At 67.7% G+C, this 55,835-nt stretch carries 52 protein-coding genes, 1 tRNA gene and 1 other RNA gene (1 of these 54 running past the window's edge); 21 read left to right on the top strand and 33 right to left on the bottom strand.

Features of this window, described 5'->3' with window-relative positions:
- On the top strand, positions 1-295 hold the 3' portion of the coding sequence (locus BLP88_RS15610) for a hypothetical protein (RefSeq protein WP_074590673.1). It extends 653 nt beyond the left edge of the window; the window shows 295 of its 948 coding nt (coding positions 654-948); its start codon lies off the left edge, out of view; it ends in the stop codon at positions 293-295.
- Positions 296-418: 123 nt separating this feature from the next.
- On the opposite strand, the gene purL is transcribed toward BLP88_RS15610, so the two are convergent.
- From purL to purS, 3 genes are read right to left on the bottom strand one after another with little or no spacing between them, the layout of a single operon-like run.
- The gene (purL, locus tag BLP88_RS15605; protein WP_074590672.1) at positions 419-2,728 is read right to left on the bottom strand and encodes a phosphoribosylformylglycinamidine synthase subunit PurL; all 2,310 of its coding nucleotides are present in this window, start codon (positions 2,726-2,728) and stop codon (positions 419-421) included.
- On the bottom strand, positions 2,725-3,480 hold the full coding sequence (gene purQ, locus BLP88_RS15600) for a phosphoribosylformylglycinamidine synthase subunit PurQ (RefSeq protein ID WP_074590669.1): 756 nt from the start codon (positions 3,478-3,480) through the stop codon (positions 2,725-2,727). Before purQ ends, purL begins: the two co-directional genes overlap by 4 nt.
- A gap of 1 nt (position 3,481) precedes the next feature.
- Entirely contained in the window at positions 3,482-3,733 is a 252-nt protein-coding gene (purS, locus tag BLP88_RS15595) for a phosphoribosylformylglycinamidine synthase subunit PurS (RefSeq protein ID WP_074590667.1), read from the bottom strand.
- A 253-nt stretch (positions 3,734-3,986) separates the two neighbouring features.
- Between purS and BLP88_RS15590 the strand changes: the two genes are divergently transcribed.
- From BLP88_RS15590 to BLP88_RS15575, 4 genes are all read left to right on the top strand, one after another.
- Complete coding sequence (locus tag BLP88_RS15590) at positions 3,987-4,193, top strand: hypothetical protein (protein ID WP_074590665.1); 207 nt, start codon at positions 3,987-3,989, stop codon at positions 4,191-4,193.
- 124 nt (positions 4,194-4,317) lie between these two features.
- Complete coding sequence (locus BLP88_RS15585; protein WP_074590664.1) at positions 4,318-4,608, top strand: DUF1540 domain-containing protein; 291 nt, start codon at positions 4,318-4,320, stop codon at positions 4,606-4,608.
- A gap of 295 nt (positions 4,609-4,903) precedes the next feature.
- Positions 4,904-8,050, top strand: coding sequence for a S8 family serine peptidase (locus BLP88_RS15580; protein WP_425388861.1), 3,147 nt, complete (start codon positions 4,904-4,906; stop codon positions 8,048-8,050).
- 193 nt (positions 8,051-8,243) lie between these two features.
- Positions 8,244-10,370, top strand: coding sequence for an elongation factor G-like protein EF-G2 (locus tag BLP88_RS15575; protein WP_074590662.1), 2,127 nt, complete (start codon positions 8,244-8,246; stop codon positions 10,368-10,370).
- 13 nt (positions 10,371-10,383) lie between these two features.
- Here the strand turns inward: BLP88_RS15575 and BLP88_RS15570 are convergent, their stop codons facing one another.
- The 4 genes from BLP88_RS15570 to BLP88_RS15555 are packed head-to-tail and all read right to left on the bottom strand — an operon-like array spanning position 10,384 to position 12,827.
- A complete protein-coding gene (locus BLP88_RS15570; RefSeq protein ID WP_074590660.1) occupies positions 10,384-10,743 on the bottom strand; it encodes a subtilase-type protease inhibitor in 360 nt (119 codons plus the stop codon).
- Between the two features lie 28 nt (positions 10,744-10,771).
- Positions 10,772-11,707: a 3-methyladenine DNA glycosylase gene (locus BLP88_RS15565; protein ID WP_074590658.1), complete on the bottom strand. Its 936-nt coding sequence runs from the start codon at positions 11,705-11,707 to the stop codon at positions 10,772-10,774.
- Complete coding sequence (locus BLP88_RS15560; protein WP_074590656.1) at positions 11,691-12,299, bottom strand: hypothetical protein; 609 nt, start codon at positions 12,297-12,299, stop codon at positions 11,691-11,693. The genes BLP88_RS15565 and BLP88_RS15560 overlap by 17 nt, the downstream gene beginning before the upstream one ends.
- 39 nt (positions 12,300-12,338) lie before the next feature.
- Positions 12,339-12,827, bottom strand: a complete 489-nt coding sequence (locus tag BLP88_RS15555; RefSeq protein WP_074590655.1) for a MarR family winged helix-turn-helix transcriptional regulator — start codon at positions 12,825-12,827, stop codon at positions 12,339-12,341.
- A gap of 118 nt (positions 12,828-12,945) precedes the next feature.
- Here BLP88_RS15555 and BLP88_RS15550 point away from each other — a divergent pair, with 118 nt between their 5' ends.
- Together BLP88_RS15550 and BLP88_RS15545 are read left to right on the top strand one after the other, a co-directional pair.
- Positions 12,946-13,170: a hypothetical protein gene (locus tag BLP88_RS15550; RefSeq protein WP_074590653.1), complete on the top strand. Its 225-nt coding sequence runs from the start codon at positions 12,946-12,948 to the stop codon at positions 13,168-13,170.
- 155 nt (positions 13,171-13,325) lie between these two features.
- On the top strand, positions 13,326-13,526 hold the full coding sequence (locus BLP88_RS15545; RefSeq protein ID WP_074590748.1) for a hypothetical protein: 201 nt from the start codon (positions 13,326-13,328) through the stop codon (positions 13,524-13,526).
- Between the two features lie 76 nt (positions 13,527-13,602).
- Here the strand turns inward: BLP88_RS15545 and BLP88_RS15540 are convergent, their stop codons facing one another.
- From BLP88_RS15540 to BLP88_RS15530, 3 genes are read right to left on the bottom strand one after another with little or no spacing between them, the layout of a single operon-like run.
- Entirely contained in the window at positions 13,603-14,166 is a 564-nt protein-coding gene (locus BLP88_RS15540) for a flavin reductase family protein (protein WP_074590746.1), read from the bottom strand.
- Position 14,167: 1 nt separating this feature from the next.
- Positions 14,168-15,208, bottom strand: a complete 1,041-nt coding sequence (locus BLP88_RS15535; RefSeq protein WP_074590651.1) for a methionine synthase — start codon at positions 15,206-15,208, stop codon at positions 14,168-14,170.
- Between the two features lie 17 nt (positions 15,209-15,225).
- Positions 15,226-16,218 (bottom strand): DUF1852 domain-containing protein, encoded by a 993-nt coding sequence (locus BLP88_RS15530; RefSeq protein ID WP_074590744.1) that lies wholly within the window; start codon positions 16,216-16,218, stop codon positions 15,226-15,228.
- Between the two features lie 123 nt (positions 16,219-16,341).
- Between BLP88_RS15530 and BLP88_RS15525 the strand changes: the two genes are divergently transcribed.
- Complete coding sequence (locus tag BLP88_RS15525; RefSeq protein WP_074590649.1) at positions 16,342-17,283, top strand: LysR family transcriptional regulator; 942 nt, start codon at positions 16,342-16,344, stop codon at positions 17,281-17,283.
- A gap of 164 nt (positions 17,284-17,447) precedes the next feature.
- Here BLP88_RS15525 and BLP88_RS15520 read toward each other — a convergent pair whose 3' ends face one another.
- On the bottom strand, positions 17,448-18,794 hold the full coding sequence (locus BLP88_RS15520; RefSeq protein WP_074590648.1) for an aspartate kinase: 1,347 nt from the start codon (positions 18,792-18,794) through the stop codon (positions 17,448-17,450).
- Positions 18,795-19,035: 241 nt separating this feature from the next.
- On the opposite strand from BLP88_RS15520, the gene BLP88_RS15515 reads away from it, so the two are divergent.
- From BLP88_RS15515 to BLP88_RS15505, 3 genes are read left to right on the top strand one after another with little or no spacing between them, the layout of a single operon-like run.
- Positions 19,036-19,995: an ABC transporter ATP-binding protein gene (locus BLP88_RS15515; RefSeq protein WP_074590646.1), complete on the top strand. Its 960-nt coding sequence runs from the start codon at positions 19,036-19,038 to the stop codon at positions 19,993-19,995.
- Entirely contained in the window at positions 19,992-21,149 is a 1,158-nt protein-coding gene (locus BLP88_RS15510; protein WP_074590644.1) for an ABC transporter permease, read from the top strand. Before BLP88_RS15515 ends, BLP88_RS15510 begins: the two co-directional genes overlap by 4 nt.
- Positions 21,150-21,155: 6 nt before the next feature.
- Positions 21,156-22,391, top strand: coding sequence for a hypothetical protein (locus BLP88_RS15505; RefSeq protein WP_074590643.1), 1,236 nt, complete (start codon positions 21,156-21,158; stop codon positions 22,389-22,391).
- Positions 22,392-22,428: 37 nt separating this feature from the next.
- On the opposite strand, the gene recR is transcribed toward BLP88_RS15505, so the two are convergent.
- The 10 genes from recR to BLP88_RS15455 form a co-directional block, all read right to left on the bottom strand.
- Positions 22,429-23,028 (bottom strand): recombination mediator RecR, encoded by a 600-nt coding sequence (gene recR, locus BLP88_RS15500; RefSeq protein ID WP_074590641.1) that lies wholly within the window; start codon positions 23,026-23,028, stop codon positions 22,429-22,431.
- An 86-nt stretch (positions 23,029-23,114) separates the two neighbouring features.
- Positions 23,115-26,204, bottom strand: coding sequence for a DNA polymerase III subunit gamma and tau (locus BLP88_RS15495; RefSeq protein ID WP_074590640.1), 3,090 nt, complete (start codon positions 26,202-26,204; stop codon positions 23,115-23,117).
- Between the two features lie 34 nt (positions 26,205-26,238).
- An RNA gene (gene ffs / locus BLP88_RS15490) (signal recognition particle sRNA small type) lies at positions 26,239-26,335 on the bottom strand.
- Between the two features lie 69 nt (positions 26,336-26,404).
- The gene (locus tag BLP88_RS15485) at positions 26,405-27,520 is read right to left on the bottom strand and encodes a TIGR03364 family FAD-dependent oxidoreductase (protein ID WP_074590639.1); all 1,116 of its coding nucleotides are present in this window, start codon (positions 27,518-27,520) and stop codon (positions 26,405-26,407) included.
- Between the two features lie 56 nt (positions 27,521-27,576).
- Positions 27,577-28,476 (bottom strand): LysR family transcriptional regulator, encoded by a 900-nt coding sequence (locus BLP88_RS15480; RefSeq protein WP_074590637.1) that lies wholly within the window; start codon positions 28,474-28,476, stop codon positions 27,577-27,579.
- A 53-nt stretch (positions 28,477-28,529) separates the two neighbouring features.
- A complete protein-coding gene (locus BLP88_RS15475) occupies positions 28,530-29,990 on the bottom strand; it encodes an aldehyde dehydrogenase family protein (RefSeq protein ID WP_074590636.1) in 1,461 nt (486 codons plus the stop codon).
- Positions 29,991-30,044: 54 nt separating this feature from the next.
- A complete protein-coding gene (locus tag BLP88_RS15470; protein ID WP_074590635.1) occupies positions 30,045-31,406 on the bottom strand; it encodes an MFS transporter in 1,362 nt (453 codons plus the stop codon).
- A 171-nt stretch (positions 31,407-31,577) separates the two neighbouring features.
- Positions 31,578-32,927: a phosphonoacetate hydrolase gene (phnA, locus tag BLP88_RS15465; RefSeq protein WP_074590633.1), complete on the bottom strand. Its 1,350-nt coding sequence runs from the start codon at positions 32,925-32,927 to the stop codon at positions 31,578-31,580.
- A gap of 130 nt (positions 32,928-33,057) precedes the next feature.
- On the bottom strand, positions 33,058-33,585 hold the full coding sequence (locus tag BLP88_RS15460; protein ID WP_074590632.1) for an NUDIX hydrolase: 528 nt from the start codon (positions 33,583-33,585) through the stop codon (positions 33,058-33,060).
- A gap of 129 nt (positions 33,586-33,714) precedes the next feature.
- Positions 33,715-34,038, bottom strand: a complete 324-nt coding sequence (locus BLP88_RS15455; protein WP_074590631.1) for a YqfO family protein — start codon at positions 34,036-34,038, stop codon at positions 33,715-33,717.
- Between the two features lie 322 nt (positions 34,039-34,360).
- On the opposite strand from BLP88_RS15455, the gene BLP88_RS15450 reads away from it, so the two are divergent.
- Positions 34,361-34,445: transfer RNA gene (locus tag BLP88_RS15450), tRNA-Ser, on the top strand.
- A 177-nt stretch (positions 34,446-34,622) separates the two neighbouring features.
- On the opposite strand, the gene BLP88_RS15445 is transcribed toward BLP88_RS15450, so the two are convergent.
- A complete protein-coding gene (locus BLP88_RS15445; protein ID WP_074590629.1) occupies positions 34,623-35,522 on the bottom strand; it encodes a LysR substrate-binding domain-containing protein in 900 nt (299 codons plus the stop codon).
- 122 nt (positions 35,523-35,644) lie between these two features.
- Here BLP88_RS15445 and BLP88_RS15440 point away from each other — a divergent pair, with 122 nt between their 5' ends.
- Positions 35,645-39,112, top strand: coding sequence for a proline dehydrogenase family protein (locus tag BLP88_RS15440; protein WP_074590628.1), 3,468 nt, complete (start codon positions 35,645-35,647; stop codon positions 39,110-39,112).
- A 97-nt stretch (positions 39,113-39,209) separates the two neighbouring features.
- Here BLP88_RS15440 and BLP88_RS15435 read toward each other — a convergent pair whose 3' ends face one another.
- Positions 39,210-40,121, bottom strand: coding sequence for an oxygenase MpaB family protein (locus BLP88_RS15435; RefSeq protein WP_074590627.1), 912 nt, complete (start codon positions 40,119-40,121; stop codon positions 39,210-39,212).
- 102 nt (positions 40,122-40,223) lie between these two features.
- Positions 40,224-41,681, bottom strand: coding sequence for an MFS transporter (locus tag BLP88_RS15430; protein ID WP_074590626.1), 1,458 nt, complete (start codon positions 41,679-41,681; stop codon positions 40,224-40,226).
- A 97-nt stretch (positions 41,682-41,778) separates the two neighbouring features.
- On the opposite strand from BLP88_RS15430, the gene BLP88_RS15425 reads away from it, so the two are divergent.
- From BLP88_RS15425 to BLP88_RS15405, 5 genes are all read left to right on the top strand, one after another.
- Positions 41,779-42,153 (top strand): MarR family winged helix-turn-helix transcriptional regulator, encoded by a 375-nt coding sequence (locus BLP88_RS15425; protein ID WP_074590624.1) that lies wholly within the window; start codon positions 41,779-41,781, stop codon positions 42,151-42,153.
- Between the two features lie 106 nt (positions 42,154-42,259).
- The gene (locus BLP88_RS15420; protein ID WP_074590623.1) at positions 42,260-43,660 is read left to right on the top strand and encodes a M23 family metallopeptidase; all 1,401 of its coding nucleotides are present in this window, start codon (positions 42,260-42,262) and stop codon (positions 43,658-43,660) included.
- A gap of 57 nt (positions 43,661-43,717) precedes the next feature.
- Positions 43,718-44,203: a glutathione peroxidase gene (locus BLP88_RS15415; protein WP_074590622.1), complete on the top strand. Its 486-nt coding sequence runs from the start codon at positions 43,718-43,720 to the stop codon at positions 44,201-44,203.
- A gap of 90 nt (positions 44,204-44,293) precedes the next feature.
- A complete protein-coding gene (locus BLP88_RS15410; protein ID WP_074590621.1) occupies positions 44,294-45,052 on the top strand; it encodes a nuclear transport factor 2 family protein in 759 nt (252 codons plus the stop codon).
- A 142-nt stretch (positions 45,053-45,194) separates the two neighbouring features.
- Complete coding sequence (locus BLP88_RS15405) at positions 45,195-46,157, top strand: phosphodiesterase (RefSeq protein WP_074590619.1); 963 nt, start codon at positions 45,195-45,197, stop codon at positions 46,155-46,157.
- Here the strand turns inward: BLP88_RS15405 and BLP88_RS15400 are convergent.
- Together BLP88_RS15400 and BLP88_RS15395 are read right to left on the bottom strand one after the other, a co-directional pair.
- Complete coding sequence (locus BLP88_RS15400) at positions 46,124-47,707, bottom strand: stealth family protein (RefSeq protein WP_139163415.1); 1,584 nt, start codon at positions 47,705-47,707, stop codon at positions 46,124-46,126. The two genes, BLP88_RS15405 and BLP88_RS15400, sit on opposite strands and share 34 nt — an antisense overlap.
- A gap of 55 nt (positions 47,708-47,762) precedes the next feature.
- On the bottom strand, positions 47,763-48,692 hold the full coding sequence (locus BLP88_RS15395) for a Cof-type HAD-IIB family hydrolase (protein WP_074590617.1): 930 nt from the start codon (positions 48,690-48,692) through the stop codon (positions 47,763-47,765).
- 140 nt (positions 48,693-48,832) lie between these two features.
- On the opposite strand from BLP88_RS15395, the gene BLP88_RS15390 reads away from it, so the two are divergent.
- A complete protein-coding gene (locus BLP88_RS15390) occupies positions 48,833-49,132 on the top strand; it encodes a type II toxin-antitoxin system VapB family antitoxin (protein WP_074590616.1) in 300 nt (99 codons plus the stop codon).
- The gene (locus tag BLP88_RS15385) at positions 49,125-49,790 is read left to right on the top strand and encodes a LytR C-terminal domain-containing protein (protein ID WP_074590614.1); all 666 of its coding nucleotides are present in this window, start codon (positions 49,125-49,127) and stop codon (positions 49,788-49,790) included. The genes BLP88_RS15390 and BLP88_RS15385 overlap by 8 nt, the downstream gene beginning before the upstream one ends.
- A gap of 3 nt (positions 49,791-49,793) precedes the next feature.
- Here BLP88_RS15385 and BLP88_RS15380 read toward each other — a convergent pair whose 3' ends face one another.
- Together BLP88_RS15380 and BLP88_RS15375 are read right to left on the bottom strand one after the other, a co-directional pair.
- Positions 49,794-50,426: a TetR/AcrR family transcriptional regulator gene (locus BLP88_RS15380; protein ID WP_074590613.1), complete on the bottom strand. Its 633-nt coding sequence runs from the start codon at positions 50,424-50,426 to the stop codon at positions 49,794-49,796.
- A 128-nt stretch (positions 50,427-50,554) separates the two neighbouring features.
- Positions 50,555-51,253, bottom strand: coding sequence for a DsbA family oxidoreductase (locus BLP88_RS15375; RefSeq protein ID WP_074590611.1), 699 nt, complete (start codon positions 51,251-51,253; stop codon positions 50,555-50,557).
- Between the two features lie 196 nt (positions 51,254-51,449).
- On the opposite strand from BLP88_RS15375, the gene BLP88_RS15370 reads away from it, so the two are divergent.
- Complete coding sequence (locus tag BLP88_RS15370) at positions 51,450-52,466, top strand: magnesium and cobalt transport protein CorA (RefSeq protein ID WP_074590610.1); 1,017 nt, start codon at positions 51,450-51,452, stop codon at positions 52,464-52,466.
- Between the two features lies 1 nt (position 52,467).
- On the opposite strand, the gene BLP88_RS15365 is transcribed toward BLP88_RS15370, so the two are convergent.
- The 5 genes from BLP88_RS15365 to BLP88_RS15345 all read right to left on the bottom strand — a co-directional run.
- Complete coding sequence (locus BLP88_RS15365; protein WP_074590609.1) at positions 52,468-53,001, bottom strand: GNAT family N-acetyltransferase; 534 nt, start codon at positions 52,999-53,001, stop codon at positions 52,468-52,470.
- Positions 52,998-53,486, bottom strand: a complete 489-nt coding sequence (locus BLP88_RS15360) for a heme-degrading domain-containing protein (protein ID WP_074590607.1) — start codon at positions 53,484-53,486, stop codon at positions 52,998-53,000. The genes BLP88_RS15365 and BLP88_RS15360 overlap by 4 nt, the downstream gene beginning before the upstream one ends.
- Positions 53,483-54,490 carry a Gfo/Idh/MocA family protein gene (locus BLP88_RS15355; protein ID WP_074590606.1) on the bottom strand — a complete coding sequence of 336 codons (1,008 nt, stop codon included), beginning with the start codon at positions 54,488-54,490 and terminating at the stop codon, positions 53,483-53,485. The genes BLP88_RS15360 and BLP88_RS15355 overlap by 4 nt, the downstream gene beginning before the upstream one ends.
- A gap of 4 nt (positions 54,491-54,494) precedes the next feature.
- Positions 54,495-55,394 (bottom strand): TolB family protein, encoded by a 900-nt coding sequence (locus tag BLP88_RS15350; RefSeq protein ID WP_074590605.1) that lies wholly within the window; start codon positions 55,392-55,394, stop codon positions 54,495-54,497.
- 12 nt (positions 55,395-55,406) lie between these two features.
- On the bottom strand, positions 55,407-55,835 hold a 429-nt coding region (locus BLP88_RS15345), incomplete at its 5' end, for a sugar phosphate isomerase/epimerase family protein (protein ID WP_139163414.1).

Genomic DNA, 55,835 nt, shown 5'->3' with positions numbered 1-55,835 from the left:
GGGCCTGCCGGAACCCGAAGTCAACGCGCCAGTCGCATACAGTGATGGTGGGCGGAGCCTTCAGCCGGACCTTTCCTACCGCAAATACAAGATCGGCGTCGAATACGAGGGCGCGAGCCACAGTGACGAGGCCCAGATCGTCCGGGACATTGCCCGCTCGGAGCGGTACCAGGAACTGGGCTGGACCGAGGTCAGAATCTCGAAGCGGCACATGGGGAACGACGCCAAGCCTGCGGTGGCCAAGGTACGGACAGCCCTCATCCAGGCAGGGTGGCGGCCTGAACGGCGCCCTTAAAAACGACTGCTCCGTAACTGTCGTTCTGAGCGGTCAAAACGACAGTTACGGAGCAATCGATGACTGGGCCCACCCCGCCAGGGTTCCCTGGCCGAGCTTGCGAGGCTAGGGCGGCGGTGGGGATTAGCCGAAGTACTTCGGCAGGGTGCCTTCGTGGGCTTCGCGGAGGGCGTCCAGGGACAGGGTCTCCACGCCGTTGATCTCCAGTGCGTTGGACGCTGCATCCACCACGCCGATGCGCAGGTGGGCGAAGCCGCGGGCGGTGCACATGTCCTTGAAACGGACTTCCTCGGAGCGCGGCACGGACACGATGGCCCGGGCCTGGGACTCGGAGAACAGCGCCGTGAACAGGTCCACGCCGTCGCGCTCGAGCAGGTCCTCGAGGGCGATCCGGGCGCCGACGCCGTAACGCAGCGAGGACTCCACGAGGGCTGCCGCGAGGCCGCCTTCGGAGAGGTCGTGCGCGGAGTCGACCATGCCGTCGCGGCTGGCGTTGATCAGGATCTCGCCGAGCTGGCGCTCCGCGGCAAGGTCCACGCGGGGCGGCAGACCGCCGAGGTGGCCGCGCAGCTTGGCCCATTCCGAACCGTCCAGTTCGGCCGCCGTCGTACCCAGCAGGTAGATGGCCTGGCCGTCTTCCTGCCAGCCCGACGGGGTGCGGCGCGCGACGTCGTCGAGCTTGCCGAGCACCGCCACCACGGGGGAGGGGTGGATCGGGGTGCTGCCGGTCTGGTTGTACAGCGAAACGTTGCCGCCGGTGACCGGGACACCCAGCTCCATGCAGGCGTCGGAGAGGCCGCGGATGGATTCGGCGAGCTGCCACATGACGTCCGGGTCCTCGGGGGAACCGAAGTTCAGGCAGTCGGAGACGGCCATCGGCACGGCGCCGGAGGTGGCCACGTTGCGGTAGGCCTCGGCCAGCGCCAGCTGCGCGCCGTTGTACGGGTCCAGGTAGGTGTAGCGGCCGTTGGCGTCGGTGGCCAGGGCAACGCCCAGGCCGGTCTTCTCGTCAACGCGAACCACGCCGGCGTCGTCCGGGAACGCCATGGCGGTGTTGCCGCCCACGTAGCGGTCGTACTGCTTGGTGATCCAGGACTTGTCGCACATGTTCGGCGAAGCGACCAGTTCGGTGACGGCGGCGGCCAGTTCGGACGGGGCGGAGGGACGGCCGGCGTCCTGCACGGAACCGGTGAAGGTGTCCGCTTGCAAGGCGTCCTGCCAGGAGGGGCGGGCGTAGGGGCGGTCGTAGACCGGACCGTCGTGGGCGACAGTGCGCGGATCGACGTCGACGATCACCTCGCCTTCCCAGGTGATGATGAGGCGGCCGGTGTCGGTCACCTCGCCCAGCCAGGCGTATTCGACCGCCCACTTGTCCATGACGGCTTCGAACGCCTCGACGTTCTCCGGGGTCACCACGGCCATCATGCGTTCCTGCGACTCGGACATCAGGATTTCGCCCGGGGTCAGGGTGGGGTCGCGCAGGAGCACGGAGGTCAGCTCCACCTGCATGCCGCCGTCGCCGTTGGACGCGAGCTCCGAGGTGGCGCAGGAGATACCGGCCGCGCCGAGGTCCTGGATGCCTTCGACCAGGGAGCCCTTGAAAAGCTCCAGGCAGCACTCGATGAGGACCTTCTCGGCGAAGGGGTCGCCCACCTGGACGGCGGGGCGCTTGGACGGCTTGGTGTCGTCGAAGGACTCGGAGGCCAGCACGGAGGCGCCGCCGATGCCGTCGCCGCCGGTACGGGCGCCGAAAAGCACAACGCGATTGCCCTTGCCGGACGCGTTGGCCAGGCGGATGTCCTCGTGGCGCATGACGCCCACGGCGAGGGCGTTGACCAGCGGGTTGCCCTGGTAGACGGCGTCGAACACCATCTCGCCGCCGATGTTCGGCAGGCCCAGGGAGTTGCCGTAGCCGCCGATGCCGGCCACGGCGCCGTGCATGACGCGGGCGGTGTCCGGGTGGTCGATCTCGCCGAAGCGCAGCGGGTCCATGACGGCCACGGGGCGGGCTCCCATGGAAATGATGTCGCGGACGATGCCGCCGATGCCGGTCGCGGCACCCTGGTAGGGCTCAACGAACGACGGCGAGTTGTGCGATTCGATCTTGAAGGTCACGGCCCAGCCGTCCCCCAGGTTGGTGACGCCGGCGTTTTCGCCGATGCCCACCAGCATGTCCTTCTTCATCTCCTCGGTGACCTTCTGGCCGAACTGGCGCAGGTGGTTCTTGGAGGACTTGTAGGAGCAGTGCTCGCTCCACATCACGGAGTACATGGCCAGCTCGGCGCCGGTGGGGCGGCGGCCCAGGACCTTGACGATCTCGTCGAACTCGTTCTCCTTCAGGCCGAGCTCGGCCCAGGGGAGCTCAGTGTCCGGAGTGTTCGCAGCATTCTCGACGGTGTCGATGTTGAACTTCTTGTTGGTCTCCGTGGTCACTTGGCGCCTCCCACAATCTTGTTCAAAACGGAGGTGAAGAAACCGAGGCCGTCGGTGCCGGCGTTGGATTCCGGGCCGAAGCCGGGCTCCACGGCGTGCTCCGGGTGCGGCATAAGGCCCACCACGTTGCCGGCGGCGTTGGTGATGCCCGCGATGTCGCGGCGGGAGCCGTTCGGGTTGAAGCCCACGTAGCGGAACACGACGCGGCCCTCGGCCTCAAGGGCGTCCAGGGTCTTCTCGTCGGCGATGTACTGGCCGTCCTGGTTCTTCAGCGGAACCAGGATCTCCTGGCCTGCCTCGTAGTCGGCGGTCCAGGCCGTGGTGTTGTTCTCCACGCGCAGCACCTGGTCCCGGCAGAGGAACTTCAGGTGGTCGTTCTTGATCATCGAACCGGGCAGCAGGTGCGATTCGGTGAGGATCTGGAAGCCGTTGCAGATACCCAGGACCGGCAGCTTCGCGTCCGAGTTGGCGGCGTCGATGATCTTGGACATCAGCGGCGCGAAACGCGAGATGGCGCCGGCGCGCAGGTAGTCGCCGTAGGAGAAGCCGCCGGGGATCACCACGGCGTCGACGTCGGCCAGTTCCGTGTCCGCGTGCCACAGCGCGACGGCGGTGCCGCCTGCGAGGCGGACGGCACGGGCGGCGTCGCGATCGTCAAGGGTGCCGGGGAAAGTGACGACGCCGATTTTCGCGCCGTCCAACCGGGAATCGGCGGCCACGGGGGCCTCGCCGATCAGGGGAAGTTCAGTCATGTCAGGCCTCGACGACCTCGACGTTGACAACGTCTTCGATGACCGGGTTGGAGAGCAGGGTCTCCGCTGCCTCGCGCGCCTGGGCGAGGATGGCGTCGGTCACCTCACCATCGACGGTCAGTTCGAAGCGCTTGCCCTGGCGGACTGCGCTAAAGCCGGTGAAGCCGAGGCGGGGCAGTGCTCCCACAATCGCCTTCCCCTGCGGGTCCAGAATCTCGGGCTTGGGCATGACGTCGACGACGATCCGGGGCATCCGGTAACTCCTGTGCGTGAGCGTTGGTTTAACCTTGTCAAAGGCTGCCGCGGAGTGGTGCCGTCTCACGCCGAACCGCGCACAAACAGCGTCCAGGAGGGGTGTCCGGCGACGGTGTTTGGTGCAGCGTCTTACGGATAAGGGGCGCTCCGCGAGCTTGCACGCCCATTCTACCGGCCAGAAGGCCCATACCCTATTTGCGTGAGGCCGGGCACCTCCGCCGCGCGGGGAACCCAGGGGTTAGCATGGCCGCATGGCAGGGAACGTGAAGTCCATGGTGTTGCCGGTGGTGGCCGCGGCGGTGTTCGCAGGCCTCGGCAGGATGGTGGTCCAGAAGATCAAGCTGGACCGAGCGGCGCGTGAAAACCACAGCGTTGCGGTGCTCGATGCGGCCGCCCGGGCAAGGATCAGCGCGGCCCTGCGCGGAGCCGCCCAGCCGCCCGCCTCCGTGGCTGAATAGCGAACGTACAAATGCGCTAATCCTGCGGGTTAAAGTCCGGAAATCGGGCGTAGTTTGGTTCCATGCCGGGTCATTTCCCGCTGAACCGACAACCGGATTTTCGAGGACCGAGCCAGGAGGAACCATGACCGAACACGTTGCCGAAGTCTCCGCCTGCAGCGTTGGCAGCTGCGGATTCAACCATGACGGTTGTACCGCGTACGGAATCACCATTGGCGGCACGGCGGACCACGCCTCGTGCGCCACGTTCATCGACACCACGGCCATGGGCGGCCTTCCCAAGGTTCTGGCCCACGTCGGTGCCTGTCAGCGCAGCGAATGCATCCACAACAACCACCTCATGTGCGAGGCGCATGACGTGAGGGTCGGTCCGGGCGCCGAAGCGGCGGACTGCCTCACATACGAACACGCCTGACACACCACAAAGCCGGAAAAGGGCACGCTCCATTCGGAGCGTGCCCTTTTCCGTGCCTGGGTTCCTGTGCCGGATCCCTTGCTCCGGATCCATGTGCCGGGCCGCCGTGTGACAAGCGTGAAATCAGACTTTGTGCCCTATGTCATATTCAGCTCTCGCTCTGTACTGTATGAAGCGATTGCTTCCGAGCGGTTGTCAAAAACTGTCAACCCGGCGGCATTCCAAGTTGGCAGCATTCCCAGTTGATTGATCCGGTGCGACCGCGCGGATCGCCTGTAGAAAGGTGCAATCACTCGTGAAATCAAGAGGAAAGAGCTTCGTCGGAAGCGGGGGCCTTCGAAGAGCTGCGGCACTGGCCGTGGGCGTACCGGTGCTGCTGTCGTCCATGGCGCTGGCACCGGCGCAGGCCGCCCCGGCACAGGGGAGTACCACCGCCGCGATCAAGAAGACCCTTGATCCCCAGGCGTACAAAGACGGACGCTACATTGTGGTGCTCGCGGAAAAGCCCGCGGCCACCTACGACGGCGGCACCCCGGGCTATGCGGCCACCAAGCCGCAAGCGGGCAAGAAGCTGGATGTGCGCAGGAACGAAGTCCAGCGCTACCAGTCCCACCTCCAGCAGCAGCAGCGCGAAGTGGCCGCCCGGGAGAACGTCAGCATCAAGCGGGACTTCACCGCGGCGCTCAACGGCTTCAGCGCCAACCTCACGGCGGAGCAGGCCGTCAACCTCGCCAAGAACCCGAAGGTCCTCCTGGTTGCCCCGGACACGCAGCGTTCGCCGGACTACTCCACTACCGACTTCCTGAAGCTCAGTGGCCCGGGCGGTCTCTGGGAGACCCGCTTCGGCGGCAAGGCCAACGCCGGTGCCGGCACCGTGGTGGGTGTGATCGATACCGGCTACACGCCGTCGAGCGCTTTCTTCACCGGTGAGCCGGTCCAGCCCCTCAGCGGCAACCCCCAGGTGGGCGTCCCGTACCGCACTGCCGACGGCAAGATCGCCATGCTGAAGGCCGACGGCGACACCTTCGTTGGCGAATGCCAGACCGGCCAGGACTTTGACGGCACCGCGTGCAATTCCAAGGTCCTCAGCGCCCACTACTTCGCCGATGCCTTCCTCGAAACCGTCCCTGAGGAGCACCGCGCACCACAGGAGCGCATTTCCCCGGTAGACGTGGACAGCCACGGCACCCACACCGCCAGCACCGCGGCCGGCAACTCCGACGTCGAAGCCACCGTGGATGGGCGCAGCTTCGGCATCACCAGCGGCGTGGCTCCGGCGGCCAAGCTCTCCATCTACAAGGTGTGCTGGGAAGACGATGACCCCAACACCGGCGGCTGCTACGGATCAGCCTCCGTGGACGCGATCGACCAGGCCATCGCCGACGGCGTGGACGTCCTGAACTACTCCATCTCCGGCTCCACCGACACCACCACCGATCCGGTGTCCCTGGCCTTCCTCTCCGCCGCCTCCGCGGGCATCTTCGTGGCCGTGTCCGCCGGCAACTCCGGCCCCACCGCCGGAACCGTCAACCACGGCGCACCCTGGCTGACCACGGTGGCCGCCAGCAGCTTCTCCCAGGAACTGCAGGGGACAGTGGAGTTCTCCGACGGCAGCAAGTACCGCGGCGCCAGCATCATGAACGCCGAAGTGCACGACGCCGGCGTGGTCCTTTCCGCCAACGCGGCCTCCGGCACGGGCAACGCAGCCATCTGCGCGCCCGGTTCGCTGGATCCGGCGGCGATCGCCGGCAAGGTGGTGGTCTGCGACCGCGGCGTGGTGGACCGCGTGGCCAAGAGCGCCGAGGTCAAGCGCGGCGGCGGCGTGGGCATGATCCTGGTGAACCTCGCCAGCTCCTCCTTGGACACGGACAAGCACTCCGTCCCCACCGTCCACGTGAACCCGCCGGCCACCGGCGAAATCAAGCAGAAGGTGGCGGCGAACCCCGCGCTCACCGTTTCCCTGATCGACCACGACACCACCGGCCTGCCCCTTGAGGCGCAGCCGCAGATCGCCGGGTTCTCCTCCCGCGGCCCGCTCGCCGCCAGCGATTCGGACCTGCTGAAGCCGGACGTCGCCGCCCCGGGCGTGGCCGTACTGGCCGGCGTCTCGCCGATCGGCACCGGCGGGGACAGCTTCGGGTTCCTCTCCGGCACCTCGATGGCTTCCCCGCACATCGCAGGCTTCGGCGCCCTCATCCTGGCCAAGAACCCCACGTGGTCCCCGGCCACGGTGAAATCGGCCATGATGACCACCGCCTCGGACGTGGTCAACGCCGACGGCAGCAAGAACACCGATGTCTTCGCCACCGGCGCGGGCCACATCGATGCTGCCCGGGTCCTGGATCCGGGCCTGGTCTACGACGCCTCCACGGAGGATTACCTGAAGTTCATCCAGGGCACCGGCGTGGACCTGGGCATCCCGGGCCTCGGGAGCACCGAAGCGCGGAACATGAACGTTCCGTCCTTCGCCCTGGGCAACCTGGCCGGCAAGATCACCGTCACCCGCACCCTGACCGCGCTCACCCCGGGCGTGTACCGGGCCAGCGCCAGCGTCCCGGGCATCAACGTCAAGATCACGCCGTCCGTGCTGAGCTTCGACGCCGCCGGGCAGAAGAAGTCCTTCAAGGTCACCTTCGAGAACAAGAACGTCGCCCTGGCCAAGTTCGCGATGGGTTCCCTGAAATGGGAGGGCGCCGGCAAGTCGGTGGTTTCCCCGGTGGCGGTCCGTCCCCAGTCGGTGATCGCCGGCAGGGACCTCTCCTTCACCTCGGACCAGGCGGACGGATCGGCCGCCATCAGCATCCTTTCCGGCACGGATTCGGCCACCGCCGTCACCCTGGACGGCCTGTCCAAGGCGAACTCCACGGCCACCGAGCTGGTGCCGGGCCCGGCAGCGTTCGCCAACGACGACTCCAACGTCCTCGTGGACGCTGAGGTTGCCGAGGGCGCCGCGCTGGCGAAGTTCTCCGTGATCTCCGCCGACGCTCAAGCGGACTTCGACCTGTACGTCTTCACGCCGTCCGGCGAACTGCTCAGTGCCGCCACCGCGAGTGCCAGCGAATCCCTCTCGATCGAGAACCCGGAAGCCGGCACCTACACCGTCCTGGCCAACCTGTTCGCGAGCCCGGACAACCGGCCCACCAAGGCCAGCGTCGATGCCGCCATCCTGGGCAGCAACGAAGGCAACGCCACGGTGACGCCGAACCCGATCAAGCTCAAGAACGGCAAGAAGGGCCAGATCACCCTGGCCTGGACGGGCCTGGAGCCGGGCTCCTACATCGGCCGCCTGAGCTTCGAGGGCACCAGCTCGCCGACCTTCGTTTCCGTGATCATCGCGGCCGACGGCGCGGTGGCGGTTGCCCCCGAACAGCAGCTGGGCGGTGCCCCAGCCGGGGAGAAGCTGCAGGTCGGGGAACGCGTGCTCCCGGACAACGCGGGCTGACCACCTTTCCCGGATAACAAGAGGGCTGCGGCCGGCGGAGATCCCGCAGGCCGCAGCTTTTTCCGTGCCCGGCCCGGGGAGCCCTCGAACGGAACCTCATGCACATCGTGCGCCACATGCTCTTGCCGCAAGGTGCCCGCCGGGTGTCGAATCGGTGTAAACGCCCGGCGGCAGCTTTTTCCAGGAGGTCCCCATGTCGGTAAAGAGTGCAAGCGGACAAAGCAAAGAGACCCGGCGGAATGAAGGCGGGGCCGGCCTGGCCGTCGAGCAGCCCGGCATGATCCGCAACATCGCCCTCGTGGGGCACTCGGGGGCGGGCAAGACCATGCTCGTGGAAGCGCTCCTGGCTGCCACCGGCGTGATCTCCCGGATGGGTTCGATCGTGGACGGCACCACGGTCAGCGACTCCGACCCCGCCGCCGTCCACCAGCAACGCTCCGTGGGGTTGTCCGTGGTGCCGCTCCTCCTGGACGGAGTAAAGGTGAACCTGATCGACACCCCCGGGTACGCGGACTTCACAGGCGACCTGCGGGCGGGCCTGCGCGCGGCGGATTCGGCCCTGTTCGTGGTGTCAGCGGTCGACCGCGTCGAAGCCTCCACGGTGGCCCTGTGGCAGGAGTGCGAGCGGACCGGGACCCCGCGGGCCGTGGCGATCAGCCGCCTGGACCACCCGCGCGCCGATTACGACGCCGCCGTCGCGGCCTGCCGGGACGCGTTCGGCGAGTCGGTGCTGCCGCTGCAGGTGCCCGTCAGGAAGGGCGGCGAGATCACCGGGTTGCTGGACCTGCTGGCCGGAACCGTATCCGGAACCACCGACGACGGCGGGCAGCCGCCAACGCGGCCGGCGGACGCCGCGGAACTCGCCGCCGTCGAGGGCGCCCGCGCCGAACTGATCGAAGGAGTGATCGCCGAAAGCGAGGACGAGACCCTCATGGACCGCTACCTCGGCGGCGAGGAGATTGCCCTGGACACCCTGCTGGCGGATCTGGAAACCGCCGTCGCCCGCGGCTCCTTCTTCCCGGTGCTCGCCGTGTCCGCCGGAACCGGGCTCGGCCTGGCGGAGCTGCTGGAGCTGTTGCGCAAGGCCTTCCCCTCGCCCCTGGAACATGAGGTTCCGGAGGCGACCGGACTGGACGGCAGCCCGCACAAACGGCTGGCCTGCGACCCCGGGGGTCCACTGCTTGCCGAGGTCATCAAAACCAGCGTCGACTCCTTCCTGGGCAAGGTCTGCGTGGTGCGGGTCTTCTCCGGGACTTTGCGGGAGGACATTGCCGTGCACGTGGGTGGCAGGGGATTGTCCGAACGCGGCCACCCGGACCACGACGCCGATGAACGGGCCAGCCACCTCTATTCGCCCTGGGGCCCCGCGCTGCGGGCCGTCCCGTTCGCCGTGGCTGGCGACATCTGCGCCCTGAGCAAGGTGGCCAGCGCGGAAACGGGGGACACCGTGTCCGCCAAGGACGATCCCCTGCTGATCAGGGTCTGGGACATGCCCGAGCCCCTGCTGCCTTTGGCCGTCGAAGCCGCGGCGCGCAGCGACGAGGACGCGCTCGCCAAGGGGCTGGCGAAGGTGGCGGCCGGGGATCCGGCACTGCGGGTGGAACGCAACCCCGAAACCCACCAGTTGGTGCTGTGGTGCACCGGGCAGGCGCACGCCGATGTCGTGCTGGACCGGCTGCGGGAGCAGGGCGTGAAGCTGCAGACCGTGGACGTCATCACCCCGCTGCGGGAAACCTTCGCGGTCCCCGCCAGTGGTCATGGACGCTACGTGAAGCAGTCGGGCGGGCACGGCCAGTTCGCCATCTGCGACCTCGACGTCGAGCCCCTCGAACGCGGGGCCGGGTTCGAATTCGTGGACAAGGTGGTGGGCGGCGTGATCCCGGGGCCGTTCATCACCTCGGTGGAGAAGGGCGTGCGGGCGCAGATGCAGAAGGGCGTGGCCGAGGGCTTCCCGGTGGTGGACATCCGCGTCATCCTGCACGGCGGCAAGACCCACAGCGTGGACTCCTCCGACGCCGCTTTCCAGGCCGCCGGGGCCCTGGCCCTGCGCGAAGCCGCCGCGGCCGGGCGCATCCAGCTGCTCGAACCGGTCTCGTCCGTGGTCATCCGGGTTCCCGACGACTACGTGGGCGCCGTGATGAGCGACCTCTCAGCGCGCCGCGGCCGGATGACAGGAACCTCGTCAGGGGAAGGGAACACCGAGATCACGGCCGAAGTCCCGGACCAGGAACTGCTCCGCTACGCCCTCGAACTACGGGCCCTGACGGCGGGCGGCGGCAGCTTCCGGCGCAGCTACCTGCGGCACGAGCCCGTGCCCTAAGCGGGCTGTGCGCCTAGATGGCGCCGGTCGACCCTGGCACGCCGCCCAGCAGCGGAGCCATGCTGCGCCACTTCGCGATCTCGCAGCCGTCCGTGCGGCTGAAACGGCAGCGCACCTGGCGGCCGCGGAAGCTGCCGGTCACCGTGGCCGTCTGCGGCCCGCCGTACTGCTGGGTGCAGCGCCGGTCCGGTCGCGGCACCGGGAAGAAGATCTCCTCCCCGTACTGCTCGACGGCGGCAAGCGCCGCCAGCGGGTCCGGCACCGTGGAGCCATCGGCCGGTTCGCCGCCGGACGCGAGCAGCACGAACTCCCGTTCCGGGGCGCCCGGCGACTCGAGCAGCGTCACGGTCAGGTCGACGTCGTACTGGCCCATTGTTCTCCCCTTCAGGCGTGTTCGGTCGTTAGGTGGCTCCGAGCAGCTCCAGCAGTGGCCGGATCTCCTCCAGGAGCCTGCCGCGCAGCTCCTGGGCCTCCGCGGCGAAGGCCCGTTGCTGCCCAACGTACTCGTTCTTGCCCTCCGGCGTCTCGATCCGGATGGCCGGGTAGCCCCACTCGCTGAGTTCGTACGGGGAAGCCTGCATGTCCATGGCCCGGATCCGCCAGGACAGCTCGAAGCAGTCCATCACCAGTTCGCTGGGCAACGCGGGCGCCAGCTTGTACGCCCACTTGTAGAGGTCCATGTTGGCGTGCAGGCAGCCGGCCTGCTCCATGAAGCGCTGGTTTTCGCGGGTGGGCGTGATTTCGTTCAGCGGCACGGCGTCCGGAGTGTAGAAACGGAAGGCGTCGAAATGGGAGCAACGGATGCGGTTCTCTTCCACCACGGCATCCGTTCCCTCCGAGCCCAGCCGCAGGGTGAGGTATTCGTGGCGGAGGTCGAACTTGTCCTGCCGGTAGACCATGGCCCATTCGTGCAGCCCGAAGCAGGCGAACTGGGCCGGGCGGGCCGTGGTCCCGGACAGGATGATCGCGGCGAAGCGGAGCGCCTCGGCGCGGTCGGCCACGAAGCGGGCGCGGTCGAAGGCGACCGCCGTGCTTCCGGCCGGCAGGCCCGCGGCCGCCAGCCCGGCGTCGTCGAGCAGGGTGTAGTACTTCCAGTCCACGCGTTCGGCGGCGCGCCGGCCGGTCAGCACGGTGCCGTCGCCCGGGTGCCAGCGCAGCAACTGGCCGGGTTTCTGGGTGTAGTAGGTGAAGAGGAAGTCCTCCACAGGGTGTTTCTTCCCGGCGGAGCGGCGCTCCAGGTAGGGGTCCGCGTAGCGCCGGACACGCTCGTGGTGGGCCGCTTCCAGGGGGAGCCATTGCTCTTCCGGGAGCAGCCGCTGCTTACTCGCCAACGCCACTGGAGCCGAGCACCGCCTGGGCGGCGTCCCAGGCCGCGATCTCGCAGCCGTCGGTGAGCTTGTAGGAGGACTCGACCCCCACGCCGTCCACCGCGCCGCTGACCAGCGCCGTCTTCGGGCCGCCGTACTTCAGGTCGCAGTTCTGGTCGGTGGGCCTCGGGACGCGGGTGAGCAGCGCCGGGTTGGCCTTCAGGGCGGTGCAGGCCGCGGCGGCGTCCGGGTGCTTGCTTTCGGCGGACGGCACGCCACCCTGGCAGACCAGGGTGTAGCTGGTGGGGTCGGCACCGGGGGACGGCGTGATGAGGATCGAGAGTTCGACGTCGCCCTTGCCCGGGCCGGTGGGCACGGCCGACGGCGGCGCGGGTACCGGTTTGGTGCCGGGGGACTCGGTCTCGTCCGGGAGCAGCCCGCCGCTCGAAACGCCGGGGCTGGGGCTCGCGTCCGGCGGCGTGCTGGTGGGGGCCGCCGAGCTTGAAGGGGAGGAAGTGGTGGGGGTGCCACCGCCGGTGCCGGGCGAGCAGGCGGCCAGTCCGACGACGGTTCCACCTACGGCGGCCAGGGCCAGGGCGGTGCGGACGAATCGCGGTCGCATGCGGGGCTCCTTGCTTTCTGCCATTTTATCCCGGCTGCTTTATCCGGGCTGGGCGGCGTGGACCGGCTGTGCAGCCAGGACCGGGGCCGGCCGCCGGGTGGCCGCGATCAGGCCGGTCATGGCCGCGTGGAGGTCGGCCACTTCCTCCCGGCTCAGGCCCAGCCGCTCCATGATGGTTCCCGGCACCGCGGTGGCCTGTTCCCGGAGGTCTGCCCCGGCTTTCGTCAGGGTCACCGCGAGGGCGCGCTCGTTGCCGGGGACCCGTTCGCGGGTGAGCAGGCCCGCCTCTTCCAGGCGCCTCAGGATGGGCGAGAGGGTGGCGGGTTCGTGCAGGAGGGCGTCGCTGATGTCCTTGAGGCTCCGCGGACTGCGCTCCCAGAGGGCAAGCATCACCAGGTACTGCGGATGGGTCAGGCCCATGCGTTCCAGGACGGGCTTGTAGATCCCCACCACGCTGCGCGAGGCGACAGTGAGGGCAAAGCAGAGCTGGCGTTCGAGGAGGAGATCGTCCTCGGCAGGCGTGGACATGGTCCTCCTTGGTTTGGCCGGGCTTGCCCTTCAAGCTTATCTCGCCACGCTAATTATTAGTGCACTAACAATTAGGGTACTCTGGAGGGACATAAGGACCCCACGGAGGGAGCAGGAGTTGGCCAAGGAATCATTTGCCCGGCGGTTCATGCGCGCAACCGGGCGGCTGCGCGTTGTTTTCGGCCCGGCACACAGCAGCTCGCTGGACCATGAAATGACCGAGGCCAACAGGATCCTGCTGCGCCAGCGACAGGCCGAAACCCTGCAGTGGGAAACCAAGCACAGGGCCGACGGCAGCAGCTACGTGGTGCCGAAGAACCCGGGGGACAAGTCCCTGCGCTAAAGGTTCCAGTGCCCGCGCAGCCCGGCACCGCCCGCCTCATTCCGGGATGCCGGGCGTATCATTGACTCACTTGAACCACTCGGGAACGGCGTGACCGCCGGACCCCGTTGCGGGGAAGGAGGTGGGATGTTGTGGGACGTGTGCTGGACAGTTTTATGCATGTGACGGCGCGTCTGCAGTCTGTGTTCGGACCCGCTACCCAGGGCGATACCGATGCGCCCGTGGTTCACAAGCACGATGACTTCGAGCAGGCTTCGGAAGAAGACCTGACGCATTTCGTGGTCGAAACAGATGCCGAGGGTCACCACTACGCAGTGCGGGATGACCCCGGACCGACCACTACCGATTACAGCTAAGCAAAAGGACCGGAGCAATGTGGGCTGCTCCCCGTAAGTTGGGCTGAAATTCAGTTCCGACTTACGGGGAGCGTTGTCAGCCTTCGAGGCGGGAGTGTTCGCCCAGGCGGTGCCACGCACGGTTGTGGTAAACCAGCGCGTCACCGGGATCGCCCGGCTGGGCGTCCCGTTCGATGTGCGATGTCAACGCGCGTGCCACGACGATCGTTGACGTTCCGGCCTGCATCCGATCGACGACCGCGCAACGCACCCAAGCGCGGACATTGTCGAACACCGGCTCGCCGGTGCCGAGGCGTGTCCAGGACTGGGCCTGCGCGAAGCGGTCGATGCCGCCGGTTGCACCCAGCTTCGCCACGTCGACGTCATGCACATCGAGGAAATGCACGATGACTGTCGCAGCGCGTGAGAGGACATCGGAGGCCGAGGACAGGGCCGAGATCGAGAAGACGAGCAGCGGAGGCTCGGCGCTCACCGATGCGACGGATGACGCCGTGAGGGCAACGGGCCCGTAACCCGCATCCGCCGAGATGACGGTGACGCCGCCGGGGTGCCCGCGGAAGATGGCCTTGAAGTCGTCAGTCGGCAGGGACGGCGCCGAGGCATGCTGGATCGCGTCGATCTGAGCGTCGACGTCCGTAATTTCAGGCGCGTGCACCGGTGAGCTCCTCGCGGAGGATGGCCGCTCCCGCGCTAAGGGCGCTCAGCTTGTCCAGCGCGACCTGACGGGGGAACGGTGCCATGCCGCAGTTCGTGCTGGGCACGAGCTTGTCGGCGTCGACGAACTCGAGTGCCTTGCGCAGCGTCCCGGCGACCTCTTCCGGCGTCTCGACCGTTTCATTCGCCACGTCGATGGCGCCGAGCATGACCTTCTTGCCACGCACCAGTTCGACGACGTCCAGCGGGACATTGGAGTGGTGGGACTCCAACGAAATGGTGTCGATGGAGGAGCGCTGCAGCAGTGGGAACGACTTCTCGTAGTGGCGCCACTGGGCACCAAGAGTCGCCTTCCAGTCGTTGTTGGCCTTGATCCCGTAGCCGAAGCAGATGTGCACCACTGTCTCGACGCGCAGCCCCTCGCACGCGCGCTCCAATGCGGCGACGCCCCAGTCCGAGACCTCGTCGAAGAACACGTTGAACGCCGGCTCATCGAATTGGATGATGTCGACCCCGGCCGCCTCGAGCTCCTTGGCCTCCTGGTTGAGGATGGTCGCGAACTCCCACGCCAGCTTCTCGCGGCTGCGGTAGTGCGCGTCATACAGGGTGTCGACCATCGTCATCGGGCCGGGAAGGGTCCACTTGATCGGGCGGTCGGTGATCGAGCGGAGGAACGTCGCGTCCTCGACGAACACGGGCTTCTCCCGCTCCACGGCGCTGACGACGGTCGGCACGCTCGCGTCGTAGCGGTCCCGGATGCGCACGGTTTCGCGCTTTTCGAAATCGACACCGCTGAGGTGCTCGATGAAGGTCGTGACGAAGTGCTGACGGGTCTGCTCGCCGTCGCTGATAATGTCGATGCCGCGTCGGGTCTGCTCCTGCACGGCCGCCCGCATGGCGTCCTGCTTGCCTTCGCGCAGCTCGGCACCCTCGAGCTTCCAGGGTGACCAGAGGGTCTCCGGCTGGGCCAGCCAGGAGGGCTTCGGAAGGCTGCCGACGATCGAGGTCGGAAGAAGCTTGGGGGTCATGGTGGGTCCTTCGGTGGTCATGCGACGGGGGTGGGGTAGGCGGCGGCCCACTGATCGAGCAACTCGCGGTTCGGGGTGATGAAGTGCTCTTCGGTGTACCTGCCCTGCGTTACGCCGAGCCGGCTGCGCTCGTCGCGGTCGTAGGAGATTAGTGTCCGTGAGAAGTCCTGTGCGCCCAGGCTGGGCCGATAGACAGCCGGTGCGGCGGAGTTCGCGTTGTAGATCTCGGGGCGGTAGATCTTCTGGAACGTCTCCATCGTGCTGATCGTGCTGATCAGCTGGAGATTGGTGTAGTCGGTCAGAAGGTCTCCGCGGAAGTAGAACGCCAGCGGCGCGACGCTGCCCGGCGGCATGAAGTAGCGCACGCGCAGCCCCATCTTGCCGAAGTACGTGTCGGTGAGGGAGTGGTCGTCCTGCTGGTACTCGAGGCCGAGGACCGGGTGGCTGTTGCCAGTGCGGTGGTAGGTCTTGGAGGTGGAGACGCTGATGCAGATCACGGGCAGCTGCGCGAAGCGCCGCCGGTAGGCTTCGGAGTCGAGGAAACGCTGGAAGAGTCTGCCGTGCAGGTCTCCGAAATCCTGGGGGAGGACAGGGGCGCCCGATCCATCGCTCGCGGCGGGCAGCACCACGCTGAAGTCGTAGTCGCGCACATAGGACGAGAAGTTGTTGCCCACGATGCCGTGGCTGCGGGTGCCGGTCTGCCGGTCGACGATGCTCGTGTCGAGCACCTCGAGCAGGGGGAAGTGCCGCTCCTCGCCGTCTGAGCTGTAGTGCACCTTGGCAGAGACGATCTCGAGCTCGAGGGCATAGCGGTCACCGTTGGGGTTGTCCCAGTGCGCGAGGGCGTTGAAGCGGCGGTTGATCATCGTCAGGGCGTTGCGCAGGTTTTCCTGACGGTTCTCACCACGGGCCAGATTGGCGAAGTTCGTGGTGATGCGCGAGCTCTCGGAGGGCGTGTAATCCTCGTCGAACGGGGTGGTGGTGATGCTGAAGGTGAATGCGTCTGCCATGATGGCCAATCTGATGGTGAAGGGGCCTGGGCTGGCCGTCGAAAAGTCGTTGCATCCAGCATGCAGCTTTTCCGGTGATATCAGGTAACTAGGCGTGACTATGGAATTGTATAGACTGAATCTATGGTTCAGAGTGTGAACGGCTTGACGCTGCAGCAGCTGCGGTATTTCATCACGGTCGCGGACGAGGGGTCGATCTCCGCGGCCGCCGATCTGCTCTACGTCGCACAGCCGACCATGTCCGCGGCGATGAAGGAACTCGAAGCCCGTGTGGGGCGCACGCTCCTCGTCCGCTCGGCGAGGGGAGTCGCGCTCACCGCTGACGGTGCGGAGTTCCTTGGCTACGCCAGGCAGGTCGTCGAGCAGGTGGAGCTTCTCGAGCAGCGCTACCTCGGCCGGCCGCCGTCCCGTCGTCTGCTCGGGGTATCGACGCAGCACTATTCGTTTGCCGTGGATGCGTTCGTCAGGATGGTCCAGGCGAGCGGGGCCGACGAGTACGAGTTCTCTTTGCGCGAGACGCGCACCGAGGAGATCATCGAGGACGTCCGTACGCTTCGCAGCGAGATCGGCATCCTCTACCGAAACGACTTCAACCGAAAAGTCCTCGACAAGCTGCTTCGCGAGTCCCGGCTCGTGTTCCACCCCTTGTTCCTCGCCGATCCGCACATCTTCATCTCGCGCAGCAACCCGCTCGCGTCCCGGCACCGGGCAACTCTCGAGGATCTCGAAGATCTGCCGCGGCTCACCTTCGATCAGGGGGCGAACAACTCGTTCTATTTCGCCGAGGAGATCCTCTCCACACTTTCCAGCAAGCGCGACATCCGGGTCTCTGATCGTGCGACCATCTTCAACCTCATGATCGGCCTCGGCGGGTACACGATTTCGACGGGCATCATCAGCGGCGAGCTCGACCCTTCGATCGTCGCCATCCCGCTCGATGTCGACGAGCGCATCGAGATCGGCTGGATTGATCACGCCGCGGTTCCGCTGACGGAACAGGCGCGGCGCTATCTCGCAGAAGTGCGGGCGGTCGTCACGGGCTTCGGGGTGGAAGTGCTCGGCTGACGGCGCCGGGGGGTGGCGCGGGGAACGGGCATCCCTCAACAAAGCGAAAGGGCCTGAGCCCGGTGGAATACCGGCCCCAGACCCCCGCGGCCCAACAGCTATTTAGCGGTCCAACTTTCGGGGACCGGAGCCTGGCTCCGGTCCTTCCGTGGTTTAATTTCGCCCTAGCGGCCGGTGCCGCCGTAGACGGTGGCTTCGGATTCGCCGTCGAGCTCGAATGCCGCGTGGATGGCGCGCACTGCATCGTCCAGCTTGTCCGCGCTGGTGACCACCGAGATGCGGATCTCCGAGGTGGAGATCATGTTGATGTTGATCCCGGCGTCGGAGAGGGCCTTGAAGAAGGTCGCCGAAACGCCCGGGTGCGAACGCATGCCGGCGCCGATCAGGGAGAGCTTGCCGACGTTCTCGTCGTACTCGATGCTCTCGAATCCGATTTCGCCCTGGGCGGCGCGGAGGGCGGCGAGGGCGTCGGCGCCTTCAACGATGGGCAGGGTGAAGGAAATGTCCGTGTGGCCGGTGCCGTGGGTGGACACGTTCTGGACGATCATGTCGATGTTCGAGTGGGCATCGGCGATGACCTGGAAAATCGCCGCGGCCTTGCCGGGGATGTCCGGGACGCCGACAACGGTGACCTTGGCTTCGGACCGGTCGTGGGCCACGCCGGAGATGATTGGCTGCTCCAAGGCAACTCCCTCTTGAGTGGTGATCTTGTCATCGGCACCGGGCAGGACCCAGGTGCCTTCGTTCTGGCTGAATGAGGAGCGCACGTGCAGCGGCACGCCGAAACGGCGGGCGTACTCCACGCAGCGCAGGTGCAGGATCTTCGCGCCGGAGGCGGCAAGTTCCAGCATTTCCTCGCTGGAGATGGTGTCGATCTTCTGCGCGGACGCCACCACGCGCGGGTCCGCGGTGAACACGCCGTCCACGTCGGTGTAGATCTCGCAGACGTCCGCTTCCAGCGCGGCCGCCAGGGCGACGGCGGTGGTGTCCGAACCGCCGCGGCCCAGGGTGGTGATTTCGTTGGTGCTGCGGCTCATGCCCTGGAAGCCGGCCACGATCGCGATGTGCTGCTTGTCCAGCGCGGTGCGGATGCGGTGCGGGTCGACGTCGATGATGCGCGCCTTGCCGTGGATGCCGTCGGTAATCATGCCGGCCTGCGAACCGGTGAAGGACTGGGCGGACGCGCCGAACTTGTTGATGGCCATGGCGAGCAGGGCCATGGAGATGCGCTCGCCGGCGGAGAGGAGCATGTCCATCTCGCGGGCCGGGGCGGAGTCGGTGACCTGGGCGGCGAGGTCCAGCAGTTCGTCGGTGGTGTCGCCCATGGCGGACACGACGACGACGACCTCGTTGCCTGCCTTCTGCGCGTCGACCACGCGGCGGGCAACACGCTGGATCCCCTCGGCGTCGGCCACGGAGGAGCCGCCGAACTTCTGGACGATCAGCTGTTTGGTCTTGGCAGGCTGCGCGGCCAGCTCGTCGCTTTTCACTTCGGTAGTGGGCATACTCATGCGCGCACCCTCACTGCATCACTTGGGAATCGAAACGCCACACGGCCACTTACGGCACGCCAGCGTGGCTTATTCGGCCAGTTTATCGCCGTGTGTCCCGGGCCCGGGAATTGTGACCAAATCTCGGCCCCTGGGTGGATGTGCGTGACTTTCGCCACGGCGTACGATCGAGGCACGATGCGGCCTGCGGGCACGTCCGCCGCGCAGGATCAAGCTCTGTAGGGGGAAACAGAGGTGGAGTATGTCCGTTGCAGAAATTCCTGAGACCACCCGGGCGCCGTTGGCTTCCGGGGTCTCCGCGGTGGGTGTCTCCCGCCGCTTCGGTTCCGTCCACGCAGTTGAGCACATGGACTTCGAGGCCCCGGCCGGGCGGGTCACCGCGCTGATCGGCCCCAACGGGGCCGGCAAGACGACGTTGCTGCTGATGCTCGCCTCGCTGCTCCAGCCGGACAGCGGTGCCATCACGGTGGACGGGCTCGACCCGGCGCAGGACAGCACGGCCGTGCGGCGCCGGCTCGGTTGGATGCCGGACACCCTGGGCGTATGGGAGTCCCTTACCGCCCGCGAAATCCTGGTGCAGATGGCGCGTTTCTACCGCCTGCCCAAATCCGGTATCGCTGGGCGGGTGGCCGAATTGCTGGCCATGGTCCGGCTGGAGGAACTCGCAGACCAGCCCGCCCGGGTACTTTCCAAGGGCCAGCAACAGAGGCTGAGCCTGGCACGCGCGCTGGTCCACGATCCCTCTGTGCTGCTCCTCGACGAGCCGGCAGCCGGTCTGGACCCCGGCTCCCGGGTGGAGCTGCGCACCCTCCTGCGGAACCTGGCCGCGGCCGGGAAGTCCGTGGTGGTTTCCTCGCACGTGCTCAGCGAACTGGATGAAATCGCCGACGGCGCCGTGTTCGTTAACCAGGGCCGCACCGTCAAGCGGCAGACCATCGAAGAAGCAGCGCAGCAGGGCCGGCGCTATGCCATCACCGCCCTCGACCAGGCGGAACTCACCGCGAAGCTCACAGAGCTCGGGCTCGAGTTCCGGGTGGGAACCGGCCGCCGTCCGTCCGTTTCGCTGATGTTGAGCCACGACGCCGGTGCTGCCGCCCTGCTGCGGGACCTCGTCACCGCGGGGATCGGCGTCGTCTCTTTCGGCCCGGCCGGCGGCGCCCTGGAGGAGACCTACATGAGCCTGGAAACGGAGCGGAAATGAGCATGGAAAAGACCCTTCCCGGACCGGCGCAGGTTCCGGGCCCGGCAGACGGGCGGGCCGCCGTCGCCGGCTACATCGGCGGCATCCGCGATGTGGTGGTGCTCGAAATGAAGCAGCGGCTGCGCTCGCGCGGCTGGTACATCATGCTGGGCATCTGGCTGGTGGTGATCGCCCTGGTCACGGCGTTGACCTGGGCCGGGTGGAACGCCTCGATGGAGGTCCGCAACTCAATGCCTGTTCCGGACGGCACGCCCCAGCCGACCGGGCCGGGATCCGCGATCTTCGAGGTCGTGCTCGCCTTCGTGCTGCTCTTCGCCCTGCTGGTGGCGCCCGCGCTCTCGGCGAACGCCGTCAACGGCGACCGGGCCGGCGGCACCCTGGCGATCCTGCAGGTCACCCTGCTCACCCCCGGGCAGATCCTCTGGGGCAAGTTCTGCGCGGCGTGGCTGGCGGCGATCGCCTTCCTGGCCGCCAGCGCGCCGTTTCTGGTCTTCGCGGTGCTGCTGGGCGGGCTGACTCCCGGGCACGTGCTGGTGTCGCTGCTAATGCTTGCCGTGGAAGTGGCGGTGATCTGCGGGATCGGCGTCGGCATCTCGGCGCTCGCGGGGAGGCCGCTGTTCTCAATCGTGGTCACCTACCTCACGGTGGCCGCGCTGGTGGTCGGTTCGCTGATCGCCTTCGGCCTCGGGGTGCAGCTGACCCAGGGGACCGTCATGGCCAACCAGCCGCGCTACAGTGCTGCGGAGTACGGGCCCGGCACCTATCCGGGGTCTCCCGAATATGTGTGCGAAGGGCCCCTCGTGGAGCAGGACGTGCTGCGCACCGAGCGGGTCGCGTGGCTGCTGGCCTTGAACCCCTACGTGGTGGTGGCCGACGCCATCCCGTATCCGGAACGGCAGGGCCTCCAGTACTACTACTCCGGGGGCATGATCGAGAACATCAGCCAGGGCGCCCGTGCGGCGCTCGCCGGCCCCGAGGGCACATACACCTGCGCCAACGGGCAGGTGCAGCCGCAATACCTCGAGCAGGCCACGCCCCTGTGGCCGCTTGGCCTGGCGTTGCAGCTCGGCCTCACCGGCCTGTTGCTGTGGCTTGGCTGGCGCGCCCTGCGCACGCCGGCGGGCCGGCTGGCCCTGGGTACCCGGATCGCCTGAACCGCCATGGCCGCCGCGCATCCGTCCGAGGACGAGCCACGGTACGAGCAGATCGGCCGGGACGTGTTCGACGACGGCGGGGCGGCCGGCGGTCATGACCGGCTGGGTCCGGGCTACCGGGGCCGACCGGGCGGTCCAAATGGTCCGAGCGGTCCGGGCGGCCCAAGCGGTCCGGGCCGTCCGGCGTCAGAGGAGGATGACGGCGGCCCGGCCCCGGTGCCGTTCCGGATCTCGGCGGCCGCTGCTGTCCGCGCGGCCTGGGCCGATGCCGCGGCGTCCTTTGCCAAGGTTTCTTTTTGGGCGCTTCTCGCTGCCGCGGTGGCTGCGGCCGGCATGACGGCCTACCTCCTCCTGGGATGGTTCGGTGTCCAAGGCGAGGAGAAGCCGCCGCCCCTGGTCTTGTACCTCCTGACCGGCGGCGCGTTGTCCTTGGCGGCGGCCATCCTTGGCTCCCTATGGGGCTTCACCCGCGGCGGGCCGGCTGCGCTGACGTTCCCGGTCCGCCTGTTGGCGTGCCTCCTGCGGGGAAGTGCGCTGGCCGTGCTCAGCGTCGGGCTTCTCCTGGGGGCCCGCGCGGTGCTGGGCGGGCCGGGCAGCGTCGAGTACTCCGTGGATCCCGGTTCCGGGTTGCCGGAGACCCCAGTGGATGCCATTCCCGCGCCGCCGGGACTGGAGTTCCTGGCTGTGCTCTTGGTGCTCTTCGAGGTGGGGGTCTTCGCCCTGGTGGGCATCGGATTCCGGGCACTGTTCCGGGCGCGGCTTGCGGGAGCCATGCTGACCGTGCTGGTGCTGTGCGCGTTCGCCGTCGGGAACTTCGCGGCTGCGTTCATGCTGTTGCCGGGAACACTGGTCACTGAGCGGACATCCATTCCCGTGAACGTGGAGCGCGACAACTCCGGCCGGTACCTCGCCTACGAATGCATCGGGCAGCCGGTGCGCAGCGAAACCGTGCTGCACAGCGAACACGTCATGTGGCTCACCGCGGGAAATCCGGCGGTGCTCTACTGGGCCCTTGCCTCGGGGCAGGTGCCAACCGGCGGTGATGCGGGCTGGGTGCTGGCCTCGCTGCAGCGCTCCACGGAAGGTCCGGTGTGGGACGTGGCCTGTATCAACGGGGTGCCCAGCGACGAGGTCCAGCCCGGGTTCCCGCTATCTGTTATTGGAATCGCCGGACAACTGGGGACCGCCGCGGCGGTGACGGCAGCCGGCGCACTGGCGGGCCGCCGTCGGGCACGAACGTAAAGTTCCTCCCCACCGCCGGGAGCTGCGGGCATCCGGTTCAGGACAGGGCGTTGCGGCGGCCTTCGAAGGCGCGGCCCAAGGTGACCTCATCCGCGTATTCCAGGTCACCGCCAACCGGCAGGCCCGAGGCGAGACGGGTCACCGTGATTCCGATGGATTTCAGCATGCGGGCCAGATAGGTGGCGGTGGCTTCACCCTCGAGGTTGGGGTCGGTGGCGATGATGATTTCCTGGATCTCGCCGTCGTTGAGCCGCGTGAGGAGTTCACGGATCCGCAGCTGCTCGGGACCGATGCCCGCGATCGGGTTGATGGCGCCGCCGAGCACGTGGTACCGGCCGCGGAAGGACCGGGTCCGTTCCACGGCGAGCACGTCCTTGGATTCCTCCACCACGCAGATCACTGAAGGATCCCGGCGCGGGTCGCGGCAGATGTTGCACATTTCCTGCTCGGTGACGTTTCCACACACGGTGCAGAACTTCACCCGTTCCTTGACGGTGGTGATGGCGGCCACCAGGCGCTTCATGTCCTCGGGGTCGGCCTCAAGGATATGGAAGGCGAGGCGCTGAGCCGACTTCGGCCCGACGCCGGGGAGCCGGCCGAGCTCGTCGATCAGCTCTTGAACTGCACCTTCGTACACAATGTCCTCGTTTGTTCAGTGGCGTTTATAGCTCAGTGGCGTTGATGCCCGGTGGCGTTGTCCGTGGCGGACGTCGACCGATGGCGTCAGCGGCGCATCAGGGGAGTGCCGTCCAGCGAACGCTCTTCCAGGAGTCTCCCGCCCAGAATACGCTCGACGGCGGCCCGGCCAAACACGCCCGATTCCTCGATGGTTTCGTCATCCGCGCTCGGGATGTCCTCCACCATGGTGGCCGTTGCGGCCGCCGCCCGCGCGGGGACCTGGATCCGTCCGGCCATCGCCTCCGGGCTGTTTGAAAGCCGCTGGTAGAGGCTCTGCTTGCCGGGGGTGAGGGCTGTGGTTTCCGCCGGGGTGGGTGCCGGAACCGTGGCCCAGCTGGTCGCCGGTGCGGGGACCGGGGCGTGGGCCTGCTGGGCCTGTGGCTGCTGGGCCTGTGGCTGCTGGGCGGACGCCTGTTGCGCGGCCTGTGCCGGCGCCTGCGCGGCGGCGGGCTCGTACGCAGGTGCCGTCTCGTACGCCGCGGCGCCGGAGCTGCTGTTGTGTGCATCCAGCTCCGGAACGGCTGTCTGTGTGGAAACAGCCGCAACATGCGCGCCCACATTGCTGGTGGTGCCCACAATCCAGGAGCCGGGCGATTGCTCTACTGCGCGCGACCACGGATCGTTCGAGGTGTCGGGGCCGGCCGCGACCTGAGGGCTTGCGGCGGCTGCGCCGGCGGGCATCGGCGCTGGGTCCGTTGCCGGCGCCGCGTCAGCTGCCGGTGCCGGTGCTGCGGCCTCCGGGGGCGCGGACTGCCAGCCGGAATCCGACGGCGGCACCCAGTCCATGGGAGGCTCTTCGTCGAGCGGCGGGGCGTCCTCGTCGCGCGGAGGTGCCCAGTCGTCGTCGGAGTAGGAGTAGTCTTCGGAGGCCGGCCCTTCGGAGGCCGGCTGGGCGGCCTGTCCTGCCAACGACGTTACGGCGCCAGCCTGCGCGGGATTTCCGACGTGCCCGGATTCCTCGGCCGGGGCGGCGGGCGTTTCCGGGGAGCTTACAGCAGAGGGCTGCCCGGGGGGTACGCGAACAGCTCCCGGTTCCGGAATGGCGGGGGAAGCCTGGGCGGGTGCGTCATGGGTTGGGGAACCGCCCGCAGGTGCGAGACCCCAGGCGGTGTCCACCTCGGACACGGCGGGAACCGCCGGAGCTGCGGGGGTCGCGGGCGCAGCGGAAGCAGCGGGCGCAGCGGGCACGGCGGCCGGGGCCGCCGGCGCTTGTGCCAGGGCTTCCGGGCTAGCCGGTGCTTTTGGGTTTGGCGCAGAGCTCCCCGAACCGTTGGCGCCTGCCGTGGCGGTGATCTGGCAGTCAATGCCGATGGTCTTGTGAATCGCCTGCCGCAGGTTTTCGGCATGGTCGGCACGGCTGAACGCGGAGGACAGGCCCTCGGTGGTGAACGACAGCACCAGTGTTTGCCCGTCGAAACGCGCCACCTGCGCATTGGCACCCACCAGGGCCCAGCTGCTGCGTTTGATCTTGCTCAGCGTCTGCAGGATGTCCTGCCAGGCACGGCGGATCACCTCGACGTCGGCACCACCGGCGGGGGCACTGGCCGGGGCAGCAGACGGCTCTGCAAGCGGCGCGGCCGCCGGAGCCGGGGCAGAAACAGGTGCCTGGGGCGCCTGGGGCGTAGCAGCAGCCGGCGCAGCCGGGGCGGCAGGAGCCTGCGGCTTGTCCTCGACGGGCCAGTCGTTCGTCGTAACCCGGGGCGCCGAGATCTGGCTCTTGGCCGGAGCCGCGGAGCCGGTATCGGAGGAGGCTACAGGGGCAGGGTTCCCCGGAGCGGGTTCCACTCCAGCGGGTTCCACCGGCCTGGGCGGAGCGGCCGCTGCGGCCGGCACCTGGACGGGTTCCGGCGTCGGACTCTGAACCGCCGGAACCGCCGGGGCTGCGGGAACCGCCGGAACCGCCGGGGCTGCCGGCGCGGGCGGCACAGCTGCGCCGCCTCCGACAGGCTCGCCGGGCACCGCACCGCCGTAGCTGAGGCGCCGCTCCACACGGTCGATCCGGGCGGCGATGCCGCGTTCGGTCTGTTCGGCGCCGGGCAGCAGGATGCGTGCGCACAGCAGCTCAAGGTGCAGGCGCGGCGAGGTTGCGCCGGTCATCTCCGTAAGCGCGGTGTTGGTGACGTCCGCCGCGCGGGAAAGTTCGGCGGCACCCAGGGCCTTCGCCTGGCCCTGCATGCGGGCGATCTGGTCCTCCGGCATGCCGCGGAGGATGGCGCGGGCGCTTTCCGGCATGGCCTGGACGATGATGAGGTCCCGGAAGCGCTCCAGGAGGTCCTCGACGAAGCGGCGGGGATCGTGCCCGGTCTGGATGACGCGGTCCACCGCGCGGAACACCGTGGCGGCGTCGCCGGCGGCGACAGCCTCGACGACGTCGTCCAGCAGCGAAGCGTGCGTGTAGCCGAGGAGCGCGACGGCGAGCTCGTAGTCCAGTCCGTTGCTCCCGGCGCCGGCCATGAGCTGGTCCAGGACGGACAAGGAGTCACGGACGGAGCCGCCGCCTGCCCGGATCACGAGCGACAGCACGCCGGGCGCCACAGGGACGTTCTCGGCGGCGCAGAGCTGCTCGAGGTAGGCCATGAGCGGTTCCGGCGGTACCAGCCGGAAGGGGTAATGGTGCGTGCGGGAGCGGATGGTGCCGATGACCTTGTCCGGCTCCGTGGTGGCGAAGATGAACTTGATGTGTTCCGGCGGCTCCTCGACGATTTTCAGGAGCGCGTTAAAGCCGGCCGAGGTGACCATGTGGGCTTCGTCGATGATGAAGATCTTGTAGCGGTCCCGCACCGGGGCGAAGGTGGCGCGTTCGCGGAGGTCGCGGGCGTCGTCCACACCGCCGTGGCTGGCGGCGTCGATCTCGATGACGTCAAGGGAGCCGGAGCCGCCGCGGGCGAGCTCGATGCAGCTGTTGCACTTGCCGCAGGGCGTGTCCGTGGGGCCTTCGGCGCAGTTGAGGCAGCGGGCCAGGATGCGGGCGGAGGTGGTCTTGCCGCAGCCGCGCGGGCCGGAGAAGAGGTAGGCGTGGTTGACGCGGTTCTTGCGCAGCGCCGTCATGAGCGGCTCGGTGACATGTTCCTGCCCGATAACGTCCGCGAACGAATCCGGGCGGTATCTGCGGTAAAGGGCAGTAGTAACAGTCACAGGGGAAACCTAGCGGTAGGGACTGACATTTAAAGTAAGTGACCCCTCATGCACCCGCCAGAGCCCATCTACCCTTGCTACCTTCCGGTCCTGGGGGAGTTCAACAGGATGACGCCACATGAGGGGCCGACGACAAGCTTACCCGAACTTTCAGCGGCACCCGAATCCGCCGTCGGGCATCGGAACTCCGGCACCGGAAACTAGAGCGAGTCGACCGTCTCCGCCGCGATGCCGAAGGACATGGTCATGCCGATCCCGGAGGTCACGGTGACCACCTTGGTCCGCGGATCCACGTCCTCCACCAGCAATGAAGTCAGCGGGCTGCTGGCGTAGACGCCCTGCCAGCGTTGGGTGACCTGCAGCTTCGTGCCCAGGATCCTGGCGATCTCGTCCACGAGGCGCGAGGTCCACCACTCGTCCTGGAACGGCCCGATCGTCTGCCCGTACACGTGGCTGTCGCCCAGGATGAGGCTGCCGTCCGGGCGCCGCGTGAACATGACGTTGGCCACCATGTCGATCAGTTCCGGGCTGTGCCCGTAGATTTCCCTGCGCACCGCCTCCGCGCCGGGCATCGCCGTGAAGCCGTCGTAGCGGGTCATCGAGGTGCCGGTGAGGACCGCCGCGTCCAGGCTGTAGCCGGCCGGCGCCGGGGCCAGGGCCATCTGCAGGGCGCAGCGCTGCACCTGGTAGCGGGCGGCCAGTTCGGGGAAGAGGTAATCCATGTCATGCCCCACGCAGACCAGCACCTTTTGCGCCTGGAAGTCGCCGCGGCTGGTGGACACGGTGCCGTCCCGGATGTCCCGCACCGAGGTGTTCCATTCGATCTCGACGCCGGCCTGGTCCTGCAGCCAGCCGGCGATCTCGCCCGCTGTGGTGCGGGGGTCCACGCGCAGGTCAGCGGGCAGGTGGGCGCCGCCCACGATCGCGGGGTCCGGGTTCCCGCCGAGCACGGACCGGAGTTCGCCGGCGGTAAGCAGCTGGACGGCGTCGTTGCCGCGCTTGCTGTTGAGTTCATCCAGCACCCGCTGTTCGGCGGCGCTGCGGGCCACCACGTAGGCGCCGGCCTCCGGGGCCCAGAACCCCACGGACTTCGCCGCGGCCAGCCAGCCCTCGCGGGAACGGTAGGCCGTGTCCAGGAGACCGCCGTCCTGGGCGGTGATGCAGCAGTGCCCGAAGTTCCGGATCGAGGCTCCGTTGGGCCGGGCGTCGCGTTCGATGATCCGCACCGTGTAGCCCCTTCGGTGCGCCTCGAAGGCATGCGCCAGGCCGACGATACCGGCGCCGACGACGATCAGGTCCGTGTTGGATGTGTTCATGGTGCGTCCTTTCGTGCTGCGTGATGGGTCTGCGTGGTGCGGCTGGCCGGTGGGGATCAGCCCAGCGGCCACGCCTTGATGGTGCTGACCAACTCGACGAACCGCTGCTCCACCGGGGTGAGCGGCTGGTCCGCCATGCGGACCAGGGTGACCGGACGACGGCGGGGTGCCGGGTTGATCCTGAGGCGGACCAGCTCGCCGGAGCGCAGGTCCTGGGCCACCACATGTTCGGAAATGAGGGCCAGGCCAAGGCCTGCCCGCACGGATTCGCGGGCTGCCTCGGCGCTCCAGATGGTCCAGCTGGGTGAGTCTTTGAGGCCCCAGTCGGCCAGGGCCTGGTCCTGGTCCAGCCGGGTGGAGGAGCCGATTTCGCGGAGCAGGAACCGCTGCCCGGCCAGATCCTCCGGGGTGAGGGAACGCCCGGCCAGCGGATGTGCCCTGCCGGCGGCGAGGATGAGGGCCTCGTCGAAGATCTCGGTGCATTCGAGCTGTTCGTGGTCCACCTGCCCGGCGCAGATGGCCAGGCTGACCTCGCGGTTGATGATCCATTCGGCCACCTTCTCGGCGTTGCCGACGCGCAGTTCCGTCCGCACCGTTTCGTTCTCCGCGAGGAAGCGGCTGAGCACCCGGGGGAGGAGATAGGACCCCAGGGTGCTCGTGCCTGCCACCGAAAGCTTCCGGTCCGCCTGTCCCTGCGCCGCCGCAACCTCGCCATCCACCTCCTCCAGGATGCCGAGGATCCGCCGGGCGTGGTCGGCCAGCACCGCGCCGGCCGGAGTCAGAGTGGTCCCGGCCGGTCCGCGGTCCAGCAGATGCGCCGCGAGCGAGGTCTCCAGGCTCCGCACATGGGCCGAAACAGACGGCTGGCTCATGTACAGGAGGCGGGCAGCAGCGGAGATGCTGCCCGCCTCTGCAACGGTGACGAAGATTCGCAGGCTCTGGATGCTCAAATGCATGGGAACAAGCTAACTGACGGTCCGGCGTCGTGATCGGTGATGGGCAACGGGGCTCAGGCCGGAAAGCTGATGCAGGCCGAGCGCCATTCCATGTAGAACTCCCAGGTCTCCGGGGAGCACTCCGGCGCCCCGTACTGCGAGAGCTTCGCGCCCATGTGCGGCAGGTGCGGCCAGGCACCCACCCCGGGCCGGTTGACGTGCAGCATGCCCGCCTCGAAACTCTGCAGGGCGTCGTAGGCGTGCGCCCGGTTGTTCGTGAAAATGGTCCCGGACATGCCGTACTTCACCGAGTTGGAGATCTCCATGGCGTGGCCGAAGTTCTCGGCGTCGATCACGGAGAGCACCGGGCCGAACACCTCCTCGGTGGCCAGTCCCGAATCCGGTGCGACGTCGGTGATCAGGGTGGGCTCCATGAAGTAGCCGTCTGCGAGTACCCCGGCGGTGGCGCGGGAACCGCCCGTCCGGACGGTGGCGCCGTCGGCCCTTGCCTGTTCTATGGCCGCGAGGCAGGCGTCCAGCCGTTCCTGGTTCACCACCGGTCCGAGCTTCGTGGCTTCGTCCGTCGGGTCGCCGATCCGCAGCTCCTCCATCCGGCCGAGCACTTTGGCCACCAGCTCTTCGCGGACCCGGCGGTCCACCACCACACGGCTCGTGGCGCTGCAGCGCTGCCCCGCCTGCCCGAAGGCCCCCAACAGGATGGCGTTGGCAGCGAGGGTGAGGTCGGCGTCGGCCAGCACGATCACGGCGTTCTTGCCGCCCAGCTCGAGCTGCGTGCGGGCGAGCCGCGGCGCGGCGGCCTTCTGGATGGACAGGCCCACCGGCAGAGACCCGGTGAAGGAGATGCCACGGACGTCCGGGTGCTCGCACAGGGCCTCACCCGGTTCGCGGTCGCCCTGGACCAGGTTCAGCACGCCCGCCGGCACGCCGGCCTCATTGAAGATGTCCACCAGCAGTGCCGAGGTCAGCGGCGCCAGCGGCGAGGGTTTGATGATCGCCGTGCACCCGGAGAGCAGTGCGGGTGCCATCTTCCAGACCGGGATCGCGAGCGGGAAGTTCCATGGGGTGATGAGTGCGACGACGCCGATCGGCTTGCGCCAGGTCATCGCCAGGGTGCGCGGCTCGTCGGCCGGGAGGGTGGAGCCGGAAAGCCGGCGGCCTTCGCCCGCGATGTAGCGCAGGATGTCGATGGCCCGCTGAGCCTCGCCGCGGGATTCACGCAGGCACTTGCCCTGTTCCCGGGTGACGGCAGCGGCCAGCTCCTCCTTGCGGCGGGACAGGATCTCGGCTGCGGCGAACAGGATGTCCCCGCGCTTGATCGAGCCTAGCGCTTCCCAGCCCTTGCCCGCTTTTGCCGCGGCCCCGACCGCATCCAGGGCGTCCTGGGCGGTGGAGTCCGGGAAGTGGCCCAGCACGTCCTTGGTGTTGGCCGGGTTGGTGTTGGCGAACGTCTTTCCGGCCGAGGACGGACGCCACTGGCCGTCGATGTAGTTCTGGTGGAGTTCGGTAACGCTCATTCGGTCCTCTGTTCCGGCAGCGGCGGTGCTGCCTCATTGAAAAGGGCGGGCGGCTCAGGCGGCGCTTGGCCGCTTGTTCCAGGAGGGGATCAGGATCAGGGCGGCGGCCAGCGCGGCGGCGGCAAAGACGTAGAAGATCACGACGCCGGGGAAGAAGCCCGGGAGCAGCCCGCCGAGGATTGCCCCAAGGGAGCCGCAGCCGTTGATGAAGCCGGTGGCGCCGGCGGCGTACTTGGAGGTGCCGAAGTCGACGGCGGCCACGCCCGAAACCATGGCGTCCGCGCCGTAGACGGTCAGGCCGACGAAGGAAAGCAGACCGACGAAGAGGGGCAGCGATCCGGTGGACGTGACGGGCTGCCACAGGACCAGGGCGATCACCAGCAGGCCCAGGCACAGCACGCTGGGCGGCACGCGGCGGGCGTTGAAGAGCGTGTCCGAGGTCCAGCCGACTACGATCGGCGCGATGAGGCCCGTGATGCCGAAAGCCACCGGAACCATCACCGCGGTGATCGAGTCCAGGTGCGGGAGCGCATCCAGCACCAGCACCGGACCCCACAACAGGATGGCGTAGCGGGCGGGCTTGAGCAGGAAGTAGACGATGCCCAGCTTCAGGACCATCGCGTCGTGCTTCGCGGCCGCCAGCAGATCCCTGGGCGAAAAGCGGTCCCCCTTGACCTTGACCACCGGCACAGGTGCGCGGGTGTGCGAGCGGACGTAGTCGCCGTCGAGCGCTGAGTCATCCTCGTCGATGCCCGGCAGCCCGACTTCCTGCGGATTGTTCCGCTGGAAGACGGCGAACAGGACCAGGGCCACGGCGATCGTGGCGGTGCCGGCGAAGAAGGCCCAGCGCCAGCTGTCGAAGATGGAGTAGGCGATCCAGCCCGTGAACGGGGTGGCCACCAGGCCGCCGAAGGCGTAGCTGGTGGAAAACAGGCCCATGGCGCGGCCGCGCTTCCTGACAGTGAAGAAGGACGCGATGTTCTTGCACAGGCCCGACCAGCCGGTGGACTGGGCCAGGCCCTGGACGATCATCAGCGGCACGAAAAGCCAGACGGCCGGGGCGATGCCCATGAAGAGCGCCGCGACGCCGGCCATCACCATGCCGCCGGCCACCACGATCCGGGTACCGAAGCGCTCGGCTACCGCACCCCAGATGAACTGCCCGACGGCGTACGCGGCCAGGTAGACCGAGTCCAGGACGCCGAGGGTCTGGCGGGAGAGGAAGCCTTCATCGAGGATGCCCACCTTGGCGGCGGAGAAGGCGGAGCGCGGGAAGTAGAAGGCAGCGTAGGCCAGCCAGGACAGGGCGAAGATGCGGATCTGCCATTTGAACAGTTCCTGCCGCTTGGTCGACGTCTTTGTCGACTGTTTTTCGTGCTGGAGTACTGAGGTTTCTGTTGAGCCAAAATCGGACATGTCAGCGTCCTTTCGTCATGCAAACCTTGGGGGATTGGTGGGGCCGGCCGGGCCGGCGCCGGTTCCCTCCCGTGTCTCCGCTGCTGCGTTGTGGTCCGCAGATGAGGTCAGTTGGGCGGGAGGGAACCGGATGACGTGCTGGTGCTCTCTTCTTGCTGTTGGGCCGCAGTCCTAGACGGACGCTCCCACGTTGGCGGCCACATGGCTGGTGGCCACCCAGTAGGCGTCGTAGTTGTGCAGCACGGCCTGCTCCCCGTTGGAACCATGGCTTGCGGTGTCTCCCGGGGCCCCCAGCACCCGGTTGACGAAGAACGGGATGGCCAGTTCGCCCAGTCCGCCGTGGGAGCGCAGCGGCACTTCCAGGTTGCCGAGGTCGTGCCAGGCGGCGTACCGGCCCAGGGCCGTGTCCTTGTCCGAGAGCACGGTGATGTCGCCCATGCGGTCCAGCGGCATCTCGAACAGTACGGCGGCGTTGTCCGAGGTGTCAGCGTACGAAATACCGTCGCGTCCGCGCAGGGCCTGCAATACCGCTTCGCGGTCCGCGCCCTGCGGCAGGTACACGTTCGCGAACGAACCCAGGGCCCCGTGATGCACGGTGTACGGATCGGTGATGGGCAGGATCACCCGGCTGCCGCCGTCGGGGGTTTCACCACTGACGCCGAGCACCTTGTTGACCTCTTCCTCGAGGTAGATGACGCGCGGCGTGCCGTCCTCGTGGTGCTTGGGGCTCATGCCGTGGTCCGCGGTGATGACCACGACGGCGCCCAGCGCGTCCAGCTGTGAGGCGTAGTTGTCGATCATGGCGTAGAAGTCGTTGGCTACCTCAGTGCCCGGGGCGTTCTTGTGCTGGATGTAGTCGGTCAGGGTCAGGTACATGAGGTCAGGTGCCTGCTGCTGCAGCAGCTTGACGCCCGCCGCCAGGACGAATTCGCTCAGTTCAGCCGAATACACGCCGGGCAATTCCATGCCGACCAGTTCCAGCACGTCTTCGATGCCGTTCTCTTCCAGCGTGGCGGTGTCCGCCTTTTCGGCCGAGAGGCAGATCCCCTTGTTGGCCGGTTCCACCAGTTCCCCTGAGCCTGCCGGGTCGAGTCCGGACTGGGTGATACCGGTGGCCAGCAGCCTGCGCAGCTTGTCCTTGGCGGTCACGACGGCGACACTCAACCCCGCGGCGGCGGCCGCGGCGAAGACGGTGGGAACCCGGAGGAACTTGGGGTCGTTCATGAGGACTTCCTCGCCGGTGGCGGGGTCCAGGATGTAGTTGCCACAGATGCCGTGGATGGCGGGCGGCCGGCCGGTGGCGATGGACATGTTGTTCGGATTGGTCAGGGTGGGGATGGCGCAGTGCGCTTCCCAGGACATGCCCTTCGAGGCAATGATTTCCTTCAGCCAGGGCATGCGGCCGGCGGCGATGGCGAGTTCGTGGTACGCCGGTTCGCTGCCGTCGATGCAGATCACCACCACCGGCGTTCCCTGGTGGACGTACTGCCGGCCGTTGACTGAAAACGTTGTCTGAGGCATGGAGGAACTCCTCTGTTGCTGGGGGCTTTTGCTTGGGCCTGCCCGGGCTGCTGGGCGCCGGGGGCTGTGTGCCTCAAACTCTGCCCGGCGGCCTGGTCCGGCAGAAGACACCAAACAGCTATGCGGGGTATCAGCGCAGCTTATGGCCCTGTCTCGTGGCCTGGCTGAGCCGGGCCAGCCCGGCGAGGTTCGCCGGGTAGATCGGCACATGGGACTCGCCGATCCCGGCCGATTCGATCTCAGCCGATTCGATCTCAGCCAGGGACCACCAGCGGCTGCCCTTCAGCGACGCCTGTTCCGCCGTCGTCAGGGTGATTTCCTGACCTTCCCCGGCTGGCGCGGTGGCGTGGAAGAAGGTGTCCCGCTGCAGTGTGGGCACGCCGCGGAAGGTGAGGAGGAATTCAGAGGTTCCGACGGGTCCGTGGACGCCATCCACGGCTATCCCGGTTTCCTCGAGGAGTTCGCGCCGCGCAGCCTGCGCGGGATCCTCGCCAGGTTCCAGACCGCCGCCCGGGGTGATCCACCAACTGCCTTTGCCGGGGTCCGCGGGGTCCGAATCTTCCATCAGGAGGATCCTGTTCTGTTCGTCGAAAAGCAGCACGCGGCCGCCCAGTCGCAGGGGCAGATCATCGTTGGCGTCATTGCCGGGAAAGGCCATCCCGGCAGTTTGCCAGCTTCGTTGCGGTGCGGGGAAGGAGTGTCCACGGGGTGGCTGGCCTCCGGACAACCTCGACGGCGGCACCACACGCGGCTTACGCCGGCACTCCGGTGCTTATCCGGGCCAGTCTTACCGCCACCCGTTGACCGGCCAGGTCATGAAAGCCGGCTCCTCGTAGGGGTGCGCGGCCCGCAAAGCCTGCACGACGCCGTCGAGCAGTTCCTCTTCGACCACGCACTCAACCCGGAGTTCAGGCACCTGCTCGGGCTCGTTCACGGCTCCGATGAACGGCTGCGCCCCGGCCAGGGGAGTGAAGCGGCCGGTGCCGGGCGTGGTGAACGAACAGTGGCTGTAGTCACCGATCCGGCCCGCTCCGGCGTCACCGACGGCGGCCAAAAGCGCCTCGCTGTGGGGGATCGGAACGTAGACCACCAAGGCATGCAGTTGGCTCATCCCACCATCCTGCCAGCGACCCGCATCGACACGCGGTAAAACAGGTCAAAGGAACGTTTCTCATTTCCATTGTCAAACCAGCAGGTCTCAGCGGAACATTGGTATGTACACCGATTGGGGCAATCTCAAGATTGTGAGGCGTAGGGCCTGTTGGGGAGACCGGACCCGGCGCCTCAACGGAGTACCGTAGGAATGGGCGCATTGGGGGCGTCCATTTTTTCGTTAACGCCTGAAGTGCCCCGTGAAGAGAGCCGGGACGCCCCGATTGGGAGATGCCGGAAAACTCGGGTACAGTAAGACCTGCTTTTGATTCAAAAGTACTGGAGAATTCGCCTAGCGGCCTATGGCGCACGCCTGGAACGCGTGTTGGGTTAACGCCCTCGGGGGTTCAAATCCCCCATTCTCCGCGTTTTGGCCCCGGCCCTTCGTTTGAAGGGCCGGGGCCTTCTGCGTTCCCGGGACACTTTGCCTTCCCGGGGCACTTTGCCTGGCTGGGTGTTGTCCTGAGGCCGATTCGCGCGGCGTGTCGTGTCGAAGTGCCCCGCGACGGCGGCGAGGGCTCGGACCGCCCAGGCCAAGCCCCCTCAACTCCGCGCCGCAGCCACCCGTTCCAGCACTTCGCGGCAGGCCAGGATGGCCGGGTGGATGCGGCCGGCCTTGCGGGTGGACGTGAAGATGGTGCGGTGCGGCAGCTCGTCGAGGTCGAGCAGCTGGACGGACTTCGCCCGCCCGGTCCAGACGAGGTCCGGCATCAGCGCGACGGCGTTGCCCGACTCGATCAGCCGGATCTGGGCCTGCAGGTCGGCCGTTTCGTAGCGCACGTCCGGCTCGAAGCCCGCGGAGCGGCAGGCCTGCTCGGCCCAGTGCCTTGAGGCTGCGCCGTGCGGCTCCATCACCCATGGCATCGAAGCGGTGTCGGCCAGCGAGGTAATCGCCTCGCCGCCCAAGCCCACGGGGGGAGTGGCCAGCCGGATGGCGTCGCTGGTGAGGGTGGCGCGGTCCAGGCCGGCGTGGTGCGGTGCCGCATGTCCGGGGTACTGCTCGGCCACCACCAGGTCGAAGTCCCGAGCCCACGTTTCGTACAGCGCGGTTTCGGGCTCCCGCTGCGTCATCTCCACCCGGACCTCCGGGTACTCCGCTCGCATCGACGTGAGGAAGTCCGGCATCAGGGCCAGTGCCGCCGACTGGAACACGGCGAGCCGCACGGTGCCGGTAACCGAGGAGAGTGAGGCGGCGAGGTCCGTCTCGGCCGCCTCCAGGGTGGCCAGAAGGGATGCCGCATGCTCCACCAGGATCTCCGCCTGCGGGGTCAGCTGCACCCGGCGGCCGGACTTGCGCAGCAGCTCCACCCCGGCTTCCTTCTCCAGCAACGTCAGCTGCTGGGAGACCGAGGACGGGCTGTACTTCATGGCATCCGCCACTTCGGCCAGGGTCCCGCGGATCTTCAGTTCGTGCAGCAATCGAAGGCGCCGGACGTCCAGCATGGATCCTCCAAAAATGATCGAAAACTCTAATGAATATCGTTCGGAAAAGTTCGCTTTTACTAATCTGATTGTAGATCCATACTGGTGGAAACGAAGCACCGTCCCCCTAAGGAAACACGAGCATGAGCACACCAACCCGGGTATCCCGCGCCGCTGCCGGAAGCCACTCCCAGCCGGAAGCCGGGCACTTCCAGGAACTCGGCAACGAAGCCACCGCACTGGTCCGCCACTGGCTCACCGAAGCCTCGAAGATCCCCGTCGACATCTCGGCCCAGCGCCTCGCCGGCGTCCTGAAGGACCCCAACGGCCTGGACTTCACCGTCGGATTCGTCGACGGCGTCATCCGCCCGGAGGACCTCACCGTCGCCGGCCGCAACCTGGCCAAGCTCGCCCCCAAGGTGCCTGCCTTCCTCCCTTGGTACATGCGCGCCGCCGTGCGCACCGGCGGCATCATGGCCCCGGTCCTGCCGCACGTGGTCATCCCGATCGCCCGCAAGGTCCTGCGCGAGATGGTCGGCCACCTGATCGTGGACGCCACGGACGCCAAGCTCGGCCCCGCGATCGCCAAGATCAAGCAGGACGGCGTCCACCTCAACATCAACCTGCTCGGAGAAGCAGTGCTGGGTGAGCACGAAGCCGACCGCCGCCTCGAGGGGACCCTCAAGCTGCTGGCGCGTGACGACGTCGACTACGTCTCCATCAAGGAATCCTCCACCGTGGCCCCGCACCCGCTCTGGGCCTTCGAGGAAGCCGTGGACCACGTGGTGGAGAAGCTCACCCCGCTGTACCGCTTGGCCGCGTCCAAATCCAAGTTCATCAACCTGGACATGGAGGAATACAAGGACCTCAGCCTGACCATGGCTGTGTTCAAGAAGATCCTGGACAAGCCCGAGTTCCAGAAACTCGAGGCCGGCATCGTGCTGCAGGCCTACCTGCCGGACGCCCTGGCCGCCATGCAGGACCTCCAGGCGTGGGCCTCCGCGCGCCGCGCCAACGGGGGCGCCCCCATCAAGGTCCGCGTGGTCAAGGGTGCCAACCTGCCCATGGAGCAGGTCCAGGCCTCCATCCAGGGCTGGCCGCTGGCCACCTGGGGCACCAAGCAGGATTCGGACACCAGCTACAAGAGTGTCCTGAACTACGCCCTCACCCCGGAGCACATCGACGCCGTCCGCATCGGCGTGGCCGGGCACAACCTGTTCGACATCGCCTTCTCCTGGCTGCTGGCCAAGGAACGCGGCGTCACCCAGGGCATCGAGTTCGAAATGCTGCTCGGCATGGCCACGGGCCAGGCAGCGGCGGTCCGCAAGGACGTCGGCAGCCTGCTCCTCTACACCCCGGTGGTGCACCCGGGCGAGTTCGACGTCGCCATCGCCTACCTGATCCGCCGCCTCGAAGAGGGCGCCAGCCAGGACAACTTCATGTCGGCCGTCTTCGAACTGAGCGAGAACGAGAGCCTCTTCGAGCGCGAAAAGCAGCGCTTCTTCGCCTCCCTCGCGGAGCTGGACGATTCCGTTCCGGCACCGAACCGCACCCAGGACCGCACGCAGGCCCCGGTTCCGGCGCCGCGGGACGGCTTCGTCAACACCCCGGACACCGACCCCGCCCTTCCGGCCAACCGGGCCTGGGGCCGTGCCATCCTCGAGCGCATCCCGGGCTCCACCGCCGGCAACGACGTGGTCGAATCCACCAAAGTGGCTACGGCGGAAGAGCTGGACCGCATCATCGCTACTGCCGTCGACGCCGGAAAGACCTGGGGTGCCCTGCCCGCCGCCGAGCGCGCCGCCATCCTGCACCGCGCCGGCGACATCCTGGACGCCCGCCGCGCCGAACTGCTGGAGGTCATGGCCTCCGAAACCGGCAAGACCATCGAACAGGGCGACCCGGAAGTCAGCGAAGCGGTCGACTTCGCGCACTACTACGCCGAACGAGCCAAGGACCTCGAAACGGTCGACGGCGCCACGTTCGTCCCGGCCAAGCTCACCGTGGTGACCCCGCCGTGGAACTTCCCCGTCGCCATCCCCGCCGGCTCCACCCTCGCGGCGCTCGCCGCCGGCTCCGCCGTCGTCATCAAGCCCGCAAAGCAGGCCCGCCGCTCCGGTTCCGTCATGGTGGACGCCCTCTGGGAAGCCGGGGTGCCGCGCGAGGTGCTGGCGCTTGTCCAGCTCGAAGAGCGCGAACTCGGCACCCGGCTCGTCTCGCACCCGGACGTGGACCGCGTGATCCTCACCGGCGGCTACGAAACCGCCGAACTGTTCCGCTCCTTCCGCAAGGACCTGCCGCTGCTGGCCGAGACCTCCGGCAAGAACGCCATCATCGTCACCCCGCACGCGGACCTGGACCTTGCCGCCAAGGACGTGGTGCAGTCCGCCTTCGGCCACGCCGGCCAGAAGTGCTCGGCCGCCTCGCTGGTGATCCTGGTGGGCTCGGTGGCCACGTCCACCCGCTTCCGCAACCAGCTCCTGGACGCCGCCCGCTCCCTGCAGGTGGGCTACCCGGAGCAGGCCACCACCCAGATGGGCCCGATCATCGAACCGGCCAAGGGCAAGCTGCTGCACGCACTGACCACCCTCGGTGAGGGCGAAAGCTGGGCCGTGAAGCCGGAGAAGCTGGACGAAACCGGCCGCCTGTGGTCCCCGGGCATCCGTTACGGGGTCAAGCGCGGTTCCTACTTCCACCTCACCGAATTCTTCGGACCCGTGCTCGGCGTGATGACCGCGGCCACCCTTGAGGAAGCCATCGCCATCCAGAACGAGATCGAATACGGCCTCACCGCGGGCCTGCACTCGCTGGACTCCGAAGAAATGGGCATCTGGCTGGAAACCATCCAGGCAGGCAACTTGTACGTGAACCGCGGCATCACCGGCGCGATCGTCCAGCGCCAGCCCTTCGGTGGCTGGAAGAAGTCGGCGGTCGGCGCGGGCACCAAGGCCGGCGGCCCGAACTACCTGGTCGGCCTGGGCAACTGGGTCCCCGCGGAGCCTTCCGCCAAGCGGGGCGCCACCCTGACCGGTCCGGCCGCGGCCATCCTCGCCGCTGCCAAGACCGCCGGCGTGAGCGCCGCGGAAGTGGAGACCCTGCAGAAGTCGCTCTACAGCGACGCCGCCGCCTGGGCCGGGGAGTTCGGCACCGCCAAGGACGTCTCCGGACTCAGCGCCGAGCGCAACGTCTTCCGCTACCGCGCCCTCCCGGTGACCGTGCGGCTGTCCGAAGGCGCCCCGCTCGCCGAACTGCTCCGTGTTGTGGCCGCCGGCGCGGTGGCGGGTTCGGCCATTACGGTGTCCTCCGCCGTCGAGCTGCCCGACGCCGTCGTGGCCGCCTTCGCCGGTGCCGGCGTGAGCTCCCGCATCGAGAACGACGCCGAATGGCTGGCAGCGGCCGCCCGGATCACCGGCGGACGCATCCGCCTGATTGGTGGGGACTACGCCGCCCTAGCAGAGGCCACCGGCGGCCGGCCCGACGTCGCCGTCTACCACGGCCAGGTCACCCCGGCCGGGCGGATCGAGATGCTGCCGTTCCTGCACGAACAGGCCGTCAGCATCACGGCGCACCGCTTCGGAACTCCGAACCACCTCTCGGACGCGCTGATCTAGCGCGCTTTGCAAGGCAGCAGGCCCGTCGTCACGCCGTGACGGCGGGCCTGTGGCTTTTATGGGCGTGGTTTTTAAGGGCCTGGAGGGGTAAGGGCCGCTAGGCCGCGTAACCCAGCCGCCGCAGCCGCGCCCGGGCGGCCTTTTCGCTGGAACTCTGCCGCCCAAGACCGAGGCGGACGACGGCGAGCACGGCTTTCGCGGGCAGTACGATCGGGAGGGGCACGGGGCCCAGACGCGGGGTCCGCAGCCCGAGCAACTCCCGGTACCGCGGCTCCAGGCTCGCGACGGCGGCATTGAAGAGCACCCGGTAGCCGCCGCGCAGGGAGGGGGCAAGGGGTGGGTTGCGGATGAATTCCACAGTTTCCCGGAGCCGGGCGTCCGCGCGAAGTTCCCCGGAGTAGTACCAGCGGTCCATTTCTTCCTTGACCTCGGCCAGCGTTTCCGGGGGGCCGATCACTCCCATGAGCCGCCCCGCCTGCGCCCATTCCCGCACATATGCGTCTTCGCCGCCGGGGATGGCGCCTCCCCAGACCCGGTGCACCGCCACGAAGGAGTCCGCGTAGGCGGCATGCACCCAGCCCAGGAGCTCCGGATCGCGGGCCGAATAGCTCCGGGGTGCGCCGTGGTTGTCGACATAGGTCCCGTGCACGAAGCGGTGGACCTGCCGCACCTTTGCCGTGGCCTGCCGTGCCGCGGCTTCGGAACCATAGCTGACAGTGAAGATCCAGCGGATGGTGCCGGCCAGCCGGCCTAGCGGGTCCTGCTGGAACGCGGAATGGTCATAGACTCCGGCCAGCGCGCCGGGGTGCAGGGATTGCATCAGCAGCACCCGTATGCCGGAGATGATGGTGGCCACGGAACCGTGCACTGCCCAGACCGCCGAGCCGGGGCGGTGATAGCCGGGGTCGTCTCCGTCGGCCAGCTCCAGGACCCAGTCAGGGACGGCCAGCGGATGGCCGGTGAAGGTCGTCCGCAGGTCTCCCCGCCATTTCCGGATGAAGCTGTCCATCTACCATTCTGGGGGCAGGGCCGGGGGAGTCGTAAAGAGGGCAGACACCAAAGCCGGCCGCGGCACTCATGCCGCGGCCGGCTTCGGCTGTTGATCCCGTACCTAGGCGGCCACCTGTTCGGTGGCGTCCCGGCGTCGGCGTCCCGGGGAGGCTGCCACCAGCAGTGCAGCGATCGCGACGGCGGCGCTGAGGATCAGGCCCGGACGGTACTGTTCCAGCATGGCGGCGGCGCTCGCCGGCGCCGCCGTGTGGCCGTGACCGCTGACGATCGCCGTGGTCACGGCGAGCACCAGGGCCGCTCCCACCTGGGTGCTGGTTTGGATCAGGCCGGCGGCCAGGCCCTGTTCGGAGTCGCGGATCCCGGCGGTCGCCTGGACGTTGATGGACGGGAACGCCAGGGCGAAGCCGATGCCCAGCAGGATGATCGAGGGCAGGATGTCCAGCACGTAGTTGGGCGTGGTGCCCACCCGAAGGAACAGGACGTAGCCCAGGCCCAGGGACACCAGGCCGGTGAGGATCAGCGTGGTGGCGCCGAACTTTTCGATCAGCCGGTCCGCGAACGGGGCGCTCGTGGCCACGATCAGGCCGGCCGGGAGCAGTGCGAGCGCCATGCCCAGCGGCGACCAGCCCAGCACGGACTGCAGGAACAAAGTGACGATGAACTGGAAGCTGAGGTAGGAACCGAACAGGCCGATCGCGCTCAGGTTGGCCTTGGCCACCCAGCCTTCACGCAGGATCCCGAAGCGGATCAGCGGGTGCTTGACCTTGTTCTCGATCACGGCGAACGCGGCCAGGACCGCGGCGGAGACTGCGAACCCGGCGATTGTTGCCACAGATCCCCAGCCCTTTTCCGGAGCCGATACCAGGGTGTACACCAGTCCGAGCATGCCCAGGGCCAGCGTGACGGCGCCCCAGATGTCGTGCCCGCTGTTTTCCGCCGTCGGCTTGTCCCGGGGGATGTACCGCAGGCCGAGCAGGACGACCGCGACGGCGATCGGCACCGAAACCAGGAACGTCCAGCGCCAGCTGAGGCTCGTCATGAGCCCGCCGATCACCAGGCCGAGCGAGAAGCCGCTGGCGCCGAAGGTGGTGAAGATGGACAGTGCTTTGTTGCGCTCGCGGCCTTCCGCGAAGTTGGTGGTGATGATGGAGAAGCCGGTGGGTGCCGTGAAGGCGGCAGCCAGGCCCTTGATGAAGCGGGTGGCGATGAGGATGGTGGGGTCGTCCACCACTCCGCCCACCAGGGAGGCGGCGGCGAAGACACTCAGGGCGATGAGGAAGATCCTGCGGCGGCCCAGCAGGTCGGCGAGGCGGCCGCCCAGAAGGAGCAGGCTTCCGTAACCCAGGACGTAGGCGGAGACGATCCACTGCAGGGAGTCGGTGCCGAGTCCCAGTTCCTGGCCGATGGACGGAAGGGCCACGCCCACCATGGACACATCCAAGCCGTCGAGGGCCAGGACCGTGCACACCACCATGAGCAGGAGCCACTGGGCGCGGGTCCAGCGGACGGCGTCGTGAAGCTTATTGGCAGAGCTTTCGAGGGTGTTCGTCGAAGTCATGAGTCCAAGGTAGATGACGCGTCATTCAATGACAAGGAATATGACGAGGAATATTATGACGTGGCATTTAAGTGCGCCGTGAACTAGAATCGTGGGCATGGCAACGACCGACCGCCAGCTGGTTGAGCAATGGCGCAGCATCCAGGACGCCTACTTCCGCACCTCGTGCGCGATCGACCGCGCCCTTGAGTCCAAGTTCGATATCGGCCTCAACGAATTCGAAATCCTGGACCTCGTGGCCGAAAGCTCCGACACCGCCTGCCGCATGAAGGCGTTGGGGGAGCGCACCCCGATGACGCAAAGCGCCGTGTCCAAGGTGGTGGACCGGCTCGAAAAAGCCGGGCTGCTGGCCCGCCATTCGTGCGCGGATGACCGCCGCTCCCTGTTCCTCGAACTCACCGAAGCCGGCCGCAAGCTCCACAAGCAGGCCGCCGTCGAGCACCGTGCCGTCCTGAAGGAAAACCTCAGCTGAAACAAGGACCCATCCCGGGGCACTGCGGGGTTCCCATTCGGGGGTGTTGCCGCCACAATGGAGGATGCGTCCGGGCTGGTTGGGCGCAGTTTTTCGGGGAGTTCCTGTGGGCAAACACCATGAGTCCGGGCAGGTCGCGGAATTTGCGCGATCCGCATTTTCGCGGCCCGGGAAATTTGCCGCGCTGATCTCCGGCAGCCTCCTTGCCCTCCTGATGGTGCTTGCCTTCTGCTTCCAGGTTGCCGGCGGCGGGCCCGGCGGCGGTTCAGCCGCCCGCACGGACTCCGCCCGGGTGCTCGCGCAGGGCCTGGTCGAACCGCGCCTGCTCGAGCCGACGCTCCCGGGCATGGGACCGGCCAAACCCGCGGTGGCCAGCGAAGCCGCGATCATCTCCTTTGAACGCGCCCCCGTGGAGACGGTGCCCAGGAGCGGAGAACGGGCACACAATGTCGCGTCGCATTCCCTCGACCGGCCGGCGAAGGGAAAGCTCTACGCCCCGCTTGAAGGCCTCGTCCCCAGTTCCCCCTTCGGGCTGCGGACCGATCCATTCACCGGGCAGGCGGGGGAGTTCCACTGGGGCCAGGACTTCGCGGCTGCGTGCGGTACCCGGGTCTATGCCGCTGACGCCGGCGTGGTCAGGGCGGTCGGCTGGCATCTGTGGGGCGGCGGCAACAGGGTTGAAATCGACCACGGCAACGGCCTGATCACCACCTACAACCACCTGCAGGCCATCGGCGTCAGCAAAGGCCAGTCCGTAAAGGTGGGTCAGGTCATCGCCAGGGTCGGCACCACCGGATCGTCCACCGGATGCCACCTGCACTTCGAAACAATCGTCAACGGTGTCCACGAGGACCCCACCGACTGGACCTTCCTGCCGATCAAGCAGGTGGACGCCCTGGACTCCCTCCCGATGGTCAACTACGCACCCGGCGCCGGATCCACCGTGACCGAGGCCCCCAACTGGGCCATCCCGGTGACCGCGGCCCCCGAGCGCGAGGTCATCGGCGGCGAGCAGGAAAGCCGTACCGCGAGCGCCACACCCGGACCGAAAGCGACCGGGGATCCGACGCCAGGCACCCCGACGGCGACAGCGACTCCCACCGCGACGCCGACTCCGACTGCCACCTCGACGGCCACCCCGACCGGCAGCGCGACTGGCACCGCGACGGCATCTCCCACCGAGACCCCCACCGGTTCGGCGGCTCCAAGTTCCACCGCGACCGCGAGCCCGACCGCGACGCCCACGCCCACACAGACGCCGACGCCGACGCAGACAGTAGTGCCCACACAGACAACGGTGCCCACACAGACAACGGCGCCCACACAGACAACGGAGCCAACGCTGACCGAGGCCCCCGCACCGTCGCAGAGTTCCGAACCCGCACCGTCGCCCACTTCCGAACCGCCGCTTACCCCGTCTCCCCTTCCGGAAATTACGACGTCGACCTCCACGCTGGCCTTGCCCTCGCTGACCGTCGAGCCGTCAAGCCTGCTGCCGACTCCTTGAGCTGGCACTAGACTCGATTGCGGCCCTTTGCCGTTCGACGTCTCAAGGAATCGATCCATGCCCCAGCTCCACACCATCCCGCTGACCTTCAACGACGGCTCGGAGGGGGACTTCGGCCGCTTCGCCGGCAAGACCGTCCTGGTGGTCAACGTGGCTTCCGCGTGCGGCCACACCAAGCAGTACGCAGGGCTGCAGGAACTGTACGGTAAGTACCGCGATCAGGGCCTGGAGATCCTCGGGGTGCCCTGCAACCAGTTCGGCGGGCAGGAGCAGGGCAGTGACGAGGAGATCGCGGAGTTCTGCCAGCGCAACTTCGGGGTCACATTCCCCCTCATGTCCAAGAGCAACGTGCTGGGCAAGCAGCAGCACCCGCTGTACGCCGAGCTCACACGTCCCGCGGACGGCGCCGAGGTCCAGAAGGTGAAGTGGAACTTCGAGAAGTTCCTGGTCAGCCGCGACGGTGAGGTGCTCGCCCGATTCCCGTCCGCCGTCGGGCCTGACTCCGAGGAACTCATCGGGGCGCTCGAAGAAGCCCTCGCCTGACGGAGCCTCGACAACGTGCCCTTGCGCGGACACACTGGGACGTGACCGCAAGGGCGGCCGTCCACGCTCAACGCCGGGAGGACGCAGGCGATGAACAACAAGGATCTGGTGCAGCAGGCAGGCCGGGAACTCTTCATTGACAGGGACACCGGCGCGATCGACCGCTGGTGGTCGGCAAACTACCGCCAGCACAGCGCCCTGGCCGGGGACGGTCCGGAGGCGTTGCGCGCACTGGTTGAGAACGTGCCCCCGGACTTCCAGTACGAGCCGGTCCGCATCTTCGCCGACGGCGACCTGGTCGCGATGCATGGCATCTACCGCGGCTTCGGCCCGGTTCCGCTGGTCGCCTTTGACATCTTCCGCGTTGCCGATGGGAAACTCGCCGAACACTGGGACGCCCTTCAACCCGCGGTGGCGGAGACGGCGAGCGGCCGAAGCCAGACCGAGGGCCCGGTTGAGGTCACCGCACCGGAACAGACCGAGGCGAGCCGCGCCGTCGTCCTGGGGTTCATTGACGCGGTGCTGACGGGCCGGGACCCCGAACGGATTGCCGAGTTCATCAGCTCCGAGCAGTATCTCCAGCACAACCCGTCCGTTCCGGATGGCCTGGACGGGCTCCGCACCGCCCTCACGGCCTGGGCCGAGCAGGGCATCACGGTGGAGTACAGCACCGTGCACCGCTCGGTGGCCGAGGGCGAGTTTGTCCTGACCCAGTCGGAAGGGCTGCTGGGCGGCAAACCGACAGCGTTCTATGACCTCTTCCGGGTCGACGGCGGGAAGCTCGTGGAACACTGGGACGTGGTCGCGGAGATCCCGGAGTCGCTTCCGCACGGAAACGGCCTCTTCTAGCCCGCAGTCCCGCCGGAAATCACCCAAGTTTTTCCAATAATCCGGGTGTAGGTCATCCTCTGTTACCCAAAATTCTGCTTCGATTGTCTTATATGGGGGGCTGACACTGGAGGCGCCGCCTCCTCACGGACAAAAGGCAGCCATGGAGTTCATCGAGGCCGAACATCCTCGGCCGGGACACGTCCTTCTGCACCTGAGCGATCCCCATCTGCTGGGCGGCCCGGAACCCCTATACGGAGCGGTTGACAGCGAAGCCCGGCTTCGGCAGGCCTTCGCCGAGGTCCGGGCCTCGGGAATCCGACCCGACGCCGTGATCTTCACCGGCGACCTCGCGGACCAGGGCGAGCCCCTCGCCTATGCCAAGCTCCGCGGAATCGTGGAACCCGCATGCCGGGAAATGGGAGCCCAGGTCATCTGGGCCATAGGCAACCACGACGACCGCGCGAACTTCCGCGCCGGTCTCTTCGACCAGGACGCCAACGAGGCGCCGGTGGATCACAGCTATTCAGTCAACGGGCTGCGGATCATCACCCTGGACACCACGGTGCCCGGTTTCCACCATGGCGAGCTCAGCTCCCGGCAGCTGGACTGGCTCGCGGGGGAGCTGGCCACGCCGGCCCCGGACGGCACGATCCTGGCCCTGCACCACCCTCCGGTGCCCAGCGTCCTGGACCTGGCAGTCCTGGTGGAGCTGCGCGGCCAAAGGGAGCTGGCCGCCGTCGTCCGCAATACAGATGTCCGCACCATCCTGGGCGGGCATCTGCACTATTCAAGCAGCGCGATGTTCGCCGGCATCCCGGTCTCGGTGGCCTCGGCCACCTGCTACACCCAGGACCTCAACGTTGCCCAGGGCGGCACGCGCGGCCGCGACGGGGCGCAGGGCTTCAACCTGGTCCACGTCTACCAGGACACGATTGTGCACTCGGTGGTCCCGCTCGGCAGCTCGCGCACGGTGGGCGAGTACGTCAGCCCCGAGGAAACCCGACGGCGGCTAGCGGCGGCCGGGATCTGGATCCCGGAGCGCCCGGGCGCCGAAGCGGCTCAGGGCATGCAGCCTTCCTTCTCCCGGCCTCATTTCTCCCAGGGCGCCTTGATGGGGAAGTAGTCCTCGAGGAAATCCGTCACCAGCTTGGCCCGCTTTTCCGCGGCCACCTCCGGGAAGCTGCCGTCATTGAGGCAGAAGAAGTCCATGTTCCGCTTGGCGAGCAGGGTGGGCAGGTAATGGAGCCCGGACCACAAGGTGGTGTCCACGTACTTGACCTTCGCCGCGGTCTGCGTCACCGCGCGCCCTGTGAGGAGCGAGTAGTAGTGGTAGAAGGAATTGGTCACCGAGATGTTGTCCGCGGCACGGAAAGTGCTTGCGGCGGTCTTGGCGAATTCGTTGGGGAACTCCTCCTCCATCCGGGCCGCGACGCTGCGGCGCAACGGTGCCGCGGCGTGCTCCAGATGCCGGGTGGTGACCCGGCCGAAGCGTTCCCATAGCAGCTTCCGGTTCACCCGCGCGGCGTTTTCGAACCCGCTGCGCTCGGCGTCGTTCTCACCCAGGCCGATCCGGGTCTCGGCCTCGATGAACTTGGTGATTCCGCCAGGGGTGAAGAACATGTCCGGGCCCACGGGCCTGCCGAAGAACATGTCGTCATTGGAGTACAGGAAATGCTCCGAAAGGCCCTCGATGTGGTGCAGCTGGCACTCGACGGCCTGGGAGTTATACGTGGGCAGCACCGAGGGGTCGCTGAAGAACTCCTCGCTGCGCACGATCTGTACCCGCGGGTGCTCCGCGAGCCACGCCGGGACCGGGGAGTCCGTGGCAATGAAGATCCGGCGGATCCACGGCGCGTACATGTACACCGAGCGCAGGGCGTATTTGAGTTCGTCGATCTGCCGGAAGCGGGCCTCGTGCGCGTCCCCTTCGCCGAGCACGGCACCTTTCATGCGGGCGCGCCGTGCCGCCACGTATTCGGGATCGTTGCCGTCTACCCACGAAAAGACGATGTCGACGTCGAAGTCGATGTCGGACGCGTGGTCCGCGAACATGTTCTCGATGGTCGGCCAGCTCAGCCCGTGCCGCTCCACGGTGCCGCGCACGGCATCCTGGCGCAGCATGGTGCGGCGGGTCAGGGAGTTTTCCACGGGGAGGATGAGCTGTTCGCCGTCGAACTCCCAGAACTCCAGCTGGACCCCGAACGCCGGTCCGTAGCTGAGCCCGCTGCCGGCCACCACGCGCGGCCGGAAGAGCCGGAAGATCCGGGCCTTGCGGTTCGTGGAGAGCTCGCCGTCGGCCACCAGCAGGGTGGACTTCTTGCGGGCATCAACGGCCATGGAGTAGAACGGCTCGTTCCGGCAGGCCTCCGCCAGCGCGCCGCGCAGCTTCTTGCGTTCCCGCCAGTCGACGGCGATCACGGGCCGGTGGTCGTTGCCGCGGACCAGGATGAAATCGACGTCGGCGGAATCCAGCACCGCACGGACAAACAGGAGGTCTTCCACCATGGCTTGGTGCGGTGTCCGGTCCTGGTTCAGCAGGGCATACCGCCCGCGGTGGCGGACGACGTCGGGCCGGTTCTTCAAGCGGGCGACGAGCGCCGGCGAGGTGGGCTCGGGAACAACCGCTTCGTCCTCGCCTGCTGGGCTGCCGAAATAGCTGACGTGCTGGTTCATCTCCGTGATGGGGTCCTCCGAGCGTCGGTTCTTGGGAAATCAGGGTCCGCCGGACTCAGCCGGCGTGCTCCTGCCGCCACGTCCGCAGGAAAGCTCCGCCGGCGTCGTCGTGGATGACATCCTCGCCCAGGCCCAGGTCGGCCGCGGTCAGGATGCTGTACGGCTTGGCGGGAACGCCGTCCGCAGGACGGACGTCCAGGTGCTGGACCTCGTGGTCGTTGTGGTGAAGCCAGTCTGCCATGGCATAGTCGGTGCGGGAATCGCCCACGGTCCGCCACGCCTGCGGGGTGATGCCTTGGGCCGCGAGCAGTTCCACGGCCCGGCTGGCACCCAGGTCCTTGCCGAGCCGCACGGATTCGATGTCCGTGGAGATGATGGTGGGGTCCAGCCGGTAGTCGCCGGTGTCGTCCGACTGCGGGTCGTGGTGGTCCAGGATCGCGGCGGACAAGCCGTGCCGGCCCATGAGTTCCAGCGCATCGGCGTCGAACAGCTTTTGTTCGGCCAGGTAGTCTTCGCTGGCAACATCGAGGTGTTGTTCCACGGACACCATGGCCCGCTTGGTCTCGTCGAAGAACATGTGGGCCGCGTAGTCCTCGGCCACCATGCGGCGGATGTCGTCGCCGTAGGCCTTCGGCACCGCGAGCTCGTGGTCCACGTGCACCGGGCCCGCGCCTGCGGCCGTATAGCTGAACCACACGGCGCCTTTTTCGCAGATCGCGTGCACCACCGTTCCCGCCGGCATTCCGGCGGCGATCATCGGTTCCATGACCTGTTCCCGGATGAAGGCGTCGGAACGTCCGGTGTTGAAGATGACCGGGATGCCTGCCGCTGCCAGCGCCACGAGGTCGGCGATGATGTCCGGCTTCACGTCCCGCGTGACGGGACTCGCCACCGGGCCGTCGACGTCGAGGAGCAGCGCGAGGGCCGGGGTTGCGGGGTGGGTGGAGCCGGAGCTGTGTTCAATGCCGGTGCGGGGAACAGTCATGGCTCTATTCTGTCGGAGCCGCGTGGCATGTGACGGAGGTGTGACGGGCGGCGACGGCGATGGTCACCGTTTGGCCACAAAGCGGCGGGGCGCAAGGGGCGGAAGTTTCCTAGCCCGCCCTCGTTACTTAGGCTTGCATCGTGATCTTCAAAGCTGTGGGCGAGGGACGCCCGTATCCCGACCATGGTTTTTCCACGCCCAAGGACTGGGCCTCGCTGCCCCCGCGTCCTGTGCGGCTCGACGAGCTGGTGACCACCAAGCGCACCCTGGATCTTGAAGCCCTGCTGGCCGAGGATTCCACCTTCTTCGGCGACTTGTTCCCACACGTAGTGCAGTACCAGGGGGTCATGTACCTCGAGGACGGCCTGCACCGCGCCGTCCGCACGGCCCTGCACCAGCGCACCGCCATCCACGCCCGGGTCCTGGTCATCGATGGCTAGGAAGCAGAAGGACTTCAGCCGGCTGCACGGGCACCGCGTGGTCTCCGGCCCTGAACTGCGCGCCACTTTCGCCGAGGAGCAGGGTCCGGCGCACCCGGGACGCTTCCGCCGGCGCCTCTTCCATGGGGTTGTCCTGACGCTGCTGCTCGGCCTGATCATCGCCGGCGTGGTGGGGGCCTGGGCGGTCATGACCGGGGTGGTCAGGTTTCCGGAATCGGTGTCCAGCAAGGCCGCCGAGCAGGCCTGCCCCGCCACCACGTTCGACTACCTGCCAAACAACAAGGTCACCGTCCGTGTCTACAACGCCACCGGCCGCACCGGCCTGGCCAAGAGCATCGCCGACCAGTTGAAGGCCCGCGGCTACAAGGTGGCCAAGGTGGACAACGGGCAGACCCGCTACAGCGGCGCGGCGCAGGTCATCTCCGGGCCCGCCGGGCAGGCCGCGGCGTTCAACATCCAGCGGAATGTGGCGGGGACCGATTACTACCAGGACGAGCGCTCGGACGCCTCCGTGGACCTGGTGCTTGCGCCCGGGTTCAAGGAATTGCTGAAGCCCGCTTTGGTGGACCAGACCCCGGGCAAGCTCAGCTGCCCGCGGGAAACCCGCCGGATCGCCGACGACGCCAAGTGGCCCGTGCTGCCGTCCGCCGCTCCCTAGGGGCTAATTCAGCCGCAGCGGTGTGCCGCCGTCGTCGAACCGCGCTCCGGCACCGAGCTGGATGAACCGGACCGTCTGCTTGAGGCGGTCCTCAAACGCCTGCTGGCCGTCGCCCGTGGCGCGTGCCGCGCTGGAGGAAAGCGTGCCGTGGATGAGCCGTGCGAGCTGCGGAACGTCCGCCTCGGGCAGGTAGCCGGCCGCGACGCCGTCGCGCAGGATGTCCTCGAGCAGCAGGTTCAGTTCGCCCACATGGTCGGCCAGTTTGGCGAAGGACCCGGGGGAGAGCACGGCGGCCATCGCCGGCCCGGGTGGCAGGTGCCGGCGGCTGAGGTCCTCCACCTGGGCACGGACGTACAGTGCGAGCCGGTCCACCGGGTTGCCCAGCTCCGCGAGCGAGGAACGCAGGTCCCCGAGGAAACGCTCGGTCTCGTCCAGGGCGTACGCGATGAGGAGCTGCTCCATGTCCGCGTAGTAGTTGTAGACGGCGGTGCGGCCCACTCCGGCGTGCCGGGCGACGTCGGTCATGGTGAGGCCGGGCAGGCCGTGCGTGAAGAGGAGTTCCCCGAAGGCTGTCAGGATCCGGCGTTGGGTCTCGGCGCGCTGTGCCGCGTTGCTCGCGGCCGTGATCCTGGGCATAGAGACACTTTACAGCGATCTGTCAGCAAACCCCTGCTTTTCCCCGCGCCGGGAGCGCGAACTGGCAGCAGATGACTCTTCGCTGCGGATTTAAGGGCATCTGCTGCCAGTTCGCGCGAGGCGGGAGACTAGATGGCGCAGCCGTCCGGGCCGCAGGCCTCGGCGTCGGAGCTGCCGACGGCGACCAGCGGGTTGGCTTCCTGCCACGCCTGGTTCAGGGCCTGGGTGAAGACGTCGGCCGGCTGGGCGCCGGAGAGGCCGTACTTGCGGTCGATCACGAAGAACGGCACGCCCGTGACGCCGATGGCCCGGGCCTCGGCGATGTCGCGGCGGACGTCCTCGGCGTACTTGTCGCTTTCGAAGAGTTCGGCGATTTCCTCCGCGGGGAGGCCCAGGTCATGGCCCAGAGCGGTCAGGTAGCCCTGGTTGCCGATGTCCTTGCCGTGCTCGAAGTGGTCGCTGAGTAGGCGTTCCTTGGCGGCGTCCTGCTTCCCGTGGGCGGCGGCGAGATGGATGAGCCGGTGGGCCGTGAAGCTGTTGGCGACCACGACGGCGTCAAAGCGGTAGTTCAGGCCCTCGCCCTTGGCCTGCTCCGCGACGTGCTCGAACATCCGGCTGACCTGCTCCGGGGCCATGCCCTTGCGCTTGCTGAGGTAGTCCAGTTCCGTGCCGTCGTAGTGCCCGGGAACGGTGGGGTCGAGCTGGTAGCTGCGCCACTGCACCTCCACGGAATCGCGGTGCGGGAATTCTGCGAGGGCGGACTCAAAGCGGCGCTTGCCGATGTAGCACCACGGGCAGGCGACATCGGACCAGATCTCAATCTTCATGCAGGCGACAACCGCCGGTGGGTGCCGGGCATTCCGTCCGGGGCAGTCGGCTTGCTCACACTGCGGCCCCCAGGGGGTGGTTGGCCCGGGCGGTTGGTCCCGCCCGGTGTGTTGGCAGCGCGGTGTGTTGGCAGAAGGAACCGGAAGGGATAGCGTCTCAGCCAAGAGGCGCCCAGCCAACGAAGGAGGCCCTGCCGTGACGATCGTCGACAACGCCGTCTACGTGGACGGCCGCCGGACGGCGGATCCGGAAGGACTCGAGGAAACCTACTTCCTGCTGCGCCAGCGCGAGGGCATGGCCTGGATCGGCCTGTACCGGCCGGATGCCGGGGAACTGCGTTCAGTGGCAGGCGAGTTCGGGCTCAGCGCCCTCGCCGTCGAAGACGCCCTCACCGGCCATCAGCGGGCGAAGCTGGACTACTACGGCGACATCCTCTTCGTGGTCCTGCGCCCGGCCCGCTACCTGGACGCCGAAGAGAAGGTGGATTTCGGCGAAATACACATCTGCATCGGCCCGGACTTCGTGATCACGGTGCGCCACGCGGAATCGCCGGACCTCCACAAGGTGCGCCAGCGCATGGAGTCCCAGCCGGAGTTCCTCGCCCTGGGGCCCGATGCCGTGCTCTACGCCATCCTGGATCAGGTGGTCGACGAGTACGAGCCCGTCGCGGCGGGCCTGGAGAACGACATCGATGAAATCGAGGACGGCCTGTTCGGCGGCGACCCGGAGGTCTCCCGGCGGATCTACGAGCTGTCCCGCCAGGTCATCATGTTCCAGCGCGCCACCGGGCCCCTCACCGGGATCCTGCAGACGCTGGCGGCGGGGACCCCGGACCACCAACTCGCGCCGGAACTCGTGGACCCCCTGCGGGACGTCCTGGACCATGCACTGCGCCTGGCCGAACGGATCAACTCCTTCCGGGCCCTGCTGCAGAATGCCTTGATGGTCAGCGCCACCGTCGTGGCCCAACGGCAGAACGACGAGATGCGCCGCCTGACTGAATCGAGTTTTGCCCAGAGCGAGCAGGTCAAGCGGATCTCGTCCTGGGCGGCAATCCTTTTCGCCCCGACCCTGGTTGGCACCATTTACGGCATGAACTTCCGGGTCATGCCAGAGCTTGACTGGTTCTTCGGCTACCCCATGGCGCTGGGCCTGATGGTGGGCATGGGCCTGGCGCTGTACTGGACCTTCAAACACAACAGGTGGATCTGAACTACCGGAGTCCAAGCTCCATGACCAAGTCATGCTCAACTGTGGTACCCAGCCGGAATGACTTGGTGCCCACCTTCCGGAAGCCGCTCTTCTCATAGAAGCGGATGGCCTTCGCGTTCTGGTCGTTGACACCGAGCCACACGCCTGCCACGCCCAGGGCAGCCGCCCGCTCAACCGTGCTTGCCATGAGCCTGCCCGCGGCGCCCAGGCCGTGATGGTCCGGGTGGACGTAGACCTTGCTAAGTTCCGCGGAGGGCAGGCGGGTCAGCGCTGCGGCCACGTCCGGATCCTGTGCCGGGCGGTTCACCAGCATGCTGTAGCCGTGCAGGCCGTCCCCGTCGTCGATCACCAGGATGGTGATGTCCGGATCGGCGAGGTACTGGGCGAACTTTCCGGCACTGAGGGTGTCGCGGAGGTGTGCTGCGACGTCCTCTGGTGAGGAACCCGGCGGGCAGGCGAGGGGAAAGGTGACGGTGGCAAGCTCGGCCAGCGCGCCGTCGTCGAGCGGTGTAGCAGTGCGGATCGTCCCGGTCACGTGTCCTCCTGCCCGCCTGCCGCGGCGAGGTAGTTCCGGATGCCGTCAACCACCAGTTGGTGGTCCTCGTCCGAGGCGAGCCCGGACACGGTGATCGTGCCAATCACGCCGGCACCGCGGACCCGGATGGGGAACGAACCGCCGGCGAGGGTGTAATCGTCATGGCTGAGCCAGCCGCCCCCAAGCGGGCTGTGGCCGCGGGCCCTGAACTCCTCGGACAGCAGCGCGGTGCTGTGCTCGAAGCGCAGCACCGCCGCGGACTTCCGGCGGATCCATTCCTCCTGGTCAGACGTGGCTCCTGGGAGGACGCAGCGGAAGAGGATGATGTTGTGGCGGCGGATGTCGATCGCCACTCCAAACCCCGAGGAGATGGCGTGGTTGGCAATCAGCGAACCGAGCCGCCAGGCGTCGTGGTTGTCGAAGCCGGCGAAGACCAGTTCTTCTTCCTGGGCCCTCAGTTCTGCGAGGCGGGGCGAGTCGCTCATGCTGTGCCCGCCTCGTCTGCCTCGTAGCTGAGCCCGATCTGCCGGCGGATCTCGTCCATGGCTGCCATGATCGCGACCGTTTCGTCCGGTGGCAGGATGGTTCCGGCAGTTTCGCCGGCCGCAACCAGCCGTTCGAGCTCGGCGGCCTGGTACTGCATGCCTCGGCTGTTCACCGGCTGCTCGTACCGTTCCACCACGGAGCCATCCACGGCATGGACGGTGAATGGCACGGGGTTGTACCAGGTGTGCTCGACGTCGATCCACCCGTCCGTTCCGATCACCAGGGCACGGTTGGCGCTGGCGGCATCGAGTTCGCAGTCCACCAAAGCCTGCGCGCCGTCGTCGTACTCGAAGATCGCGGCGGTCTGGCGGTCCACACCGGTCGCCGTCATTGATGCGCTCGCGTGGATCCGGGACGGGGTGCCCAGGATGTCGAACGCGAAGGAAATGGGGTAGATGCCTAGGTCCAGCAGCGCCCCGCCGCCCAGTCCGGGGTCGTTCAGCCGGTGGGCCGGGTCCTTGGGCAGGCTCTGGTTGTGGCTTGCCACCACTTTCCGGACCTGGCCGATGGTGCCCGCCTGGATGACCTCCCGGAGGCGGACCATGTGCGGCAGGAACCGGGTCCACATGGCCTCCAGCGCCACCAGTCCCTTGGCAGCGGCCGCCGCGGTCACCTCGCGCGCTTCCCGGGCGTTCATGGTGAACGACTTCTCCACCAGGACGTGCTTGCCCGCGTTGAGGGCCAGCAAGGCATTCGCGTGGTGGAAGGGATGCGGAGTGGCGACGTAGATGACGTCCACGTCCGGATCCGCGACGAGTTCCTCATAGCTGCCATGCGCAAGCGGGATGCCGTGCTGCCCCGCGAACGCCTTGCTCGAGTCCAGGGAGCGCGAGCCCACCGCCTGCACGGTGAACCCGTTCTCAAGGAGGTCCTGGGTCTGCAGCCCCGCGATGAAGCCCGTTCCCAGGATTCCCCAGCGGATCTTTCCATCAGAAAGTGACACGTGTTCAATCCTCTGTTTGCTTGGCCAGCGGGTAGGCCACGAACGCGAACCGCTCCGAATCGGGCGACCAGCTGTTGACGTTGAGCGTACCCTGACCGCCGAACAGCGGCCATGAGTGCAGCGGGGTTGGCCAGTCACCCGTGGAGACCAGTACGACGGCGACCGGCAGGTCCGCGGGGTGGCCTTGGGTTCCGGCGGGGAAACGGAGGTAGGCGGCGTAGCGGCCGTCGGGGGAGAGATGCGGGAACCAGTCCACTGTGTCGCTTTCGAGGAGCCGTTCGAAGCCGGTCCCGTCCACGCGGATCCGGGCGAGCTGGGCATGCCCTGGCGCGGTGCCGAAGGACTCGGTGTTCAGGTACAGCCACTTCCCGTCGGGCGAGTATTCCGGGCCGTCGCAGTGGCCCGGGCCAGCATCAACCTGCCCGACGTCGACGGCGGCGGCAGCACCGCCGTCGGACGCCATGGTCACGAGGCGGCCGGGCTGCGAGAAGTCCCCGCCCTCAATCCCCACGTACGCCAGTTCCTTCCCGTCCGGGCTGACGCCGTGGAGGAAATGGAAGGAGCCGTCGTCCGTGGTGATGCGTTCGGCCGTCCCGCCGGCCAACGGGGCCCGGTAGATATGGCCGTCATTGGCTGACAGGAAGATGGTTTCGCCGTCGGGCGCCAGGACGTGGTCGTTGTTCAGGTCCGGGATGCCGGTGAGCGGAACCTCGGTCAGCTCTGCGGTGGATGCGTCCAGCTTCCACAGCTTCCCGTCCCCGTTGAGCACCAGCGCCGAGCCGTCCAGGGTCCAGTTGGGTGCTTCGAGGAGCAGCTCATGCGTGCTGTACAGCATCGTCGATTCGCCGGTCACCGAGGCAATCCACACCTCGCTGCGCTGCCCGGCCTGGAGGGTGCGGTTCACGCCTGTCGTTCCTTAGTCCTGCGTGCTGAAGGCGGCGTCGAAGCTGGTTTGCGGGGCGGGGTAGTCGTATTTTTTGAGTGCGGCGAGGGCTTCGGGGGCGCCGTGGAGGCGGTCCATGCCGGGGTCTTCCCATTCGATGCTGATGGGGCCGGTGTAGCCGATGGCGGTGAGGGCGCGGAAGGAGGCTTCCCAGGGGACGTCGCCGCGGCCGGCGGAGACGAAGTCCCAGCCGCGGCGGGGGTCGCCCCAGGGCAGGTGGGAGCCGAGGACGGTGTTGCGGCCGGTTTGGCGGAGCTTGGTGTCTTTGCAGTCGACGTGGTAGATGCGGTCTTTGAAGTCCCAGATGAAGGAGACGGGGTCGATGCCTTGCCACATCATGTGGGAGGGGTCCCAGTTCAGGCCGAAGGCTTCGCGGTGGCCGATGGCTTCGAGGGTGCGGAC

Source organism: Arthrobacter cupressi (assembly GCF_900099975.1).
In the GTDB taxonomy this organism is placed as follows: domain Bacteria; phylum Actinomycetota; class Actinomycetes; order Actinomycetales; family Micrococcaceae; genus Arthrobacter; species Arthrobacter cupressi.
This window is presented reverse-complemented; position numbering and strand designations above follow the sequence as displayed.

Excerpts from the sequence above, each read along its gene's own strand:
- purQ (WP_074590669.1), bottom strand. The coding sequence starts at position 3,480 with ATGACTGAACTTCCCCTGATCGGCGAGGCCCCCGTGGCCGCCGATTCC.
- purS (WP_074590667.1), bottom strand. The coding sequence starts at position 3,733 with ATGCCCCGGATCGTCGTCGACGTCATGCCCAAGCCCGAGATTCTGGAC.
- BLP88_RS15590 (WP_074590665.1), top strand. The coding sequence starts at position 3,987 with ATGGCAGGGAACGTGAAGTCCATGGTGTTGCCGGTGGTGGCCGCGGCG.
- BLP88_RS15585 (WP_074590664.1), top strand. The coding sequence starts at position 4,318 with ATGACCGAACACGTTGCCGAAGTCTCCGCCTGCAGCGTTGGCAGCTGC.
- BLP88_RS15575 (WP_074590662.1), top strand. The coding sequence starts at position 8,244 with ATGTCGGTAAAGAGTGCAAGCGGACAAAGCAAAGAGACCCGGCGGAAT.
- BLP88_RS15570 (WP_074590660.1), bottom strand. The coding sequence starts at position 10,743 with ATGGGCCAGTACGACGTCGACCTGACCGTGACGCTGCTCGAGTCGCCG.
- BLP88_RS15560 (WP_074590656.1), bottom strand. The coding sequence starts at position 12,299 with ATGCGACCGCGATTCGTCCGCACCGCCCTGGCCCTGGCCGCCGTAGGT.
- BLP88_RS15555 (WP_074590655.1), bottom strand. The coding sequence starts at position 12,827 with ATGTCCACGCCTGCCGAGGACGATCTCCTCCTCGAACGCCAGCTCTGC.
- BLP88_RS15545 (WP_074590748.1), top strand. The coding sequence starts at position 13,326 with ATGCATGTGACGGCGCGTCTGCAGTCTGTGTTCGGACCCGCTACCCAG.
- BLP88_RS15535 (WP_074590651.1), bottom strand. The coding sequence starts at position 15,208 with ATGACCCCCAAGCTTCTTCCGACCTCGATCGTCGGCAGCCTTCCGAAG.
- BLP88_RS15530 (WP_074590744.1), bottom strand. The coding sequence starts at position 16,218 with ATGGCAGACGCATTCACCTTCAGCATCACCACCACCCCGTTCGACGAG.
- BLP88_RS15525 (WP_074590649.1), top strand. The coding sequence starts at position 16,342 with ATGGTTCAGAGTGTGAACGGCTTGACGCTGCAGCAGCTGCGGTATTTC.
- BLP88_RS15520 (WP_074590648.1), bottom strand. The coding sequence starts at position 18,794 with ATGAGTATGCCCACTACCGAAGTGAAAAGCGACGAGCTGGCCGCGCAG.
- BLP88_RS15515 (WP_074590646.1), top strand. The coding sequence starts at position 19,036 with ATGTCCGTTGCAGAAATTCCTGAGACCACCCGGGCGCCGTTGGCTTCC.
- BLP88_RS15510 (WP_074590644.1), top strand. The coding sequence starts at position 19,992 with ATGAGCATGGAAAAGACCCTTCCCGGACCGGCGCAGGTTCCGGGCCCG.
- BLP88_RS15505 (WP_074590643.1), top strand. The coding sequence starts at position 21,156 with ATGGCCGCCGCGCATCCGTCCGAGGACGAGCCACGGTACGAGCAGATC.
- BLP88_RS15485 (WP_074590639.1), bottom strand. The coding sequence starts at position 27,520 with ATGAACACATCCAACACGGACCTGATCGTCGTCGGCGCCGGTATCGTC.
- BLP88_RS15480 (WP_074590637.1), bottom strand. The coding sequence starts at position 28,476 with ATGCATTTGAGCATCCAGAGCCTGCGAATCTTCGTCACCGTTGCAGAG.
- BLP88_RS15475 (WP_074590636.1), bottom strand. The coding sequence starts at position 29,990 with ATGAGCGTTACCGAACTCCACCAGAACTACATCGACGGCCAGTGGCGT.
- BLP88_RS15470 (WP_074590635.1), bottom strand. The coding sequence starts at position 31,406 with ATGTCCGATTTTGGCTCAACAGAAACCTCAGTACTCCAGCACGAAAAA.
- phnA (WP_074590633.1), bottom strand. The coding sequence starts at position 32,927 with ATGCCTCAGACAACGTTTTCAGTCAACGGCCGGCAGTACGTCCACCAG.
- BLP88_RS15460 (WP_074590632.1), bottom strand. The coding sequence starts at position 33,585 with ATGGCCTTTCCCGGCAATGACGCCAACGATGATCTGCCCCTGCGACTG.
- BLP88_RS15455 (WP_074590631.1), bottom strand. The coding sequence starts at position 34,038 with ATGAGCCAACTGCATGCCTTGGTGGTCTACGTTCCGATCCCCCACAGC.
- BLP88_RS15445 (WP_074590629.1), bottom strand. The coding sequence starts at position 35,522 with ATGCTGGACGTCCGGCGCCTTCGATTGCTGCACGAACTGAAGATCCGC.
- BLP88_RS15440 (WP_074590628.1), top strand. The coding sequence starts at position 35,645 with ATGAGCACACCAACCCGGGTATCCCGCGCCGCTGCCGGAAGCCACTCC.
- BLP88_RS15435 (WP_074590627.1), bottom strand. The coding sequence starts at position 40,121 with ATGGACAGCTTCATCCGGAAATGGCGGGGAGACCTGCGGACGACCTTC.
- BLP88_RS15430 (WP_074590626.1), bottom strand. The coding sequence starts at position 41,681 with ATGACTTCGACGAACACCCTCGAAAGCTCTGCCAATAAGCTTCACGAC.
- BLP88_RS15425 (WP_074590624.1), top strand. The coding sequence starts at position 41,779 with ATGGCAACGACCGACCGCCAGCTGGTTGAGCAATGGCGCAGCATCCAG.
- BLP88_RS15415 (WP_074590622.1), top strand. The coding sequence starts at position 43,718 with ATGCCCCAGCTCCACACCATCCCGCTGACCTTCAACGACGGCTCGGAG.
- BLP88_RS15410 (WP_074590621.1), top strand. The coding sequence starts at position 44,294 with ATGAACAACAAGGATCTGGTGCAGCAGGCAGGCCGGGAACTCTTCATT.
- BLP88_RS15405 (WP_074590619.1), top strand. The coding sequence starts at position 45,195 with ATGGAGTTCATCGAGGCCGAACATCCTCGGCCGGGACACGTCCTTCTG.
- BLP88_RS15400 (WP_139163415.1), bottom strand. The coding sequence starts at position 47,707 with ATGAACCAGCACGTCAGCTATTTCGGCAGCCCAGCAGGCGAGGACGAA.
- BLP88_RS15395 (WP_074590617.1), bottom strand. The coding sequence starts at position 48,692 with ATGACTGTTCCCCGCACCGGCATTGAACACAGCTCCGGCTCCACCCAC.
- BLP88_RS15385 (WP_074590614.1), top strand. The coding sequence starts at position 49,125 with ATGGCTAGGAAGCAGAAGGACTTCAGCCGGCTGCACGGGCACCGCGTG.
- BLP88_RS15380 (WP_074590613.1), bottom strand. The coding sequence starts at position 50,426 with ATGCCCAGGATCACGGCCGCGAGCAACGCGGCACAGCGCGCCGAGACC.
- BLP88_RS15375 (WP_074590611.1), bottom strand. The coding sequence starts at position 51,253 with ATGAAGATTGAGATCTGGTCCGATGTCGCCTGCCCGTGGTGCTACATC.
- BLP88_RS15360 (WP_074590607.1), bottom strand. The coding sequence starts at position 53,486 with ATGAGCGACTCGCCCCGCCTCGCAGAACTGAGGGCCCAGGAAGAAGAA.